Origin of the sequence: Nocardia sp. NPDC058640, assembly GCF_042716995.1 — a bacterium.
GTDB lineage: Bacteria > Actinomycetota > Actinomycetes > Mycobacteriales > Mycobacteriaceae > Nocardia.
The window spans coordinates 1-56,311 of the sequence record NZ_JBHXRG010000020.1 but is presented as its reverse complement, the minus strand read 5'-3'; the positions used below and the strand labels follow the sequence as shown (position 1 = coordinate 56,311).

The 56,311-nt window shown below is 65.9% G+C and carries 55 protein-coding genes and 1 pseudogene (1 of these 56 cut by a window edge); 28 read left to right on the top strand and 28 right to left on the bottom strand.

Going from position 1 to position 56,311, the window contains the following annotated elements:
• The 6 genes from ACFWU5_RS20520 to ACFWU5_RS20495 form a co-directional block, all read right to left on the bottom strand.
• Positions 1–214, bottom strand: the start of a protein-coding gene (locus ACFWU5_RS20520; RefSeq protein WP_379268280.1) for a pyridoxal-phosphate dependent enzyme. Its footprint begins 1,097 nt before the window's first position; the window shows 214 of its 1,311 coding nt (coding positions 1–214); its start codon is at positions 212–214; its stop codon lies beyond the left edge, outside the window.
• Positions 214–1,623, bottom strand: a complete 1,410-nt coding sequence (locus ACFWU5_RS20515; protein ID WP_379268279.1) for a decarboxylase — start codon at positions 1,621–1,623, stop codon at positions 214–216. Before ACFWU5_RS20515 ends, ACFWU5_RS20520 begins: the two co-directional genes overlap by 1 nt.
• On the bottom strand, positions 1,620–2,858 hold the full coding sequence (locus ACFWU5_RS20510; RefSeq protein WP_379268278.1) for a heavy-metal-associated domain-containing protein: 1,239 nt from the start codon (positions 2,856–2,858) through the stop codon (positions 1,620–1,622). Before ACFWU5_RS20510 ends, ACFWU5_RS20515 begins: the two co-directional genes overlap by 4 nt.
• Positions 2,859–2,899: 41 nt before the next feature.
• On the bottom strand, positions 2,900–4,171 hold the full coding sequence (locus tag ACFWU5_RS20505) for an aminotransferase class V-fold PLP-dependent enzyme (protein ID WP_379268277.1): 1,272 nt from the start codon (positions 4,169–4,171) through the stop codon (positions 2,900–2,902).
• Positions 4,172–4,254: 83 nt separating this feature from the next.
• Positions 4,255–4,689, bottom strand: a complete 435-nt coding sequence (locus tag ACFWU5_RS20500) for a CBS domain-containing protein (protein ID WP_379268276.1) — start codon at positions 4,687–4,689, stop codon at positions 4,255–4,257.
• A gap of 87 nt (positions 4,690–4,776) precedes the next feature.
• Positions 4,777–4,965, bottom strand: a complete 189-nt coding sequence (locus tag ACFWU5_RS20495; protein WP_379241848.1) for a hypothetical protein — start codon at positions 4,963–4,965, stop codon at positions 4,777–4,779.
• A 353-nt stretch (positions 4,966–5,318) separates the two neighbouring features.
• On the opposite strand from ACFWU5_RS20495, the gene ACFWU5_RS20490 reads away from it, so the two are divergent.
• Together ACFWU5_RS20490 and ACFWU5_RS20485 are read left to right on the top strand one after the other, a co-directional pair.
• Positions 5,319–5,552, top strand: coding sequence for a DUF397 domain-containing protein (locus tag ACFWU5_RS20490; protein WP_379241849.1), 234 nt, complete (start codon positions 5,319–5,321; stop codon positions 5,550–5,552).
• 18 nt (positions 5,553–5,570) lie between these two features.
• Positions 5,571–6,455, top strand: coding sequence for a helix-turn-helix domain-containing protein (locus ACFWU5_RS20485; RefSeq protein ID WP_379241850.1), 885 nt, complete (start codon positions 5,571–5,573; stop codon positions 6,453–6,455).
• Between the two features lie 52 nt (positions 6,456–6,507).
• On the opposite strand, the gene ACFWU5_RS20480 is transcribed toward ACFWU5_RS20485, so the two are convergent.
• The 3 genes from ACFWU5_RS20480 to ACFWU5_RS20470 all read right to left on the bottom strand — a co-directional run bounded on the left by ACFWU5_RS20480 (position 6,508) and on the right by ACFWU5_RS20470 (position 7,930).
• Positions 6,508–6,762: a hypothetical protein gene (locus tag ACFWU5_RS20480; protein WP_379268275.1), complete on the bottom strand. Its 255-nt coding sequence runs from the start codon at positions 6,760–6,762 to the stop codon at positions 6,508–6,510.
• 388 nt (positions 6,763–7,150) lie between these two features.
• Positions 7,151–7,621: a DUF2599 domain-containing protein gene (locus ACFWU5_RS20475; RefSeq protein ID WP_379268274.1), complete on the bottom strand. Its 471-nt coding sequence runs from the start codon at positions 7,619–7,621 to the stop codon at positions 7,151–7,153.
• Between the two features lie 57 nt (positions 7,622–7,678).
• On the bottom strand, positions 7,679–7,930 hold the full coding sequence (locus ACFWU5_RS20470) for a hypothetical protein (protein WP_379268273.1): 252 nt from the start codon (positions 7,928–7,930) through the stop codon (positions 7,679–7,681).
• Between the two features lie 275 nt (positions 7,931–8,205).
• On the opposite strand from ACFWU5_RS20470, the gene ACFWU5_RS20465 reads away from it, so the two are divergent.
• The 3 genes from ACFWU5_RS20465 (at position 8,206) to ACFWU5_RS20455 (ending at position 12,444) form a co-directional block, all read left to right on the top strand.
• Entirely contained in the window at positions 8,206–9,408 is a 1,203-nt protein-coding gene (locus ACFWU5_RS20465; RefSeq protein WP_379268272.1) for a lipase family protein, read from the top strand.
• A gap of 255 nt (positions 9,409–9,663) precedes the next feature.
• Positions 9,664–11,028 carry a lipase family protein gene (locus ACFWU5_RS20460; RefSeq protein WP_379268271.1) on the top strand — a complete coding sequence of 455 codons (1,365 nt, stop codon included), beginning with the start codon at positions 9,664–9,666 and terminating at the stop codon, positions 11,026–11,028.
• Positions 11,029–11,253: 225 nt separating this feature from the next.
• The gene (locus tag ACFWU5_RS20455) at positions 11,254–12,444 is read left to right on the top strand and encodes an esterase/lipase family protein (RefSeq protein ID WP_379268270.1); all 1,191 of its coding nucleotides are present in this window, start codon (positions 11,254–11,256) and stop codon (positions 12,442–12,444) included.
• Between the two features lie 58 nt (positions 12,445–12,502).
• Here the strand turns inward: ACFWU5_RS20455 and ACFWU5_RS20450 are convergent, their stop codons facing one another.
• Positions 12,503–13,729 (bottom strand): PucR family transcriptional regulator, encoded by a 1,227-nt coding sequence (locus ACFWU5_RS20450; protein ID WP_379241857.1) that lies wholly within the window; start codon positions 13,727–13,729, stop codon positions 12,503–12,505.
• 184 nt (positions 13,730–13,913) lie between these two features.
• Between ACFWU5_RS20450 and ACFWU5_RS20445 the strand changes: the two genes are divergently transcribed.
• Positions 13,914–14,390, top strand: a complete 477-nt coding sequence (locus tag ACFWU5_RS20445; RefSeq protein ID WP_379241858.1) for a hypothetical protein — start codon at positions 13,914–13,916, stop codon at positions 14,388–14,390.
• Between the two features lie 57 nt (positions 14,391–14,447).
• On the opposite strand, the gene ACFWU5_RS20440 is transcribed toward ACFWU5_RS20445, so the two are convergent.
• Both ACFWU5_RS20440 and ACFWU5_RS20435 read right to left on the bottom strand, forming a co-directional pair.
• Positions 14,448–16,037, bottom strand: coding sequence for a GMC family oxidoreductase (locus ACFWU5_RS20440; RefSeq protein WP_379268269.1), 1,590 nt, complete (start codon positions 16,035–16,037; stop codon positions 14,448–14,450).
• A gap of 145 nt (positions 16,038–16,182) precedes the next feature.
• Positions 16,183–17,664, bottom strand: a complete 1,482-nt coding sequence (locus ACFWU5_RS20435) for an FAD-dependent oxidoreductase (protein ID WP_379268268.1) — start codon at positions 17,662–17,664, stop codon at positions 16,183–16,185.
• A gap of 146 nt (positions 17,665–17,810) precedes the next feature.
• Between ACFWU5_RS20435 and ACFWU5_RS20430 the strand changes: the two genes are divergently transcribed.
• The gene (locus tag ACFWU5_RS20430) at positions 17,811–18,302 is read left to right on the top strand and encodes a glutathione peroxidase (protein WP_379268267.1); all 492 of its coding nucleotides are present in this window, start codon (positions 17,811–17,813) and stop codon (positions 18,300–18,302) included.
• Between the two features lies 1 nt (position 18,303).
• On the opposite strand, the gene ACFWU5_RS20425 is transcribed toward ACFWU5_RS20430, so the two are convergent.
• From ACFWU5_RS20425 to ACFWU5_RS20415, 3 genes are all read right to left on the bottom strand, one after another.
• Entirely contained in the window at positions 18,304–19,515 is a 1,212-nt protein-coding gene (locus ACFWU5_RS20425; RefSeq protein WP_379268266.1) for a hypothetical protein, read from the bottom strand.
• The gene (locus tag ACFWU5_RS20420; protein WP_379268265.1) at positions 19,491–21,092 is read right to left on the bottom strand and encodes a protein kinase; all 1,602 of its coding nucleotides are present in this window, start codon (positions 21,090–21,092) and stop codon (positions 19,491–19,493) included. The genes ACFWU5_RS20425 and ACFWU5_RS20420 overlap by 25 nt, the downstream gene beginning before the upstream one ends.
• Positions 21,093–21,230: 138 nt before the next feature.
• On the bottom strand, positions 21,231–21,545 hold the full coding sequence (locus tag ACFWU5_RS20415) for a hypothetical protein (protein WP_379268264.1): 315 nt from the start codon (positions 21,543–21,545) through the stop codon (positions 21,231–21,233).
• Positions 21,546–21,652: 107 nt separating this feature from the next.
• Here ACFWU5_RS20415 and ACFWU5_RS20410 point away from each other — a divergent pair, with 107 nt between their 5' ends.
• Entirely contained in the window at positions 21,653–22,246 is a 594-nt protein-coding gene (locus ACFWU5_RS20410) for an NAD(P)H-dependent oxidoreductase (RefSeq protein WP_379268263.1), read from the top strand.
• Positions 22,247–22,335: 89 nt separating this feature from the next.
• Here ACFWU5_RS20410 and ACFWU5_RS20405 read toward each other — a convergent pair whose 3' ends face one another.
• Positions 22,336–22,995, bottom strand: coding sequence for a vancomycin high temperature exclusion protein (locus ACFWU5_RS20405; protein ID WP_379268262.1), 660 nt, complete (start codon positions 22,993–22,995; stop codon positions 22,336–22,338).
• A gap of 208 nt (positions 22,996–23,203) precedes the next feature.
• Between ACFWU5_RS20405 and ACFWU5_RS20400 the strand changes: the two genes are divergently transcribed.
• Positions 23,204–23,644, top strand: a complete 441-nt coding sequence (locus ACFWU5_RS20400) for a hypothetical protein (RefSeq protein ID WP_379268261.1) — start codon at positions 23,204–23,206, stop codon at positions 23,642–23,644.
• A 176-nt stretch (positions 23,645–23,820) separates the two neighbouring features.
• Here the strand turns inward: ACFWU5_RS20400 and ACFWU5_RS20395 are convergent, their stop codons facing one another.
• Positions 23,821–24,249, bottom strand: a complete 429-nt coding sequence (locus ACFWU5_RS20395; RefSeq protein ID WP_379268260.1) for a DUF6892 domain-containing protein — start codon at positions 24,247–24,249, stop codon at positions 23,821–23,823.
• Positions 24,250–24,489: 240 nt separating this feature from the next.
• On the bottom strand, positions 24,490–25,083 hold the full coding sequence (locus ACFWU5_RS20390; RefSeq protein WP_379268259.1) for a hypothetical protein: 594 nt from the start codon (positions 25,081–25,083) through the stop codon (positions 24,490–24,492).
• Between the two features lie 349 nt (positions 25,084–25,432).
• On the opposite strand from ACFWU5_RS20390, the gene ACFWU5_RS20385 reads away from it, so the two are divergent.
• From ACFWU5_RS20385 to ACFWU5_RS20345, 9 genes are all read left to right on the top strand, one after another.
• Positions 25,433–26,239 carry an LppX_LprAFG lipoprotein gene (locus tag ACFWU5_RS20385; protein ID WP_379268258.1) on the top strand — a complete coding sequence of 269 codons (807 nt, stop codon included), beginning with the start codon at positions 25,433–25,435 and terminating at the stop codon, positions 26,237–26,239.
• Positions 26,240–26,475: 236 nt separating this feature from the next.
• A complete protein-coding gene (locus tag ACFWU5_RS20380) occupies positions 26,476–27,942 on the top strand; it encodes a fatty acid desaturase (protein WP_379268257.1) in 1,467 nt (488 codons plus the stop codon).
• Between the two features lie 46 nt (positions 27,943–27,988).
• Positions 27,989–29,158: a type III polyketide synthase gene (locus ACFWU5_RS20375; protein ID WP_379268256.1), complete on the top strand. Its 1,170-nt coding sequence runs from the start codon at positions 27,989–27,991 to the stop codon at positions 29,156–29,158.
• Positions 29,159–29,170: 12 nt separating this feature from the next.
• Positions 29,171–30,985, top strand: a complete 1,815-nt coding sequence (locus ACFWU5_RS20370) for an ATP-binding cassette domain-containing protein (protein ID WP_379268255.1) — start codon at positions 29,171–29,173, stop codon at positions 30,983–30,985.
• Positions 30,986–31,064: 79 nt separating this feature from the next.
• Complete coding sequence (locus ACFWU5_RS20365; protein WP_379268254.1) at positions 31,065–31,523, top strand: hypothetical protein; 459 nt, start codon at positions 31,065–31,067, stop codon at positions 31,521–31,523.
• A 96-nt stretch (positions 31,524–31,619) separates the two neighbouring features.
• Positions 31,620–32,903 carry a TerD family protein gene (locus tag ACFWU5_RS20360; RefSeq protein WP_379268253.1) on the top strand — a complete coding sequence of 428 codons (1,284 nt, stop codon included), beginning with the start codon at positions 31,620–31,622 and terminating at the stop codon, positions 32,901–32,903.
• A 71-nt stretch (positions 32,904–32,974) separates the two neighbouring features.
• Entirely contained in the window at positions 32,975–33,496 is a 522-nt protein-coding gene (locus ACFWU5_RS20355) for an MOSC domain-containing protein (protein ID WP_379268252.1), read from the top strand.
• An 87-nt stretch (positions 33,497–33,583) separates the two neighbouring features.
• On the top strand, positions 33,584–34,336 hold the full coding sequence (locus tag ACFWU5_RS20350; RefSeq protein ID WP_379268251.1) for a MerR family transcriptional regulator: 753 nt from the start codon (positions 33,584–33,586) through the stop codon (positions 34,334–34,336).
• 273 nt (positions 34,337–34,609) lie between these two features.
• Positions 34,610–35,101 carry an SRPBCC domain-containing protein gene (locus ACFWU5_RS20345; RefSeq protein WP_379268250.1) on the top strand — a complete coding sequence of 164 codons (492 nt, stop codon included), beginning with the start codon at positions 34,610–34,612 and terminating at the stop codon, positions 35,099–35,101.
• 85 nt (positions 35,102–35,186) lie between these two features.
• On the opposite strand, the gene ACFWU5_RS20340 is transcribed toward ACFWU5_RS20345, so the two are convergent.
• Positions 35,187–35,744 (bottom strand): nitroreductase family protein, encoded by a 558-nt coding sequence (locus ACFWU5_RS20340; protein ID WP_379268249.1) that lies wholly within the window; start codon positions 35,742–35,744, stop codon positions 35,187–35,189.
• A gap of 141 nt (positions 35,745–35,885) precedes the next feature.
• Between ACFWU5_RS20340 and ACFWU5_RS20335 the strand changes: the two genes are divergently transcribed.
• On the top strand, positions 35,886–36,530 hold the full coding sequence (locus ACFWU5_RS20335; protein ID WP_379268248.1) for a PhzF family phenazine biosynthesis protein: 645 nt from the start codon (positions 35,886–35,888) through the stop codon (positions 36,528–36,530).
• The gene (locus ACFWU5_RS20330; RefSeq protein ID WP_379241890.1) at positions 36,527–37,087 is read left to right on the top strand and encodes a GNAT family N-acetyltransferase; all 561 of its coding nucleotides are present in this window, start codon (positions 36,527–36,529) and stop codon (positions 37,085–37,087) included. Before ACFWU5_RS20335 ends, ACFWU5_RS20330 begins: the two co-directional genes overlap by 4 nt.
• On the opposite strand, the gene ACFWU5_RS20325 is transcribed toward ACFWU5_RS20330, so the two are convergent.
• Entirely contained in the window at positions 37,061–38,029 is a 969-nt protein-coding gene (locus tag ACFWU5_RS20325) for a LysR family transcriptional regulator (RefSeq protein WP_379241891.1), read from the bottom strand. The genes ACFWU5_RS20330 and ACFWU5_RS20325 overlap by 27 nt on opposite strands.
• Before the next feature lie 99 nt (positions 38,030–38,128).
• Here ACFWU5_RS20325 and ACFWU5_RS20320 point away from each other — a divergent pair, with 99 nt between their 5' ends.
• From ACFWU5_RS20320 to ACFWU5_RS20310, 3 genes are read left to right on the top strand one after another with little or no spacing between them, the layout of a single operon-like run.
• On the top strand, positions 38,129–39,499 hold the full coding sequence (locus ACFWU5_RS20320) for an MFS transporter (protein ID WP_379241892.1): 1,371 nt from the start codon (positions 38,129–38,131) through the stop codon (positions 39,497–39,499).
• Positions 39,499–40,245, top strand: a complete 747-nt coding sequence (locus ACFWU5_RS20315) for a 3-hydroxybutyrate dehydrogenase (RefSeq protein WP_379241893.1) — start codon at positions 39,499–39,501, stop codon at positions 40,243–40,245. Before ACFWU5_RS20320 ends, ACFWU5_RS20315 begins: the two co-directional genes overlap by 1 nt.
• Complete coding sequence (locus tag ACFWU5_RS20310) at positions 40,242–42,194, top strand: acetoacetate--CoA ligase (RefSeq protein WP_379268247.1); 1,953 nt, start codon at positions 40,242–40,244, stop codon at positions 42,192–42,194. The genes ACFWU5_RS20315 and ACFWU5_RS20310 overlap by 4 nt, the downstream gene beginning before the upstream one ends.
• 9 nt (positions 42,195–42,203) lie before the next feature.
• Here the strand turns inward: ACFWU5_RS20310 and ACFWU5_RS20305 are convergent, their stop codons facing one another.
• A complete protein-coding gene (locus ACFWU5_RS20305; protein ID WP_379268246.1) occupies positions 42,204–42,968 on the bottom strand; it encodes a helix-turn-helix domain-containing protein in 765 nt (254 codons plus the stop codon).
• 63 nt (positions 42,969–43,031) lie between these two features.
• Between ACFWU5_RS20305 and ACFWU5_RS20300 the strand changes: the two genes are divergently transcribed.
• Positions 43,032–44,252, top strand: coding sequence for a serine hydrolase domain-containing protein (locus ACFWU5_RS20300; RefSeq protein WP_379268245.1), 1,221 nt, complete (start codon positions 43,032–43,034; stop codon positions 44,250–44,252).
• A gap of 60 nt (positions 44,253–44,312) precedes the next feature.
• On the opposite strand, the pseudogene ACFWU5_RS20295 reads toward ACFWU5_RS20300, so the two are convergent.
• The 7 genes and pseudogenes from ACFWU5_RS20295 to cysD all read right to left on the bottom strand — a co-directional run.
• Positions 44,313–44,471, bottom strand: a pseudogene (locus ACFWU5_RS20295) (Imm8 family immunity protein); the annotation flags it as partial.
• Positions 44,472–44,519: 48 nt separating this feature from the next.
• A complete protein-coding gene (locus ACFWU5_RS20290) occupies positions 44,520–45,128 on the bottom strand; it encodes a Uma2 family endonuclease (RefSeq protein WP_379268309.1) in 609 nt (202 codons plus the stop codon).
• A 234-nt stretch (positions 45,129–45,362) separates the two neighbouring features.
• On the bottom strand, positions 45,363–46,496 hold the full coding sequence (locus ACFWU5_RS20285) for a sulfotransferase family protein (RefSeq protein ID WP_379268244.1): 1,134 nt from the start codon (positions 46,494–46,496) through the stop codon (positions 45,363–45,365).
• Between the two features lie 12 nt (positions 46,497–46,508).
• Entirely contained in the window at positions 46,509–47,294 is a 786-nt protein-coding gene (locus ACFWU5_RS20280) for an SDR family oxidoreductase (RefSeq protein ID WP_379268243.1), read from the bottom strand.
• On the bottom strand, positions 47,291–48,496 hold the full coding sequence (locus ACFWU5_RS20275; RefSeq protein WP_379268242.1) for a hypothetical protein: 1,206 nt from the start codon (positions 48,494–48,496) through the stop codon (positions 47,291–47,293). The genes ACFWU5_RS20280 and ACFWU5_RS20275 overlap by 4 nt, the downstream gene beginning before the upstream one ends.
• Positions 48,493–50,409 carry an adenylyl-sulfate kinase gene (cysC, locus tag ACFWU5_RS20270; protein ID WP_379268241.1) on the bottom strand — a complete coding sequence of 639 codons (1,917 nt, stop codon included), beginning with the start codon at positions 50,407–50,409 and terminating at the stop codon, positions 48,493–48,495. The genes ACFWU5_RS20275 and cysC overlap by 4 nt, the downstream gene beginning before the upstream one ends.
• Positions 50,409–51,314: a sulfate adenylyltransferase subunit CysD gene (gene cysD / locus ACFWU5_RS20265; RefSeq protein ID WP_379268240.1), complete on the bottom strand. Its 906-nt coding sequence runs from the start codon at positions 51,312–51,314 to the stop codon at positions 50,409–50,411. Before cysD ends, cysC begins: the two co-directional genes overlap by 1 nt.
• Before the next feature lie 85 nt (positions 51,315–51,399).
• Here cysD and ACFWU5_RS20260 point away from each other — a divergent pair, with 85 nt between their 5' ends.
• The 4 genes from ACFWU5_RS20260 to ACFWU5_RS20245 all read left to right on the top strand — a co-directional run bounded on the left by ACFWU5_RS20260 (position 51,400) and on the right by ACFWU5_RS20245 (position 56,287).
• Entirely contained in the window at positions 51,400–52,329 is a 930-nt protein-coding gene (locus tag ACFWU5_RS20260) for an IclR family transcriptional regulator (RefSeq protein ID WP_379268239.1), read from the top strand.
• Positions 52,330–52,549: 220 nt separating this feature from the next.
• A complete protein-coding gene (locus ACFWU5_RS20255; protein ID WP_379268238.1) occupies positions 52,550–54,139 on the top strand; it encodes a hypothetical protein in 1,590 nt (529 codons plus the stop codon).
• Positions 54,140–54,181: 42 nt separating this feature from the next.
• On the top strand, positions 54,182–54,847 hold the full coding sequence (locus ACFWU5_RS20250) for a GntR family transcriptional regulator (protein WP_379268237.1): 666 nt from the start codon (positions 54,182–54,184) through the stop codon (positions 54,845–54,847).
• Positions 54,848–54,904: 57 nt separating this feature from the next.
• On the top strand, positions 54,905–56,287 hold the full coding sequence (locus tag ACFWU5_RS20245; protein WP_379268236.1) for an allophanate hydrolase: 1,383 nt from the start codon (positions 54,905–54,907) through the stop codon (positions 56,285–56,287).
• Positions 56,288–56,311 lie beyond the last annotated feature (24 nt).

Below are 56,311 nucleotides of genomic sequence, written 5' to 3'. Positions count from 1 at the left end.
CGCTGGATGCCTCGATGAACGACTGTCCGCCCGCCGCAACCGTGTCGAGGTCGTCGCGGATCATCGCCCACGCGACCCGGTCCTTCACCGATCCGAAAGGGTTGTGCGACTCCAGTTTCGCGTAGAGGTCGACATCGGGAAGCCCGTGGACAGCGGGGTCGAGGCGCAGCAGGGGAGTGTTGCCGATGAGCTCGGTGATGTGGTTGTAGACCATCAGCGATCCCCGGGGCGGTAGTCCGCATCCGGGCACAGCACGAACCGCCCATCACGGTGCAGCACAGCGACTCTCGCCGGAGCCGGGTGCATGCTGGCCTGCGCCGCCGACAGATCCATGTGATAGGCGGCGGTATTGGCGAACACCACCGGGTCGCCGGGTTCGGGCATCCGCGAGACTCGGACTTGCCGCTGAGTGATCAGGTCCCGCTCCAAACACAGATGCCCGGCGAAATAGACACCGGCAGGCTCGGATTCGCCTTCCTCGGACAACACGATCGGATCGATGAGCACCTCCTGGTCGGCGGCGGTGACGGTGTCGCGACTCAGATCCAGATGGACCAGCGTCGCGCCGTTGCCTGCACGTTTGACGAATTCCACCTGGGCCACGGTGATTCCGGCGTGATCGACCAAGGACTTGCCGGGCTCCAGCCACAGTTCGAGGAGGTTGTCGGCCAGCACCGACCCCACCGCCCGACCACCGTGTCCGGGCAGCGGGGAATCCAGCAGCTCGGCGAGCAGTGCGGGTGCGGTTTCGGTGTTGGCGTACTTGTGGAACACGGGTCCGCCGTGCACCATTCCGTCGGCGACGTGGTAGCCGAAAGTGTTGTTCCCCCAGTGCATCGCGGGCCCACGCCCGAGCAAGCCGACCCGTAACGCGTGGTCGTAGGCGTGGTACCCCTGCGCATCGGCGGTGAACACCTGGCGCAGACCGCCACCGATATCCAGGACTGTCGGCGCGAGACCGTGCGCGTAGGCGCGTTCGATCAGTTCGAGGCAGTCGCCCACGGCAGTGACCCGTTCCGTGGTGGCCGCGGTGTCGAGGTGGAAAGCAAACCCCAACAGCCGCAATCGATCTCGAAATCGCACCAGCAGGTCCAGCGCGGCGCCCGCATCGCGCAGATCGATGCCGAAGCGGCTGGGCGAACTACCGGGAAACCCCGAAACCCGCAGCAGCACGGGCACGGCGGACCCCGGGGCGACTATCTCGGCCAGTGTCGCGAGTTCCCAGAGATTGTCCACGTTGATCGTCACCCCCGCCGCCAGCGCGGTGCGTAGCATCGCGGCACCTTTAGGGCCGGTCACCTCGATAAGCTCGGGCGCAAACCCGGCACCGACAGCGGAACGCAATTCTTGCGCCGACGCCACATCGACCGCGATTCCCGCATGAGCAGCGGTACGCAAAAACGCCGCCGATCGATTCACCTTGTGCGCGTAGCAGATCCGATAACGCACAGACCGACCATCGAGCACACCCCGCAACGCGGCAAGATTGTCGGTGAACACCTGCGGGAACACCAGGTGCACGGGGGACCCGAAGCAGCGCAACACCTCTCGCACACCGTCTCGATCGGCCAGGAACGCGGCGACCAACGGATGCACTGCGGCGGGAACGGCGGGCGGAATCATCCCACCGACGCACCGGGCACCTGCGCGGGCACCTCGTCGACCGGATTGTAGCCACCGTCACGCAGCGCCTCGAACACCCGGAACCGGTTGCGCGGACTGCGAATCCGGGCGATCACCCGCTTGGACTCCAGATCGATCTCGACCACGGCAATGTCCATCGACTCGAGCAGCGCGGTGATCGTGCGGACACAATGCCGACAGCTCATATCCGGAACGTAGAACACCCCGTCGTCGCTGGTTCCGTGCTGCGCCTCGGTCAGATCCTCGACCACCTCCACCGAGCCGGCCAACGCCACGAACGTCTCGACGAACCGATCCGCCACCAGCGCAAGTACATTGACCAACGCCCCGTCGACATCATGCGGCACCGCCGCCAAACACCCAGGCCGCGCACCCGCCGGAAGCAACGCGTACTGCCGCGAAATCAAGTCCAGATCGTCGTGGTACTTCGCCACCGCGGCCTCGACAGACAGCCCTTCCTCTGTGGTAGCCCGCCGCATCACCGCCCGCGCATCGGCAATGGTGGCGTCCTTCATCGCCCGCAACACCGCAATCGAATCGGCGGTGTACCGCACGGACCCGTCCGGCTGCAGCGCGAACCGCACCGGGATCATTCCCCGTCGAAACGTCGACGCCTGCAACTCCCAGAACCACCGCGTAGCCACGGCGGTGAAGATGCCGGAAGTGTGCATCCCCCTAGCGAATTCGACGATCCCGCCATATGGAGTATCGGCGGCGATCAGCCCGTGCTGGACCAGCGCGCGCCCAGCAGCCTCCACCCCGACCCGGAAGATCTCGTGCGGGTCGTGGTCGGTGGTGGTCGCCTCGAGCACCGCGCGATCGCGGTCCGAAACAGCACGCTGCGGCAGACCCGATCCCGCAAGTGAATGCCACAGCGCCAGAACAGTTTCCCGGGCGACGATCGCGAGTTCCGGTCCCGCACCGGCGGTATGGAAGTACCCGGTGTTGGGAATCCCCGCACTGTCGGTCCACGTGATCCGATGCGTAGCACTGGTCACCTGCTCGGGCCGGCACGGCCGCATGAACCGCTCCAGATACATCCGCTGCGACTGCGTCAGCGCTGCCCCGTCCTCGGGCCGTAAAGCCGTGGCACGAAAGGTGATTCGGACCGGCGCCAACGGTTCAGTGGCCGCGAAAAGCCCGGCGGCGGCCAACCCGGCCAGCACTCGAGACGCGGCGCGGCGATCATAACGATCAGCGATAGGCGTATCCATCGTTGCTCCTCGGCGTCGGGGGACTTGGAGAACAGCTCGCGTCAGCGCCCGGCGATCCCGGACACGCACGCGACGAATCGATCGATCTCATCGAGGGTGTTGTACAGCTGCGTACTCACCCGCACCGAACCATCCCCGCCACCCGCAGCGGGCACACAGTGCGCCCCGGTCCGCACCAGAAAACCGGATTCGGCCAGCACGAACCCCAGATCGGCCGCACTGATCCCGTCGAGGGTGAACGAGACGATCCCGTACCCGACTTCACACCCCGCATGCGCGGGACCGGGCAGGAACTCGACCCCACGAACCTGCCGCAGACCCTCGATGAGCCGGACAGTGAGCACCCGGTTGTGCGCCGCGACCGCGAACCGATCGAGTTCATCGAGTAGATCGAAAGCCGGTGCGAGAGAAAGAATGCCGGGAATGTTGGGAGTTCCGCCCTCGAGCAGCGAGGGCATCCCCGTACCGACCAGGCCCGCCTCGGTGATCTGGACCCCCGACTGCCCACCCGGCAGAAACGGCCGCAGCCGATCGTGTACCCGGCGATGGCAATACAGCAGCCCCGTACCCGGCGCACCGAACATCTTGTGCCCCGCGAACACCGCGAAATCCGCACGCAAAACGGTCACGTCCACCGGCAGATGCCCGCCGCTTTGCGAACAGTCGAAGCACAGCAGGATCTCGGGATCGATGTGCCCGTGCAGTTCTTCGAGGGTGGTCAGCCCGCCGTACACGTGATGCAGGTGGCTGGTGGTGATCAGCCGGGTCCGCGGCCCGACCACGCGGAGAATGTCCTCGACATCAGCCTCGCCCGCCGACGTACTTCGATAGGGCCGCAACACGATTCGCCGACCGAGCCGCGCGAGCGTGTCGCGCAGATGGTGCCAGGGCAGCACGTTCGCGGCGTGATCAGCGGGGTTGTAGACGATCTCGTCGCCGTCGTTCAACGCCGCCAGACCCCAGCTGTACGCCACCGCACCCAGCGCCGCGGTCGCGCCACCGGTGAACACGATCTCGTCCGCGTGCTGCGCCCCGACAAAACCCGCCGCACGCGCACGCACCGCGGCGATCTGAGCCGACAACGACGTCGCCCACCCGTACGTACCCCGACCCGCATTGGCGGTGTGCTCGCGGTGATACGCGGTGACCGCCGCGATCACGGTGTCGGGCTTCTGCGTGGTCGCGGCACTGTCCAGGTACACCACCGAGGGATCGGCCAAGGCCGGAAACCGCGCACGAACAGCCGACGGCACCGGCGTGGGCGCGTGCTGGATCACCGTGGCGGCGGCGAACTCGGGCCGGGCGGGGTGCACCCGTTCAACGATACGCACGTTCCCGGCGCGACCGCCGAAGAATTCTCGGCGACAACACTTTTCGGTGCCGACAGACCCGCGCGCTAGTAGTTGCCCTGCAGATACTCGACCAGATGTTCACGCTCAGCGGCCAACTCGGTGATCTCGCTCTTCACCACATCGCCGATGCTGACAATCCCGATCAGCCGCTGCGATTCCACCACCGGCATGTGCCGAATCCGATGTTCGGTCATCACATCTCGCAACGACGACACATCCTCGGTCGGCGCACAGGTGCGCACCTTCGCCGTCATGATGTCGGTGACCGGGCGATCCAGCAGTGGCGCACCGTGGGTATGCAGATGTCGCACCACATCGCGTTCGGACACGATGCCCGCGATCGCCGCACCGTCGGGCGAGACCACCACCGCACCGATATTGTGCTGCGCCAACACCGCCAACAATTCCCGCACCGTGGTCTGTGGCGGCACCGTGGTGACCGCCGTGCCCTTGTTCCGCAGAATCTCCGCTATCCGCATCCGTGGCCGCCTGTCCGCATCGAAACGTCGCCCCCCAGCATGACCTGACGGTACGCCGGTGACCAGCACGAAGGCGTCACGTCCGCGCTATTCGTCGTCCAGTCCCGCAGACAGATAGGCGGCCGCGGCCAGCCACTGGCGGCACTGCGGCCCGTGGATGTCGTGCTGGCGCAGCATGTCGCGGGCCTGCCGGTAGGTCAGCGTGTTCGGTTCGTCGGCGCACGTGGTCGGTGGTGCGCCCGCGGCACCGAGATGTCGCTGAAACGGACTGCTCATCGCATGGCCCCTCGCATCCGGCGGCGGGAGCCGTGCCGGCCGGTGTGCGCCGGTGTTGCTCCCGGTGATCTCGCGGCCCGAGACGATGGCCGATTCGTTTTCATATGCAAGCACATCTGCACGGTCGATGCGGTCGTTTCGGGCCGCTATCGGCTTGTGGCGCTGGGAAATTCAGGGGGCTGGACACCGGGGTGGACCGTGCGTCCCGGTGCTGAGATCGGGTAAGTACCGACCGGTGCGCGGTAGCTGCGCGCGTGTTAATCTCGCCCTCGCGCAACGCGGATGCAAGAACGTTTGTGCGTGCATCTGCAATGTTCGTACCGAGGGTGTCATCGAGTAACGAGGAGTGCGGTATGTCCGGAATGCAGCATGATCAGCGTGAACGCCCGGAAATCGGGGCATGGCGCAAGAGCACCTACAGCAACCCCAGCGGCAACTGTGTCGAAGTGGCCGAAGCCGCCGACGGCTCGGTGGCCGTGCGCAACTCGCGCGATCCGCAGGGTTCGGTGATCTTCTACACCCGCCCCGAGATCGACGCGTTCATCCGCGGCGCTAAGGCCGGAGAGTTCGACTACCTGACCGGGTAATCGGTACCATCTGGACCTATGACGGCTGAACCCCACGAGATCGGTCGCGTGCAACCTGTTGTCGACCGCGGCCCCACCGTCTTGCGCATCGCGCTGGGCGGTCAGCTGCGCAAGTTGCGCGAAGGCAAAGGCATCACCCGCGAGGCGGCCGGTGACGCGATCCGTGGGTCACACGCGAAGATCAGCCGACTCGAACTGGGCCGCACCGGTTTCAAGGAACGCGACATCCGGGATCTGCTCACCCTCTATGGCGTGCTCGATCCCGTGGAGCGCACGGCGTTCTTCGAATTGGCAAGGCAGGCAAGCGAACCCGGCTGGTGGCACCGCTACAGCGACCTGCTGCCCTCGTGGTTCAGCACCTACCTCGGCCTGGAACAAGCGGCCAGTCAGATCCGTACCTACGAGGCGCAGTTGGTGCCCGGCCTGTTGCAGACACCGGAATACACCAGGGCGGTGGTCACGCTCGGCGTCGACGACGCGGAAACCGACCGTCGAGTCCAGGTCCGGCAGAAGCGCCAGGACGTACTGCACCGGGTGAACCCGCCGGTGGTCTGGGCCGTGATCGACGAGGCGGTGCTGCACCGGCCGATCGGCGGACGCGAAGTGCACCGAGCGCAGCTGCGCTACCTGGCAGAACTGGCGGCCCTGCCCCATGTGACAGTGCAGGTGCTGCCGTACGCGGCGGGCGGACACGCGGCGGCGGGCAGTTCGTTCAGCATTCTGCGCTTCGGCGAACCGGAACTGCCCGACATCGTCTACCTGGAGCAACTCACCAGCGCGCTGTATCTGGAGCGGCGCCAGGACCTCGCGCTGTACCTGTCGGTGATGGATCAGCTCAGTGTGCAGGCGGAACGACCGGATCGCTCACGCGAAATCCTGCTCGAGCACGCCGAGCGAGACTGAATCAGCTGCTGCTACTGCGCGGTATCCGAGAGCGCGCAGTGCGTGCTACCGCTCAGTATTTGATACAGCTGGCGGCGATCCGCCAAAACGTGTCAGGGGTCAGCGTCTGCAGATCCCAGTCGTCGGCCAATTCGTGCGCGGTACTGACGATGCGTTCGATATCGAAGTCGTTGCGGGTGGCCGCGCCGGTGGATTCCACCGCGTCGATGACGAACGCGACCGCGCTTTCCCGTGACCACCGCGCGTGCTCGGGGTGGGTGGCCGCTGCGCGATCAGCGAGGCCGTATCGACCGTTGGTGCTATTCATGTAGTGCCCCTGTGCTCAGGCAGTGGCAAACTCGAGGCAACTGATGCCCCGGGTATGCCGCTCGCGGCCTCCCCTGACTATCCCCTGAATTGTGTTGCGGCCCTGAGTTTAGGACGCAGTCACTTTCAGATGCAAGCACATCTGCACGATCGATTCCGTCTCGATGCGGTGTATATCCCGGCTTCTGGGTGGCGAATTCGGGTTCGTGGGACCGACTTCATCCGGTGCGGTGCGCGAATAGTGGCGTGACCGGCGGTTAGCCGTGTTCACGAGCCGAAAATCGGGGCACCCCACCTGGTGAACTTGCTGTAACCCGTTCGAAATATGTTGCGACAGTTAATTTATGGCAATCACGCAATCGTGTTGACCGATGCGTCGACCGGCATTGTCAACGTTCGGGCCCGCCGGGGTTGCAGTTCGCCGACACCGTGGCCTGATAGCCGACGTCGGGTCGCCACGGTTCCAGATTCCAGCTCGGCTTGTCCGGCGCCACCATCCTGGCCCACACCCAGTGGCAGACGAACTGGTCGCGCATACCGGGTGCGTCGGCATCGGGGTCCAGCGCGCGCACTTCCTGCCAGGCCAGCTCGTCGGTGCCCGGTGCGGCGGTTTTGCGGCCCGCCTGGGTCGGGAACACGAGCAGGCGGGGGCCGTCGATGCTGTCGGTCCAGGTCACGTGGTCGATGAGCGGCAGGCCCGCGTACGGGTCGACGGCGGGGGTGCGCGGGGCGATCGTGGCAGGCACGCGGATGGTGGTGGTGGTCGGCGGGTCCGCGACCGTCACTTCCTCGGCCGAGCCACAACCGGCCAGCAGGGCCACCACGCTCGCGGCCAGTACGAACCGGATCTGCCGTGCCACCAACGCCCCCTTCGGCCACCGCGGGGCCCTTGCCCGCGCGACCAGCCTAGTGCGGCGTCAGTGCCACAGCGACCGGCAGGGTAGTCGGCGAAGACCGGGTTCGACCTGCCCGTCGACGGTCACCAGCAGCCCCGAATGCACCGCCGCCGAAGTGAATTCCCACGCCTCGGCCTGCGTGGCCGCGTATTCCAGCACCAGGGCGTCCTCGGGCGTCGGGCCGTCGAAGTACACCGTGATCCGCCGGGTGGGTATCTCGTCGCGCTCGGTGCGGTGGGCCGTGGCGGCAATGTTCTCGTCGATGGGAATCATGGCGTACTCCTTTCGCCTCGGCGCTGGTGAGCGCCTTCCTACTCGACGGTAGGGCTTCCACCATCGACAGGAACACGTTCCGATTTCGCTTGGAGATCTCACAATCCATCCGTGGCTGCGGCGGTGTGCGCGCATACGGTCGCGGGCTACCTCCGGTCACAACCTCGCACCGCGCGGGTTGTGAGCTCCGCCGATGTTCGTGCGACCCGGCGACGATCAGCCACGGTACCGGCGAGGATCGCTGTGGACAGTAGCGACACGGGAGGAACAGCTGCATGATCTGGCACCGAACACTTTTGGCCTGCGCGACGGCAGCGGTGCTCACCCTGGTGCCGGCCGCCGCGGGCCACACCGCACCGCTGTATCCCACTGCCGACACCGACCCCTTCTACACCCAGCCTGCCGATCTGAAAGACCACAAGCCCGGCGACGTGCTCGGCGTGCGCGCGATGCCGCCGCTGGCGATGTTCCCCGACACCACGATCACCCTGATCCAGTTCCGCTCCACCAATTCCGCGGGCGACCCGATCGCCGCCACGACCACGGTGCTGCAGCCCGCCAACCACCGCCCCGACGCCCCTGTGCTGTCCTACCAACACATCATCAACGGGCTGGGTACCCGCTGCTCGGTGTCGAAGGTGCTCTACACCGACGACCCGGACCTGATGGTGCGGGAGTCGGTGGCGTGGAACTTCGCGCTCAAACGCGGCTGGACGATGGCGGTGCCCGATCACCTTGGCCCCAACTTCGCTTATGGCGCAGCCAAATTGGGTGGGCAGGTGACCCTGGACGGCATCCGGGCGGTGCGCCAGGTCGAGCAACTGCGAGTCGGCGGTAGTCGAGTGGCGATGGCCGGGTACTCCGGCGGCGGCATGGCCACCGCGTGGGCCGCGGCCTTGCAGCCCGAGTACGCGCCCGAGCTCGAGATCGCGGGGGCGGCGATGGGCGGGGTGCCGATGAACCTGGTGTCGATGCTGGAAGGGCTGGGCTTCGGCGCGCATCCGGTCTTCGGTCTGGCGTTGGCCGCGGGGATCGGCCTGGAACGTGAGTACCCGCAACGCTTTCCGATCAGCGAGCAGATGAACGCCAGCGGTCTGGCCGCGCGGGCGTCGATCCGCGATGCCTGCACCAACGACATCCTCGGTGCGGGCGCGGGCCGCGGCATTCTCGACTTCGCCGCCACCACGTCGCTGGTGGAGGATCCCGAAGCGCGCGCGGTAGTGGAGGAGAACAGTCTCGAGTTGTACCCCGGTGCGCCGACAATGCCGGTGTTCGAATGGCATTCGCCCATCGACGGTCTCATTCCCGTCGGCGCGATCACCTCGACCATGCACCGGTGGTGCGCGGCGGGCGCGAAGGTCGTCAGCCAGGAGACACCGGTCCCAGACCATCTGACCGCAGCTGTGCTCGGATTGCCTTCCGCGCTGAGTTGGCTCGATGCCCGGCTGCAGGGGGAACCGGCGCCCAGCACCTGCTGAGCCCGGTTCGGGTTCGACCCGGATCCGCACGCCCCGATACGGATCCGGGTCGATACCTTCTTTTCGCATGCCGATTCTGTTGCGATACAGCGGCATTGCGCACACGACTGGGCAACAACGCCGATGCCGTGCGGTGCCCGCCCGTAGCGTGGAAACTCTGACGACGGCGCGGTGGGGGAGTTTCGGCGGGGGTCGAAGCACATCCGTTGTGGCACGTCATCGACGAATCTGTTGCCACCCGAAGGCGTGTGTGTCATGAGATCTGTTCGAGCTCTTATTCTTTCGATGCTGCTGCTGTGCACGTTCGCGGTCGGTACCGCGGCCGCGCAACCGCCGCCGACCCACCAGTTCCCGGTGCCCCAATTGGGCACACCCGGTTTCCTGCCCGATTTGCAACGCTGGATCGACCAGGTGATCCCGTCGCCGATCCAGCCCGATCCCGCCGATCCCGAATCCGAGCTGGCGGCCTTGCACGCCGCGGTGCTGCCGTCGCCGGTGGGTGATCCGATCTTCGATCACTGGCCGGCCGACCTGGCCGATCTGTCGCCGGGTGACCTGATCGAATCGCGCGACATCACCGCGACCGCGGCCTGGTTGACGCTGGTCCCGATCCGCTCGGCGACCCTGCTGAAATTTCGCACCGACGATTCGCAGGGCAGGCCCTCCTACGCCACCGCGACCCTGATCGTGCCCGCCACCGCGTGGACCGGCCCCGGCGACCGCCCCGTGCTGGTCAACAACCTGCCGATCGACGCGCTGGGCCGCAAATGCACGCCGGGTTACTCACTGGCGCACGGACTTTCGACCCAGTCCAGCGCGACCGAGTTCATCCCACCGACCACCCAGCTGGCCGTGTTGCGCGGCTACGCGGTGCTGGTGCCCGATCACCAGGGCCCGTGGATGGCCTACGCCGAACCGTATGTCGCCGGGCACGCCGTGCTCGACTCGATCCGGGCGGTGCGTGGCAGCGACCCGGTCACCTACGGCGACAGTCGATTCGCGATGACCGGCTACTCCGGCGGCGCCATCGCCACGCACGGTGCGGCGAAGCTGATCGACTCCTACGCACCGGAACTGGCCGATGCGATCGTGGGCGCGGCCCTGGGCGGGGTGCCCGCGGACTTCGAGATGTTGTCGCGCAGTATGAACGGCAATCTCGCGTCCGGAGTTTTTATGGCCGCGACGTTCGCGATCGGTCGGGAACGTCCGGAAATCCTCGCCGCGATGAACAATCTGGGCCGTTGGGCGACCACCTCGGTCTTGAAAGACACCTGCCTCAGCGTGTTCGCGGCGCCGGGAATCCTGCATCTGCCGATCGACGTCGGTGCCAATATCGCCGACCCGCTGCGTTCGGAACTGGCCACCGGCATCTACGAGGTGACCCGAATGCAAGGTATGCGTTCGGCGACACCGCTGTATATCTACAACGGTGACCAGGAATGGTGGATCCCGGCCGAAGGTGCCCGCAATCTCTACACGCAGCAGTGCGAACTCGGTGCGAACGCGGTGTATCGCGGGGTGCTGGGCGAACATCTGATCGGCGCGGCCACGGGCTATCCGGAGGCGATGCTGTGGCTGGACCAACGACTGCTCGGAGTCCCCGCTCACAGCGAATGCTGAACGCACAGATGATCTTTCACAGTGCCCGGTGAACGACCCCGAAAAATTCCTGTGCCCCGTCATGGCAGTTTTCGGCGGGACGTGGTGACCTGCCCAGACCGCAGGTGACAAGCGTCTCGTCGCGATTTCCGCGGCATATGTTTTGGGCGGTTTCGACAAGCCATTCGTTCTCCCGGCAGAAAAGGGGCGGCGAATATCGAATCGCACAGGAAGACAAGTCAACACATGAAAACTTCTAGTCGCAGACGTTCGTTGGCCACGGCGGCATTCGCCGGGTTCGGCGCGCTGTCCATGGTGTTCACCGGGCCGGGGGCGAGCGCGGCCCCCGCTGCGGCGCCGACCGAGGCCGAACTGGCCGACATCGTCTCCGAAGGCCGTCAGGTCGACGGAAGCGCGGGCACCGGCTCCGCGTGCACCTCGGGCAGTGGTGCCGGTTCGGGTAACGGGTCCGGTGATTGCTACGGCGGTTCGGGTTCCAGCTCCGGCTCTTCGGGCGGCTACTCCTCTGACCCCGGCGCGTACGGTCCTGCGTCCACGGCGTTCCTCGCCGCGTTCGCGTACGGCCTTGGCAACCCCGACGCCGCCGCGCCCGGCACCAACGACTGGAACTGCAAGCCCACCGACGCGCATCCGCGCCCGGTGGTGTTGCTGCACGGCACGTGGATGAACGCCTACAACGGCTACGCCTACATGGGTCAGCCGATCAAGGACGCCGGCTACTGCACGTTCACGTTCAACTACGGCCGTTCGAACATGATGGAAGGTGGTGGCCTGGGTTCGTTCCTGCCCGGCGTCATGGGCACCGGCTACATCGAGGATTCGGCGAAGCAGACCGCGGCGTTCGTGGACCGGGTTCTCGCGGCCACCGGCGCCGACGAGGTCGACATCGTCGCGCACTCGCAGGGCGGGTCCATGGCCAACCACTACACCAAGTTCGAGGGTGGCGCGGCCAAGGTCGACAAGCTGATCACCTTCGGCGCCACGCACCACGGCACCAGCCTCGACGGCATCGGCGCACTGGGCCGCATGATCAACAACCTGGGTATCGACATTCTGGGTCCGATCGAGATCTTCGTCGGGCACGCCGGTATCCAGCAGACCATCGGCTCGGATTTCGTGAACAACCTCAACGCCAACGGCGACACCGTTCCCGGTGTGAACTACACCGTGGTCGGTACCCGATACGACGAGGTGACCAACCCCTACGACCTGACCTTCCTGAAGGCCGGTCCCGGTGCCACGGTCAACAACATCACCCTGCAGGACGGGTGTGAACAGGACGTCTCCGACCACCTGACGTTGATGTACTCCCCGCGTGCGCTGTCGATCGTGCTGCGTGCGCTGGACCCGGTGCAGAACCCGCAGCTGACCTGCGCGTTCAACCCGTGGCTGATCGGAGGTGGCGGTTCCCTCTAAGGATCGACACAACAAAGGCGCTGCCCGTACGCGGACAGCGCCTTTGTTGTGAGTCGAGTCAGGCAGGAACGGAACGGTAACTGCGCGCGACCAGCGCGGAACGCAGGTACCACAGCCCCGAGGGCTGCGTCGGGTCGAAGCCGGTGAGCTGGCCGATCCGCTTGAGGCGGTAGTCCACGGTATTGGTGTGCACGTGCAGCACACGCGCGGTGCGCTGCCGGTTGAGGTTGTTGGCGATGTGGCGCTGCAGGGTTTCCAGCAGCTCGGGGTACTGATCCAGCGGATCCAGCAGCGAGCCCAGGAATTCGCGGCCGGGGCCGGGCCGGGTGAGCTGGTATTCCAGGGCGAGCTCGTCGAACCGGTACAGCCCCGAGGTCACTTCCAGGCGCTGCACCATATCCAGCAGCTCATGGGCCTGATCGGCGCCGTCGGGCACCCCGGTGGTGGTGCATTCGACCATCGCGGCGGTGATCCCGACCTGCGCGGCCTGCGACAGCTGGGCGACCAGGGCAGCCAGACCGTCACGATCGAACGCGTCGGCCGGAATCAACACCGTGCCGCCGTCGACGCTGAGCAGCGACAACGCGGAGTCACCGCAGCGCTTGGCCAGCTCGGCCTGCACGCGGCGCAGCTTGCGGCGGGCCACGACCTTGGCGTCCAGCGCCGGGTTGGCCTCCTCGCGATGCTGCGGGATCGACAGCGCCAGCACCGTGTAGGTCTCGGCGATGGTGATGCCGCATTCGCGGGCCATCGTGGAGGTGCTGTGCCCGCCCAGCAGCGCCGACGTGAGCGTGTGCACGGCGGTGTGGTGTTCGCTGACCACCCCGCGCAGCTCCCGCACATACGCCAGGGAGATCTGGGCGGTGATGGTGTCCAGAAGTTCCATCACGACCTTGACCCCGCCGACCAGGCTGTCGAAATCCTGGCCCGAGGCGCTGGAAACCACCAGATCAAGGCCCATTTTGAAGCCCTCGGCGATCGAATGGTGGATCGTGTCGATGGGCACGCCCTCGCGAGCCCACGCACTGGCCGCGTCCTGCAGGCGCTGTTGCTTGCTGGGAATATCGCGTCCGTCGAGCATGCCGACGGCGAATTCCAGGCAGATCCGGGTGATCGTGGTGACATCGCCGGAGATGGCGTCACCGGGCAGCGTGCCGCAGGGCGCCACGGTTGCCACGAAATGCCCGACCATCTGCCGGGACAACGCGCGAACGTCTTTCAGCGGCAACGACATCGGCTTGCCCGAGACGGTCAATGACGGCCGGGGTGGATTGTGGACGGACATCTATATTCCCTTCGCCTGATTTCGGCTGTACCCCCCGCTGTCCAGCGAACCCCACCCTAACGAACTACAAAGCAAACCGGAATGGATTGTCAGGTTATGGGTACGGGGCCCAGGTCTGTGCGACGCGGTAGTGACGGGTCACAAGTCTGGTTCTGAGCTATCAGTGGTTGTAGAGTTCTGCGCCATGCGACCTGCTGTTCGTTGTCTGGTCTGGGAACTGGACGAGACCCTGTGGGAGGGTGTCGTCCACGACCAGACCGGCACCCTGCTGCGCCCGCCGGCGCTGCGCACGCTGACCATGCTCAGCGAGCGCGGGATCCTGCACGCCGTGGCCGCCCGCGGCGACCGCGCCGCGACCTTGCGCGCCCTCTACCGGCACGGCGTCTACGAGATGTTCTCGGCGGTCGAGGTCGGCTGGGGCCGCAAATCCGCCTCGATCGTCCGCATCGCGGGCACCCTGGGCCTAGGCCTCGACTCTCTGGCTTTCCTCGACGCCGAACCGATCGAACGCGCCGAAGTCTCCCGCGCGCTGCCGATGGTCCGCTGCTACGCCGCCCGCAACGCGGACATGCTCCCGCTACTCCCGGACTTCCGCCACAACCTGCGCTCGGACCGAGCCCCCACCCCACCCCTGGGCTTCGCCCGCGTGCCCGCATTCTGATCGCGCCCGGCGAACGACGACGGCGCGCCCACAGGGGACGCGCCGCCGACGGTGAAATCAGTCCTGCGCGAGGATGAAGTCCGCTGCCTGTTCGCCGATGAAGATGGCGGGGGCGTTGGTGTGGCCGCGGATGATCAACGGCATCACCGAGGCGTCGGCCACGCGAAGGCCCTCCACGCCACGGACTTTCAGGTCCGGGGTCACGACGCTGGCGGCGTCGGTGCCCATGCGGCAGGTGCCGATCGGGTGGTACAGGGTGTGGGAGAACTTTTCGATGGTCAGGGCGATGGCGCCCTCGATGTCGTCGGGGGCTTCGGGCGGGTAGATCAGGTCGCCCAGCGCACTCTTGAGCGCGGGCTGGCCCGCGAGCCCGGCGCACAGGCGCAGTCCGGCCTCGAGGGTGGCGCGGTCGGCGCCGTCGGGGTCGGACAGGTATTGCGGATCGATGACGGGCTTGGCCGTGGGGTCGGCGCTGGCCAGGCTGATCTTGCCGCGGCTGCGCGGACGCAACAGGATCGCGCCCAGCACCACACCGTGTTCGGTAGCCTCGACCAGGCCCTCGTGGTAGAACGGCGCCGGTGCGTAGATCAGTTCCAGATCGGGGTGCTCGAGGTCGGGTTCGCTGCGCACGAAACCGTACGCCTCACCGACATTGGAGGTGAGCATGCCGCGGTGGCGGACCAGGTAGTTGATCAGCTCGAGGGGCTTCTCCGCGGTGTACAGCGAATCCGATTCCACGCCGTAGCCCAGCGCCGCGATCAGGTGGTCCTGCAGGTTCGCGCCGACCTCGGGGGAGTGCGCGACCAACTCGATGCCCAGTGCTCTCAGGTCTTCCTGATCGCCGATGCCCGAAAGCTGCAGCAGTTGGGGACTGTTGATCGCCCCACCACAGAGAATGACCTCACGGTTGGCGGTCACCGTCTGCGTCTGCTCGCCCTTGCGGTACTCCACACCCACGGCCTTGGTGCCTTCGAAGAGCACACGCGTAGCCAACGATTCGGCCAGCACGGTCAGATTCGACCGCTTCATCGCCGGCCGCAGGTACCCGTCGGCGGTACTCCACCGGCGACCCTCACGCTGGGTGACCATCGTCTGCGTAAACCCCTCGGGTGCGGGACGATTGGCCGCCTCGAGCTCGTGACCGGCCTGGCGCGCGGCCTCGAGGAACGCGTGCGTGGACGCGCGCGGGTTGCGCTGCCGCTGCACATGCTGCGGCCCCTTCGACCCCTCGTCGGGAAACTGCGCGTCCTGCACGTTCTCGATCTTGCGGAACTGCTCCACCGCGGCGGCGAAGTTCCACTGCTCGCCCGCCAGCAGCCCCCACTCCTCGTAATCGGCGCGGAAACCACGCACCCACATCATCGCGTTCATCGACGACGATCCGCCGAAGGTCTTGCCGCGCGGCCAGTAGATCTCCCGGTCACCCAGCGCGGCCTGCGGCACGGTCGAGTAGTCCCAATCCCGTTCGGTGCGAAACAGTTTCGAGAACGCTGCCGGAATGTGGCAGAACTTGTCGTCGTCGGCCGGTCCGGCCTCCAACAGTACGACCGTGGTGGCGGGGTCGGCGCTGAGCCGATTCGCCAGCACCGCCCCCGCGGATCCGGAGCCGACGATCACGTAATCCGCGGACGTCCCACCTGCTTGCACTGTCCAACTCCGATCTGCACTGCGTTACTGATTCGGCGCGCCTGCTCGCGGGCATGAAAAGCCCGCGAGCACAGCCGGACTCGTCGTCGGGCGTGGCGCTGCAAGCAGAGTACTGACACTGCGCCCGCGATGGGTTGTCTGCGCCTCAGCCCGCTGCGGCGGCCTTGCCCGCGCGGCGACCGTAGAAGCTGCCGTCGCCCAGTGACGCCCCGCTGACATACCCGCCCGCGCACAGCCCCGACGTGCAACGACCCGCCGCGAACAGCCCCGCGATCGGCTCCCCGCTCACGTGCAGCACTCGCGAATCCAGGTCGGTGCGCAACCCGCCCAGGGTGAATCCGGCGGTGAACCCGCGCAGGTCGTAGCAGGCGATCGACCCCGAAATCGGCCGCACCCATTGGGGTTTCTTGCCAAGCAGCGGATCCTCGCCGTGCTCGGCGTGCTGGTTGTAGGTGGCGATCGTGGTCTGCAAAGCCTGTGCGGGCAAGCCCATTTCGGCTTCGAGTTCGGCGGCGGTTTCGGCCACCCATTTCGGCGGAAACCGGAAGAACGGAGTCGCGGTCACCGTGTTCAGCGCTTCTTCCAGGGACTTCTCGTCGATGATGAGGAACGCCTGATTGTCCTGCTGCAGCAGCGTGGCCTGTCCGATCCGGCCCGCGTAGGTGTCCTCGGGGATGTAGCGCTGGCCGCGTCCGTTGACCAGGATGCCGCGCGCCATCATCTGCGGATCACCGAAGATCGCGACCTCGCTGGCATCCATGTGCGCGAGCTCCGCACCCAACGCCTGCGCCAGCCGGATGCCGATGCCGTCGTGTTCCTCGATGGCCGCACCGGGTCGCCCGGTCAGTTTCGGGGTGTAGCGCGCGATCATGTCCTTGTCGTAGGCGAAACTGCCCGTGGCCAACACGACTCCGCGCGCCGCGCGCACGGTGACCGGCTTGCCGTAGTTGGTCGCCAGCACGCCGACCACCCGATCATCCTCATCGACGATCAACCGGCGGATCCTGGTGTCGTATTCGACGGCGATGCCCAGCTTTTCGACGGTCTCCGCCAGGGGCTTCATCAGCATGTACCCGCCGCTGCGCCTGCCGATCTTCTTCTCCGCGAACTCCGGAACATGCCCGCGCGGTGCGGGTTTCGCCAGATCGAGAAACGGCGCGGAGTTCTCGCCACCGGAGTACATCAGCCCTTCATCGTGCGGCGGCTCCCACCCCGGCTCACCCCAGAACGACTCCTTGAACGGCACCCCGCAGTCGACCAGCCAGTCGAAGTGCTCGACGCTGCCCGCGCAGTAATCGTCGATTTTGGCCTGGTCCACGCCGGGCCCCAACGCCGCGGTCAAAAACGTCGCCATATTGTCCGCGGTGTCATCGAACCCCAGCGCCTGCTGCAACGCCGTGCCACCACCCAGATACACGAACCCGCCCGCCAGCGCCGCCGCCCCACCCCACCCGCCGGTCCGCTCGAGGATCACCACGTTCGCCCCCGCGCGCGCCGCCTCGATGGCCGCGCACACCCCCGCGATCCCGTACCCGGCCACGACGACATCGGCCTCGATATCCCACTGCGTCACCGCACTGGCACGCAACGGTCGCACGGTGTCGATGCGGGATGGTTCTTCGGTCACGCTGGCCTCCGGTGTTGGGGTGTCTACCGAAATGGTGCCGCGTGACCGCCCACAAAACAAGAACGTGTTTCAGAAAGGTGTGTCGGCGCGCTCGGGTACCGTGGCGCGGGTACAGACGTCACGACAACGAACTGGTGGTGGAACCGATGAGCGGCAACATTCGAGACATTGCGGTGCAGACCCTCGCGGGCGAGGACACCACGCTGGGCGACCTGGCGGGCGACCGGGCGGTGCTGCTGGTCAACGTGGCCTCCAAGTGCGGCTTGACCCCGCAGTACGGCGCCCTGGTGGAACTGCAGAAGACCTACGGCGAGCGCGGTTTCACCGTGATCGGCTTCCCGAGCAACCAGTTCATGGGTCAGGAACCCGGCACCGCGCAGGAGATCCAGGAGTTCTGCTCGGTCACCTACGGCGTGGATTTCCCCCTGCTGGCCAAGGCTGACGTCAACGGCGACGACCGCCACCCGCTCTACACCGCGCTGGTGGAGACCGCCGATGCCGAGGGCGCGGCGGGCGACGTGCAGTGGAACTTCGAGAAGTTCCTGGTCGCACGCGACGGCACGGTCGCGGGCCGCTTCCGTCCGCGCACCACCCCCGATGCCGACGAGGTCGTGCAGGCGATCGAAGCCCAGCTCTGACCTACTGGGCGTTCGCCAGCAGCGCGTATTGCGCGGCCGCCTGCTGGCGCACGCCGGTGGCTTCGGCGCCGCTGACGAACGCACCGTAGTTGCGGTAGCTCACGTAACAGCGGGTCAGCGCCTTGCCTTCGCGCCGTTCCGCGCACTGCGCACCCGGCACGTCGTCGGGTGCGGCCACGGGATGTGCTGCGGTGCTGAGGGTTTCCTGCCACGTCGTGCCGAAGGCGGTGGCGGAAACGTCGTCGCGGAACCGGAACAGCGTGGTGCTGTACGAATTCGCGACCGCGTCCACCCCGCCGCGATCCCAGGCCGCACCCAACTCCTCCGGTTCGGTGGGGCGATAGTGCCGGCTCGCTCGCCCGATCCACGCCGAGAATTCGCGCGAGGAGATCGCGATCTGCTGATTGCTCGGGCCGGGAATCAGGGTGCGGCGCAACAGATCATCGGGGTCGCGGGGGAGTTCGGCGATGCGATCCGGTGCGGTCGGGGTGAACTGGTCCAGCAGCGGGACCTGAGCGTCCAGGATCGCGGCGACCCGACGGGCCATGGCGTCGATGTCCGGTGTCGGATGCTGCAGGAACATGCTCACCACGAGCTCACCGTGCGCGAAGGTCGCACCGATCGTTTTGATACCCGGTCGCCAATGTGCGTGTGCGGCAGGGTAGCCGGGGATCGGCACGGGCTGATTGTCCGGGCTGACCCCGAAATCGGTGGCCTCCAGGTCGCGTGCCGCGGTCGCGGCGGTTTCCTTGCCGGGGAACCGCAACAACACCACCCGCGTCACCCGTGCGTCGGTCTCGATCGCCGGCTTCGCCTTGTCGAACGCCTGACTGCCCTCCGCGATATCGAACCCCACGATCATCCGATGCCGTTCCAGCACCGGAAGATTGACATTCGAGATCGCCGACACGTCCGACGTCCGCCGCGGTGTATCCAGCACGTCGCTGCCCCAGTTATGGCTCAGCGTCGAATCCACCTCGCGCGGAAACACCACCGCCCCAGCCATTCTCAACCCTTCGAGAATCGGCCCGTCCGTCGGCTTCCGGCCCGCCTCGATATCGGCGGGCGCGGTCGTATAACTGCCCACATCCAGGGTTCGCACATCGATCTCACCCGGCACCGCCGCACCGTCGACGGTGCCGCAGCCCACGAGCAGAACAGCGAGCGCGCCCAGTGCCAAGCGCGCGGTCACAGGGGTGCGGTGGTCAACCATTGGTCGATCATCTCCTGATGGGTGTGGCCCTTCCAGTAAACCTGGAGCAGCACAGTCGAATACGGCGCGGTGTCGAAGTGCACCAGCAACCATGGTCCGGTGGAGCCGTGGAAACTGCGTACGGTCAGGGGTCTTCCGTAGCGGGATCGCAACTGCTGGGTCGCCCCGGCGGGCAGGGTGGCGATGAACTTCCCGACGGTGTCGGCGTCCTTGTGTGCCATCACCTGCAGTTGCAAGCCTTCGCGGTCGGTGCAGTCGAATCCGGTGTCCCACACTGCTTCTGGGCTCTTCGTTGCGAAGCTGCACTTCAACCCGCGATACCCCTCGCTGTCAGGGCTGGCAGGGAGTAGATCGGGGAACATCGCGATTGTCGGTCGGGCCGCCGCCCACGCATCGATCGTGGTGGTCGGTGCGACGGTCGTGGTCGTCGGCAAGGCGCCGGTGCTCCCGGAGTCGCGACTGATAACAACCGCGGTAGCCACCCCGATCGCCACCGCGAGACCGAGGATCCCCGCTACCCACCACGCTGTTCTACTTCGACGAGCCCGACCATCGACATCCCGCCGACTTCCGACGCCAGCCGCTCGATTACCCGCGGAGCCGACTCCCGTTGTGCCCCAGTGTCGTCCGTGCACCGCGGCCGAAGCCGGACCGCCTTGATCCATCTCCGTGCCAGGAATAGGGGCGGTGAGGCCTGACCCGAAAGCTACGCCAGCGTCGGTCAGCGGCTGCGTCGGAGCGACTCCGGTCGTCAACGCGGTGGTGGCCGCCGCAACCATTTCCGCACAACTGCCGAACCGCTGCCCCGGATCCTTGGCCAACGCCCGCGCGAACACCAGATCCACCGCAGCGGGCACCCCCACCACCTCACTGATCCGCGGCACCGGCTGCATCAAATGCGCACCCACCAACGCCCCCGCATTGGTCGCGGTGAACGGCGGTCGCCCCGCGAGCAGATGAAACAACGTGCACCCCAACGAATACTGATCCGACGCAGTCCCCGCACCCCGCCCATCCAGCTGCTCGGGCGCCGCATACCGCAACGTCGCCACCAACGCCCCCGTCTGCGTCAGCGCCGTCCCCTCATCAACAGCCTTCGCGATCCCGAAATCGGTGAGCAACACCCGCTCCCCACCCACCCCCTCACCCAACAAAATATTGGCCGGCTTCACATCCCGATGCAGCAACCCCGCGGCGTGCGCATAATCCAACGCGTCCGCAGTCGCCCGCGCAATATGCAACGCCCGCTCCGCCCCCAAACCCCCTGCACGAACAGCAGTTTCAGCATCGGTCCCCGCCACATACTGCATAGCAATCCACAGCCGCCCACCCTCGGCCCCACGATCATGAATCGCCACAATATTCGGATGATCCAACCGCCCCGCCAGCTCTGCCTCCCGCTCGAACCGCCCCCGAAAAACCGGATCCGCCGAATACGAGGAATGCAACAACTTCACCGCGACCACCCGAGGCAACCGCGGATGCCGAGCCGCATAAACACTGCCCATCCCACCAGCCCCGAGCACCCGCTCGATCCGATAACCGGCAAACACATCCCCGGCCCTGAGCTCGTGCATGCTGCCACGCTAGCCCAGGATGGTCAGTTTCCGTCGTCTGGCGTCATACCAACCTGCGGTGACACCAATGAGGCGAGGTCACCGTCGGGCGCCGACGCCCGTCGAACATCCATACCACCCCGAGGATTCGGTGGCGGGTCATAGCAAAGTTTTGTCCGAGATCGCCCTGATTTTGTCAACGAGTGCACGAACCAGTCGCTCATCCTTGAACGGCTCGCCGTCACCAGCGTGATGATGTGCTCGGGCCCGCATGAACAAGCAGGTGCGTAGTTGGCGCAGATCGTTCGGCAACTCACCGGCCTGTTCCCACCGAAGTCGCACTCGCCGGTGAATTTCTTTGCGCTCTTCGTGATTTTCGCTGAACACCTGGTAGGCGTTGAACGCGCGGGCGAACCTGATGAACTCCCGGTCATCGGCGTCGTCGGCGGGCACGGGATAGTCGAGGGTCGTCACGCGATCCAGCATTTCAGGCGATCTGGTTTCGATCGACCACCTGCGTCGCGTACGCCCCCTTACGGGCTTATACCCACTTTCGTTGCCCCGGTTGTACATTGGCGTCCATGCACGTCGGGGTCTATCTCGCGCACCCGCGCCGATCCAGCTTCAATCACGCGCTCTTCCATGCCGTCGTCGATGAACTACGAGGGCGCGGATGCGATGTTCGCGCGTGCGACCTGTACGCCGAGGGTTTCGACCCAGCGCTGTCGAGCGGCGAGACCGGCACGGTCGAGTCAGCTCAGACCTCCGAGGATCCGCAGGTGGCGCGGCACCGGAGCGAAATCGCGGGGATCGACGCGCTGGTGTTCGTCCATCCCAATTGGTGGGGCATGCCCCCTGCGATCCTGACCGGCTGGGTGCAGCGGGTGCTCGCCCCGGGCGTCGCCTACAAACTCGGCACCGCCGACGGGGAACCGGCGGGGCTGTTGACTGCGGGCAGGGCTCTGATCCTGAACACTTCCGATACCCCGCTGGATCGAGAGTTGGCGGAGTTCGGTGATCCGCTGCAACGGATTTGGGCCTCGTGTGTCCTGCCGTACGTGGGCGTCGACGACGTCCGCCGAGTCGTGTTTCGCGCCGTCACCGACGCAACGGTGGAGGAACGCGCGAGTTGGCTGCGCCAGGCCCGCGCCGAGGCGGCCGCCCTGATCGCCTGAGTTCTCAGACGCCCCGCCGAACGGCGACGAAGAGCAGATGGACCCGACCGGGAGATCGCTACCTGGACATGGCTCGCCAACCCGCCCGCCTACTGGGCGTTGACCGCGTCGCGAACGGTCGATTCTTGGCGCCCGAGGAAGGTCGGCGAGGGGTTGAACAGGATCTCGTACACGGCTTTGGTCGCCGCGAGTTGGTCGCGAAACCAGCACTTGTTGTAGATGCCGTTATGGGGTTGGGTGTCGTCGCCGATTCCGGTCGCGTCGATGCCCGCGTCGCGGCACAGGGCGATGGTGCGCGGCAGGCTGAAGTCCTGCGTCACCACGATCGCGTGTTCGACGCCGAAGATCTCATGGGCGCGGGCACACGATTCGTAGGTGCTGAACCCGGCGTAGTCCAGCGCGATCTTGTTGGCGGGCACACCTTTTCGAATGAGGTAGTCGCGCATGGCGGTTGGCTCGTCGTAGGCGGCTCGCCCGTTGTCGCCGGTGAGAAGAAGCGCTTTCACCTTTCCCGACTCCAGCAGTCGGCGGCCGAGATCGAGTCGCGCGGCCAGGTATGGCGAGGGTTGGCCGTCGGTGTAGACCTGCGCACCGGGGATCAACGCGACTTGCGCGGCGGGCGCCGTCTCGACGGAGTAGGCGTAATCGCTGGCCGCGTGCCGAATCCAGGCAATCGAGCTGAGCCCGACAAGAGCGGCGAGTCCGACAGCGACCGCGACGACCCGCAACACCACGCGCGCGCGAACCACCGACCGAAGCTTCCCCCGACCTCGTGTGATCTGATCACGAAATCCCATGCGGAGAGTATGCCAGCCATGTGCCCTGGGACCTCCGCACACCCACCGCTGGAAATCCACCTTTGCATCGTGGCAGAAGCGTCGAACCCATCTATGCTCAGGCACCGTGTACGAGATTGCGAAAACGGCGGGTTACAGTGGTGCGCACGGGATCTGGAGTGTGAGCGACGCAGACCTTTTGGTTCCGCTCATCAGGTACGTCGATGCCGACGGATCCGTAGGGCTCGAGCGATTCCTTGCCGACGACGTCGGTGACGCCGCGCGGATCGCAGCCGAGCGGCTGGAGACGGGCCGGCCGGGCTGGCTGCACGCCGCGCTCGTCGTCGATTCGTTCCTGCGCTTGCCGACGGGGCGAACCGATGCGCTGGTCATCACCGCTGTCGAGTACTCCTCGCCACGACGATCGGTACGGATGGCTATCCCATTTCGACCGCACACGGCAGCGGAGGGGTTCGCCGTGTATAGGCTGAAGTTCCTGGGGACCAGCGGATTCGACGAACCCGACTACGATGCGATCGCGGATGCCTTCTTCGTCGGCGTCGACTCTCATGAACAGGCCGCCGCAGTATGGAACGCCCACCGGATCGACGAGTCCGTCTGATTCAAGACCGAATCCGTCCCTGGTCGGTGACTCTTCCCGAGCCGCGCTCCGAAGGGCAATCCAGTGAAGGGACACAGCGTTGAGTGGCGTCCCGCCAGAGATGGTTCGTTGGACATCGGTCGTCCGCGCTACCTCGGCTACTGTGCCGCGTTGGCATCGCGCCGACGGCAATCAGACTAGTGGATCAACTCGATGCCTCGGGACCGCAAGACCGACTGGAGGTGGGGCGCGAGCAATTGCGCACCTAGAACGCGCTTCAGATTCGGGAGACGATGGAGGTCGTCGAGACTTGCGACGTCGAACTGTTCGCCCTCGCCGTCCCAGTGTGGGCAGCATTCGGCGTAAACCTGGCAGCCCCCGTCGAAGATCAGCTGTTCAATCCCCGCGAGCAGTTCGGCAGAAAGCTCGAGGCTCTCGAAGTAGGTCTGAGCTTCCGGCATGACCTGGTCGTAGTAGTTGTCGGCGGAGTACTCCCAGAGGTCGCCATCGAACCCCTGGGCTTCCAGCGTCTCTTCGAGCGACCATGGCTCGAGCTTGGGGGACTCGCCGTACATGAGTTCTTCGACAACTGCCAGCTTGAGATTGAAGTCCACGAACTTAGTCACCCGCCCAATCTAGCGTCGGCCTACGACAATCACGTCTGGCGATCCTCGAACCCGTTCACCCTCGGAGCGTTGGCGGTGTCAGGTGCCTGCGTCGATCTCGGCCGAACGCGCGGCCCTTGCCTTTGGGTTCATCGGACGGAGCGCGCTCCGAAGGGCCAACCCCGCCACTACCATGTCGTGGACGCGGGGTCCGGCGGCGGAGGTGCCGACTATATGCCGGGGCACGCGGAGCCCCGAACGCTAGCTCAGACCGAAATAAACAGGGGCGACGCGCGCTTGGTAGACGGCGACCGCTGCGTAGGCGGCGCCGAAGACGATGAGTACCGCGGCGGCGCTGATGCGCACACGTCGGAGGCTTGTTGCGGGATCAGCCGGCCCGCAACGGCGTTCGACGACCAGGGGTGCGAGCGCAACGAAAGCGACGACCACCGACGTCTGCACGGCTGACCAGAAGAACCTGGAGGGGTCGAAATCCTGCCACAGGTAATGTTCGGCGACGTTGGATGTCACACCGCCTGCCCATGACGCGGTACGCAGCGAGATGTACAAGGAGGCGGACGCGGTCGCCCACCAGAGCAAGGCCGTGGTGACGAGCGTAGCGAGGATGCAGGCGGACCAGGCCGCCGCCATGCGGCCACGTTTCGCCTCGGTGTGAACCAGCGCCGAGCAGGGCACGGTGATGCCGAGTGCTACCGCAGCGGCCACGGTGATCGGGGTCAGCATCGAAAGTACGTAGAACGACGCGGCCACCACCCCTATCGGAACGTCGAATTCCTTCCACCACCATCCCGACGACGCACCGATGACAGCCGCGCCGGCGATCGACACAGTCACGACCACAACCACGGACGAGGCGATAGCGAAAGCGATGGTTCGGCGTGGGCCGGGTTCGGCGTGCGGCCGCGAATCTGCCGGTGGTGCTGAGTTGATCACTCGGACAATGTATTCGGTGTCAGGTTGTTCGCGGGCGTTGGTGGGAGGTCCCGTACGGGCAGGCAGTCGGATGCCCGAAATCGATTGTGCACGCGGACAGTTCGCAGACTGAGATCCTCGGGTACTATCGCCGACGGGGGAGCACGAGATGTCCGATTGTCTGTGGAAGTAGGTCGCAGACGGCGGCAGCTACGGCTGCCCCGTCACGAGCGTTATACGACCATCTCCAGGGGATGAAAACTTGATCGACATGACACCGAACCCCACCTCGCGTCGCCGTTCCGTGCGACGTTCCGGCATCACCTCGGTCGTCGCGGTAGCGGCGGTGTGCGCGGCGCTGGTATCGGGCTGCACGAAGGCTGATTCGGACACCACTACGGGCCCGGCGCCCACCGGTGCGCTGCCCGATGGTGCGCAGATCGTGAAGGAGTCGGCGAAGACCACGCAGACCCTGCACAACGTGCACCTGAAGATCAACGTCAAGAACCTGCCCGAGTTGCCGGTGGAATCGGTGTCCGCCGATGTCACCAACGAGACGCAGGGTTCGGGTGCGGCGATGGGCGACGCGAAGGTCAAGCTCACGCCCGAGTCGCAGTTCACCGAGGCGAAATTCCTTGTGGTGGACAAGGTTCTGTACACCCAGGCCGCCGGCCGTTACGTGCCCGCGGGCCCGGCGGAGAAGGTTTACGATCCGGGCGTCATCTTGGACAAGGACAAGGGCATCGCGAACGTGATCGCCAATATCCAGAACGCCAAGACGCAGGGCCGTGAGGTGATCGACGGGATCAACACCGTGAAGGTGTCGGGCACCATCGACGCCGCCGTGATCGACCCGATCGTGCCCCGCATCGGCCAGAACGCGGGCACGATGCCGATCACCGTGTGGATCAAGGACACCGCCCCGCCCGCGTCGGATTCGACCAAGCCCTCGGACGCGCCGTCCACCGGCGACGGCCCCAATCTTGTTCGCGCCGTGGTGACCAAGGACCAGGGCGAGGTCACTGTCGGCCTGTCGAACTGGGCCAAGCCGGTCAACATCGTCAAGCCCGCCGGCTAGATCCCGGACGTACCGGATCGAACCACACCGGTCCGGGGTCAGTGGAGTGCGCTCCGCGGCCCCGGACCGGTGTGTCGTCTGGGTGTGCCCCACGAAACGCGAATCATGTTCGCCCACAAGCGCATCCGATAAGAGAATGTTCAGCCAGATGCAAGGCGCCGCAAGGACTATACGTGTCGGGACGCTGGTCGGCAGGCAACACGCATCGATGCCGATCGGACACGGAGGAAGAACTAATGACGATCGATGATCGACCTGATGAAGAAGAGCGCGAGCTCCCCGCACCGCCCCCGCCAGGGGGTCGGCCTCCCGTGAACAATGTCTGGGTCTATAACGGGAAAGCCTACGACCTCAGTGACTGGATTTCCAAGCATCCAGGCGGTGAATTCTTCATCGGCCGCACCAAGAACCGCGACATCACCTCGATTATCGGTTCGTACCACCGTGATCCGGAAAAAATCGCGCGGATGATCGAGCGTTACAGCCTCGGTCGCGATGCCATCCCCGAGGACATTCATCCGAAGAACAACGCCCCAGATTTCCTGTTCAAGGACGGCTTCAACAGCTGGGATGACACGCCGAAGTATAAGTTCGACAACAAGAACGACCTGCTGCATAAGGTGAAGGCTCGGCTCAAAGAGCCAGAGCTGGCGGCCCGCCTGAAGCGGATGGACCGCGCGTTCGACATCGTGGTCGGCGTACTGATCTTCGCCTACATCGCGGTGCAGGCCCTGCGCCTGTATGACACGAGCTGGATGCCGTTGCCCGCCTTCGTGATCGCGATGGTGCTGTTGCGTAGTTCGCTGGCAGGCTTCGGCCACTACGCGATTCACCGCGCGCAGAAGGGCTGGAACAAGTACGCGGTCAACGCCTTCGACATGAACTATGTCGCACTGTCTTTCGTCACCGCCGACGGTCACGCCCTGCTGCACCACCCGCATACCCAAAGTGAAGTCGACATCAAGAAGAACGTCTTCACGATGATGATGCAGATCCCGCGCCTGTATCGGGTGCCGGTGCACACCGTGCACAAGTTCGGACATCTGTTGACGGGCATGATCATTCGACTGCTGGACGTGTGTCGTCTGACCCGCAAGGTCGGCATCAAGGACATGTACGGCACCTGGCGTGGCGCGCTGCCGCACTTCATCGGCTCGTTCGGGATGCGGTTCCTGCTGGTGGCCGAATTCGTGGCCTTCGCGTTCGCGGGCGACCTGCTGGCGTGGGGTCTGCAGTTCGTGATCACGCTGTGGATCAGCACTTTCATGGTGGTGGCCAGTCACGACTTCGAGGTACCCACCGAGGAACTGCACACCGAGACCGAAGACTGGGCGGTCAACCAGCTCGAGCAGGCCTACGACCTGACCGTGGTCGGCAACAAGTATGTCGACTGCTTCCTGTCCGCGGGCCTGAGCTCGCATCGCGCGCATCACGTACTTCCGTTCCAGCGCAGCGGGTTTGCCAATATCGCGTCCGAGAACGTGGTGCGTGAGGAAGCCGCGAAGTTCGGTGTGGAGTGGCTGCCCGCCAAGAGCTTCTTCGGAGATCGTTTCCCCAAGTTGGTCCGGATCTACTTGCTCGCGCCGTCTCGCGAAGCGCAGGAGAACCGGTGGGGTTTCGTGCGCGAACACTGCGCACCCTCAGCGTTGAAGACCTGCGTGACCTACACCGCGCAGGGCTTCTCCGGCATCGGCACCGTCTGACCCGGCCCGCTGCCACCTCTGTTCTGTCTCGAAAGGAATTGTGCCCGTGTCTCTCTCCTTTGACCTGCTCCGCGAGCCCGATGTCGAGCGCGGGCACGACCTGCTACCGCCCACGCCGCCCACCACGGTCGGCGTGATCGAAGCGGTCGCCACCGGCTCCCCGTCGCTGGTCGTGGATCAGGCGGTCAACGCGGACCGGGTCGCGCAGCTGTTCTCCGATCCGGTTCAGCGGCAGCGCATTCCGCGCATCTACGCCAAGACCAGGATCGACACCCGCCACCTGGCGATCGACCCGCTGGACCCCGAGTTCCTCGAATTCAGCCGCAAGCCGGGCACCATCCGGGAACGCATGAACCTGTTCTTCGAACACGCGGTGCCGCTGGCGGTCGACGTGGCCCGGCGCGCGGTCGAGGGTTTGGAGAACCCGGCTGAAGACATCGGGCAGCTGATCTTCGTGACCAGCACCGGCTTCATCGCCCCCGGTGTCGACGTCGCGGTGGTTAAGCAACTGGGCCTGTCGCCCAAGGTCGGCCGAATGGTCATCAATTTCATGGGGTGCGCGGCGGCCATGAACGGCATCCGAGCCGCCGTGGACTATGTTCGGGCGCATCCGGACAAGAAGGCGATGGTGCTGTGCATCGAACTGTCTTCGGTCAACGCGGTTTTCGACGATGACGTCAATGATGTGATCACCCACAGCCTGTTCGGTGACGGTTGCGGCGCGGTCGTGATCGGCGCCGGCAAAGTGCACAAGCCGCTCGCCCCGGGCAGTGTCGTGATCCGCGACAGCTTCACCCACCTGTTCGACGACGCCGAAGACGGCATCGTGCTCGGCGTGAAAGACGCGGGCATCACCTGCGAACTGGCCACCAGCCTGCCCGACTACATCTACCGCGGTGTCGACCCGGTGGTCTCGGAAGTGTTGGCGCGCAACGGACTCGGCAAATCCGACATCGAACTGTGGGCGATCCACCCCGGTGGTCCTCGCATCATCGAGGAGTCCGCGCGCTCGCTCGGTCTCCCGGCCGAGCTGGCCGCGCCGAGCTGGGACGTGCTCGCCGAGCACGGCAACATGCTCAGTGTGTCGCTGATCTTCGTGTTGGAGCGGATGATTCGCGACGCGCAGACCACCGCACCGATCTCGACGGGTGTGGCGTTCTCGTTCGCACCCGGTGTCACCCTCGAGGGCATCGTGTTCGATGTCATCCGCAGCTGAGAGCCGTCCATCATGCATTTGCTCCGTTTTCTCGCCGCGCTGTCACCGGCCAGGATCGCCGCGGTCGTGGCCGCCGGCCTGATCTGCGGCGCCGCCAACACCTACCTGGTGACGTTGATCAACGCGGTGGTCTCACCACGTCCGCAGCCCGACAACCTGCTGCTCCGTTTCGGCACAACGGGTTTGGTGATTCTTGTCAGCGGTGTGCTGTCGCAAGTTCTGTTGATCCGCCTGTCCCAAGAGGCGATCTACCGGCTGCGCAGTGACCTGAGCTCCGGAATCGTTTCCGCCCCACTGGAACACCTCGAACGTCTCGGTATGCACCGACTGATGGCCACGCTCACCGAGGACGTGCGTTCGCTGTCGCAGGCGGTCACCGCTATCCCGTCGATCTGCGTGGACGTGGCCACCATCGTCGGCTGCTTCGTGTTCCTGGCCGTGGTGTCGGGGCCGATCTTCGCGATCACCGTGGGTGGCACGCTGGTCGGAATCGCCTGTGTCGAAATGGTTCTCAAGCGCGTACGCGGCATCTACCGGGAAGCTCGTGAGAACGAGGACGCGCTGCTGCGATCGTTCCAGGCCGTCACCCTCGGCATCAAGGAACTCAAGCTGCACCGTGGCCGCCGCCGCGACTTCATGGACCGGCACCTGCTCGGTTCGGCGGGCACCCTGCGCGATCAGAACACCGACGCCGGCTCGAAATTCTCCTACGCCCAAGGGTTCGGCCAGGCGCTGCAGTTGGGCACGATGGCGCTGATCCTGTTCGGCATCGCGGCCGCGCTGGAGCTGCCGCGCGAGACGATGGTCGGGTACGTGCTGGTCACGACGTTCCTGGCGATGCCGATGCAGAACTTCATGCACCGCATTCCCGATCTGCTGCGCGGCGATGTCGCCCTGGACAAGATTCGCGCGATGAACCTGTCGATGACCACGCTGCACGACGAGCAGGCGCTGCCGTATGTCGAGCGTCCGGCGGTGGGGGAGGCCAAGCTGGAACTCACCGACGTCAGCTACGTATACCGCAGCGACGCAACATCTTTGGTGCCACCGCCACCTGGAGCGCACCCGGGCGGGCACGGTGGACCACCGCCACGTCCGGGGATGCCGCCACGAAACGGCCACCCCCACCCCGCCCATCCCGGCGGCGGCGCGGTCGACGTCAACGGCAAGAAGTGGATCGACCACGGCGGCAACGACATTCGCCCCCTGGCACCCCCGCCCGCCCTCGACGACGCTCAGGACGCCGGCTTTCGCCTAGGCCCGATCAACCTGGTCTTCGAACCCGGCCAGATCACCTTCATCGTCGGCGGCAACGGCAGCGGAAAGTCCACCCTCGCCAAGCTCATCACCGGCCTGTACGTCCCACGCACCGGCTCGCTGTCGCTCAACGGCGAGCGGATCGACCACGACAACATCGAGTGGTACCGCCAGAACTCCTCCGCGGTCTTCACCGACTTCCACCTGTTCGAGGACTACCTGGGCTTCGACCGCCCCGGCATCGACGCCGAAGTCCAGCGCTACCTCGACGAACTACAGATCGCCCACAAGGTCACCGTCGAAAACGGCAGCCTGTCCACCGTCGACCTATCCCAAGGCCAACGCAAACGCCTGGCCCTGCTCACCGCCCTGCTCGAAGACCGCCAGATCTACGTCTTCGACGAATGGGCCGCCGACCAGGAACCCCGCTTCCGCGAGGTGTTCTACCGCGAGATCCTCACCGACCTGAAGCGCCGAGGAAAGACAGTCATCGTGATCACCCACGACGACCGCTACTTCGACTGCGCGGATCAGTTGGTGAAGCTCGATTTCGGTCTGGTTGCCGTGTAGACGCGAACGGGCTGCGCGACTCGCCGCATGGACGGGCCGATCACTCCATAACGGGCGCGCCCGCGCGAGGCTGAACGACATGAAACTCAGGACAGTGATGTGTGTTCTCGGCGCCACCGTGGTCTTGCCCGCAGTGCTCGCCGGACCCGCGATCGCCGCACCATGGACAACCGACCAAGTAGTGGCCTACCTCTGCACCGAGGCTCACGACGCTGCCTTCTACCACGACTACGCCGAAGCCGAGAAGATGCACGTGTGGAAGTTCAACGGCGACATCGTTCCCGAGGTGGAGGCCAGGAAGAAGGTCTTCGGCACCGGCGAGCTCAACGACACCACCCGCGCGGGTCAGTGCGGCGAGAAGCGGACCGAGTTCCTCGATGCCGTCGACGCGATCACCACTCGCGAGAAGGATACGCTGCGTGCGGAGTACCGCGACAACAGCGCGGCGATCAAAGCCTTCCCTGCCAAGAAGCTCGCCGCCTTCAGCGAAGCCGGCCAGTCGGAGATGCGACGTAAGAACGAGAAGTACCCGCAGTGACCCGATCTCGGCGGTGAGGGAGTCGAAGTGAGGCGAGTAGCCTGGCACCCAGTCGACTGATGAGGGGCGAGGGCTATGAGTGGGAGCGCGGCAACGATGGTTGAGGTGGGCAAAGGGTCCAAGACTGATCTTGTCGACGGGCGGTACACGGTGCGCCTCGACCTCGACAGCCCGGCCGGTGCGGTGGACGTCGCGGCGGTGCTGCTGACCGCTGATGGCAAGGTTCGCTCCGACGCTGATTTCGTGTTCTTCAACAATCCGACCGCGCCCGGTGTGAGCCTGGAATCCGATGCTGTTGTCGCGGTGGATCTTTCGGCGCTGCCTGCTGAGATTCACCGGGTGGTGATCACCGGTAGTACCGAGGCGCAGGGGATGCGGTTCGGGGCGGTTGTCGGGCTGCGGGTGTCCGTTGTCGGGGCGAGCCAGTCGGTGACGTTCGTGCCGCCCGGTCTGGACTCCGAGACGGTGCTGCAAGCTGTCGCACTGTATCGACGGGGGAGTGGGTGGCGGCTCGACGCGATCGGTCAGGGGTACAGCGCCGGGCTGGCAGCGTTCGCGACCGATCACGGCATCGTTGTCGACGCGGACGAAGAGCCGGCCGAAGTGGTTGCACCGCAACCTGTTACGCCGTCCCCTTCGGTCGATCTCCGCAAGGTCGACGTCGTCCTGACCAAAGATTCCCCCGACCGCCGCGCCACCATCGACCTGCGCAAGGGCGACCCAGGCTATGTCCTGACCGTCGGCCTCGAATGGGACGGCCGCGGTGCGGTGTACGACGACTTCGGCCGCTGCACCAAGCGTGGAGAGGGCGACCTCGACGTCTACTTCTTCTGCCGCAACGAAATCACCGGCGACTACGTGGTCCTGAGCGGCGAAAAGGGTCACCAGGGCGACATCACCAAGTGGCCGTTCATCCACCACCAGGGTGACTCCCGCGGCCCCGGCGCCAACAACCAACCCGCCCGTGAACAAGTCATTGTCCGCCCCACCGAAAACGGCGACCTGCTCCTGAACGTGTACCAGAGCGTGGACAACGGCGCAGGCGCGATCGACAAGTTCGGCAACCCCCGAGTTCGAGTCCGCTACGGCCGCCCCGGCCCCGACGGGCTCCCCGGCGAGGACGCCGACCAGATCACCGTCATCGTCGGCAACGGAAAGAATGCCTTCTGGGCCACCGTCGCCCACATCGACGTCCAAGACGGAATCCTCACCGTCGACGGCACCATCCGCTACAGCCGCGCTTTCAGCGAGCGGATGCCCGTCCTCGACACCGAGGGAAACTGGGTCCGCTCCGCCAAGAACGGCCCGGTCGGCCGCAGCAAGAAGGCCAGCGGCCTCGGTTTGAGCCGCTACGAGGGAGAGTGCCCGACCCCTCGCTGAGCTCGAATTCACTTGTTGCGCAGCATATTGCACGGCTAGCCTCGAACACTATGAGCGGCACAGTGATAGCAGTGAGCAGCAACCGTGAGTACTCGTTCACCAAGCCGACCCGCCCCAGCATCCGTCTGCTGGCCGGCCTCGGCGTCGAAGGTGACGTTCACGCCGGAACCACGGTCAAACACCGCTCTCGCGTCGCACAGGACCCGACCCAACCGAACTTGCGCCAAGTTCACCTCATGCACCAAGAGCTGTTCACCGAGGTCGCCGAGCACGGATTCGAGGTACTGCCCGGCGATCTCGGCGAGAACATCACCACGACCGGACTCGACCTCCTCGCCCTGCCAGTGGGCGCAGTGCTGCGAATCGGCCCTGACGCCGTCGTCGAGGTGACAGGCCTGCGCAACCCCTGCGCCCAGATCGACAGATTCCAAGATGGCCTGCTGAAACAACTCGTCCACCAGGACGCGACAGGCACTGTCGTACGCAAGGCCGGAATCATGGGCGTGGTCACCGCCGGCGGCGAGATCCAGCCCGGCGACAGCATCGCCGTCGAACTCCCGCCGCAACCGTGGACGGCGCTGGACCGGGTTTAGCGCAGCGTCGAATCCGTGCTTGCGCCTGACGTAAGGTCAGGTCCTACCGTCGACAACACCGGCGCACAGTGCGCTGGTGGAAGTGGGATGAAACGGATGGACCAGCGCGTGTGGAAGGTCGGCGAGCTCGCGGCCGAGGCCGGACTGACGGTGCGGACCCTGCACCACTACGACCGCATCGGATTGGTGCACCCCGCGCACCGGACCAACACCGGCCACCGGCTCTACACCGAAAGCGACGTCGAGCGCCTCTACCAGGTCCTGGCCCTGCGCCAGCTGGGCCTCGGCCTGGACCAGATCGCGGACTTGCTCGAGGGCGCCGTGCCGATGGCACAGGTTCTGACGGCCCATCGCGACTACCTGGCGGCGCAACTGGCAGCGACCAAGGACCTGCACGCCCTGGTCGACGCACTGGCAACCACCGCGCAGAGCAAGCCGGAAACATCCACCGACCACTTCCTGGAACTGATCAGGAGAACCGTCATGGTCGACGACACCATCAAGAACTACTTCACCGAGGAACAGCTGACACAACTCGCCGTGCGCCGAGAAGAGCTGGGCGAACAGCACATTCAGCAAGTCGAAGCCGACTGGGCTGTGCTGATCCCCCAGGTCGACGCAGCGATCGCGGCGGGAATGGACCCCACCTCGCCCGAGGCGGGGCGCATGGCTGCCCAGTGGATGGAGCTTCTGGAAGGGTTCCATGGGGGTGATGAGGGCTTGCGCGACAGCATGTATCGGATGCAGGCCGAGGAGTCCGCCCGAATCGAAAGTGAGTACTGCGGACCGTCGCCCGCGCAGATCGCGTTCATCACGGCCGCGAATACTGCACGGGAATAACGGGATCGGAGTCCGAATATCGCGCAGTAACGACTGAGGTAGTGCGTGCGCGTGGTGCGGGGGATGATTCCTGCGCGCCACGGCCGCCGCCTGAAACCCGGGCGGGGTGCGGCCTTCTCGTGAAGGACCCGAACATCGACGGGCACAGGAGTCTGCGGCATAGGCTTGACCGATGAATGCAACCCCACCCCTGACGGTGTCGCAGCGGACGGAATACATCTGCAGCGCGGTGGTCTGGCGCTGTGATCGGTTGACGACTTGGGCGGCGGTGGCGTGGTGATATCCGACCCGACACGCGACCCTGCGTCGGTCGAGATCGGCAACTTCCTTGCCCATGCGCCGTCCGACGTGTGGCACGCGCTCACCGATCCGAGTGTGGTGCAACGGTGGTTGATGCCGTCTACCGGATTCGTCGCATCAGTGGGAACCCACTTCGTCTTCACCGTCCCGCCCCAGCCATCGTCGGCGGCCAGGCGGCAAGCGACCTCTGTCGGTGAGATCGCCTGCGAAGTTCTAGCGGCCCGTCCGAGTGAGCAGCTGACCCTGAGCTGGGTCGACTTGCGAGCAGAACGGCCGGCCCGCTGGGTTATCGACTGGACATTGTTGTCGCAGGGGCGTGGCACTCGATTGTTGTTGACGCACAGCGGATTCGATCTCGAAGACCGCCGACAGAAGATGGCGCGCAACGGAATGGAACGGATGTGGCACGGCAGGTTGTCGCGGCTGCGCGACGTGCTCGACATCGGCCACCAGAACCTCTTCTAGTTGGATTGCCACGGCAAGGAGTGGGAACCGCGCTGGTGACGACTGTTCCGCTGAGACCTGCGGCCAGAGGGATTCGCGGATTGCGTCACTGGCTGTCGGTATTCCAGGGTGCCGCCCGCATGTCCTCGATCGAGAGCCGCTGTCCGCGGCGCGGTTCACCGAGCGGAACTCCGACGGCGATCATCGACATCACCACCCAACCGGCGGTCGGCGCGAGGTCGGTGGTGACGGCGTCGAGGTCGAAGGCGCGGAATTGGTGGCAGGCGAGGCCGATGGCCTGGGCTTGGATTGTCAGATTGGCGACGGCTTGGCCGAGATCGTAGTCGGCGAATTCCGAGTACGGGATGCGGGAATCGTCGACGAATCTGTGCGTCAACGTGACGATCAACAGACCGGCGTCCAACGCCCACCGAGCTGAACTGGGTGCCAGATGCATCGCGATCCGCTTGTGTTCCACCTCGCCGGGCCGGACGGGATAGAAACTCCACGGCTGTGAATTCCCCGCCGACGGCGCCCACCGCGCAGCCTCGAGCAGCAGTTCGACCGTCGCGTCATCCACCGCCGCCCCGGAATCGAACGCGTAGGGACTGAATCGCCCAGCCAGAAGCGGGTGAAGACGGGGCCGACCCGCAGAGGTGAACACTGTTGTCTCAACCAAGATTGCTTACGTCCTATGCCCGTACGGCACAACGGGTTTCGAACTGGTTCGCGCGCGGCTAGGGGTCGGGTTGTCGCACCGACCCCGGCGAAATGACTGTGCCGGCAACTGCGGTTGAATGAGTCCGTGATCGAACATGATGTTCTCAGCGTGTTCTGCGGGCCAGCAGGAGAATTCGGCAACGAACTCGGCGTAGTGCAGGGTCTGGAGGGCGCGTCTCCCGCTGAACGACTGCGCATCGCGCGCGACCTCGGGTTCAGCGAGACGGTGTTCATCGACGACCCGGTTCGTGCCGCCATCGATATCTGGACACCGTCGGTGAGTCTGCCGTTCGCCGGACATCCCTGCGTCGGCGCGGCGTGGTTGCTGGATGCGCCGCAACTCGACACCGCTGCAGGGGTCGTCACCGCGCGCCGCGTAGGCGGGGTCAGTTGGATCACGGCGCGGCCGGAGTGGGTGCCGCCCAGGACTTTTCGGCAGTACAGCTCGGCCGAGCAGGTGAACGAGCTCGACGTCCCTCGACCCGGTGAATGGATTTATGCGTGGGCGTGGGAGGACGAGTCGGCCGGTCACGTTCGGGCGCGGGCTTTCCCCGGTCGCGGCGACGGCATCGACGAGGACGAGGCGACGGGTGCCGCGGCACTGCTGTTGACGGCAACTCTCGGCCGGGCCCTGACGATCACGCAGGGTCGAGGTTCGCAGATTCTGACTTTCCCGAAGCCCGATGGCTCGATCGAAATCGGTGGACACGTAAGGCGGATCGCCAAGTGAACGACCTGAGCTTCCGACTGGCGGCGGATACCGACCTCGCAACCCTCGTGCGCCTGCGCGACGACGCGGCGCACTGGATGCTCGCCCACGGAATCACCGGCCAATGGCAGCCCGGCCAATTGAGCGAGGATCATTTCCGGAAGGCCATGGCGCAGGGTGAGGTCTGGGTCGCCGAGGTCGGTGGTCGTGTGGTCGGGGCGTGGGAGCTGTGGTGGGACGACGAGGATGCCTGGGGATCGCAGCCGCCGGTGGCCGGCTATGTGCATCGGCTGATGGTGGATCGTAGCGTCGCCGAGCCGGGTACTGGGCGGCTTCTGCTGGAGGCTGCAGAGCGCCGGGTTGCCGCAGTGGGCCGCAATTTCGTGCGGCTCGACTGCCTCGCCGGCAACGTGCCTCTGAACGCCTACTACTCGAACCTCGGCTACCGAGTCGTCGGCCACAAGGCGGGCAAGCCGCAGCCGGGTGGTGTGCCGAAGTCGTTCACGCTCATGGAGAAGGAGCTGACCGGCAGACAAGGGGCAGACACCGTTCTAGGTGTTCGGGCGGTCGCCGAGTAGGTCCTCGCGAAGATCGCGGACCGTCATTCGCAGAGCCTCGACAACCGCGGCGACTTCCGGGCGGCGCAATGTCTCCGGCCGGATGACCAACCAGTACGTGAGCTGAACGCGCACTTCGTCGGGCAGCACACGAACAAGATCGGCGTGCCGGTCGGCCATGAAGCAGGGGAGTAGGCCGATCCCGGCGGCCGCTCGGGTCGCTTCCACGTGGACGAAGACGTTGGTCGAGGAGACCGAGCGGTGCATGGCGGGGGCGAAGGCCAGGGCCAGGTCGAGGTCGTCGACTTGGAGGATGGATTCGATGAAGTAGACCAGGGGGTAGTGGGCCAGGTCGGCGACGGTGGTGGGGGTGCCGTGGTCGGCGAGGTAGTCGCGGGAGGCGTACAGGCGCAGGCAGTAGTCGCCCAGTTCGATCGCTTCGGCACGGTGGACTTGGGGTTTGCCGACCACCACTTCGATATCGAGGCCGGTTCGCTGGGTGGATGCTCGTCGGGTGGCGGCGATGATGTCCACGGCCACGCCGGGATGTCTGCGTTGCACGCGCGCGGCCGACGGCGCGGCCAGGTAGGCGCTGAAACCGTCGGTGGCGGAAATGCGCACCACGCCTTCGAGGGTGCGTTCGCCCGCGGTCGAGCCCAGCGATTTGACCGCGGCCTCCACCGCTTCGGCGGCGGTCAGCGCCTCGCGCCCCAGGTCGGTGAGCTCCCAGCCGCCGGTGACACGGGTCAGCACCCGCCCGCCCATGGCGTGTTCCAGTGCCGCGATGCGCCGCGAGATCGTCGTGTGGTTGATGCCCAGCTCTTCGGCGGCGGTGATGTACCGCCCGGACCGGCCGACCGCGAGCAGCACCAGCAAATCGTCAGCACTGGGCCGGCGTCCCGAAGTCGAAGGAGAATGGCTCACGTGTGCAGTTTCGCAGATAGCCGCTGCGAAACTGGCCATTGTCACCGAGATGCATCTGCACGAATACTCTCCTCACAGCTTGTGGGTCACGTCACATTTTTGTGGTGGCGTGATCTGGATCATTGAAGGAGTTTTGCGATGAGCGTGCGTAGCGCGACCCGGCCCACCGGTGACGACCCGGACGAAGCCCCCACCGGACTGCGGCGGGTGGTGGCCGCCTCGATGGCGGGCACCGTCGTCGAATGGTACGAATTCTTCCTCTACGGCACCGCCGCGACGCTGGTGTTCAGCAAGGTGTTCTTCTCCAAGGACACCAGCGACCTCGACGCGATCCTGGCCGCGTTCGTCACCTACGCCGTCGGTTTCGCGGCCCGCCCGATCGGCGGCATCGTCTTCGGCCACTTCGGCGACCGCTACGGCCGCAAGCAGCTGTTGCAGGTGAGCTTGGTGCTGGTCGGCGCGGCAACGTTCCTGATGGGCTGTCTGCCGACCTTCGCCCAAATCGGCTACTGGGCACCGGCGATGCTGGTGACCTTGCGCTTCATCCAAGGCTTCGCGATCGGCGGCGAATGGGGTGGTGCGGTGCTGCTGGTGGCCGAACACAGCCCCAGCAAGAGCCGCGCTTTCTGGTCGAGTTGGCCGCAGGCCGGTGTGCCCGCGGGCAACCTGCTCGCCACGGTCGTGCTGCTGGTGCTGACCTCGACCCTGTCCGACGAAGCGTTCCTGAGCTGGGGCTGGCGCGTGGCGTTCTGGCTGTCGGCGGTGGTCGTGCTCGTGGGCTACTACGTGCGCACCAAGGTCACCGACGCCCCGATCTTCGTGGCCGCGCAGCAGGAGATCGACCAGGTCAAGGCCGCGTCGTTCAGCCCCTTCGAGGTGCTGCGCAAGTACCCGCGTGGGGTGTTCACCGCCATGGGCCTGCGGTTCGGCGAGAACATCATGTACTACCTGGTCGTCACGTTCTCCATCACCTACCTCAAGGTGCACGTGCACGCCGACACCAAGAACATCCTGTGGTGGCTGCTCATCGCGCACGCCGTGCACATCATGGTGATCCCGCTGGCCGGCAGGCTCGGTGACCGCATCGGCCGCCGTCCGGTCTACCTGATCGGCGCCGTCGCCGCGGCGACCTGGGGCTTCTTCGCCTTTCCGATGATGGACAGCGGCAACCACATGATCATCTTGTCCGCCATCGTGATCGGACTGATGTTCCACGGGCTGATGTACGCCGGTCAGCCCGCGATCATGGCCGAGATGTTCCCGACCCGGATGCGGTACTCGGGTGTGTCGATGGGCTACCAGGTCACCTCGATCGTGGCGGGTTCGCTGGCGCCGATCATCGCGGTGAAACTGCTGTCGGAGTTCGACTCCTCGGTGCCGATCGCCTGGTACCTGGCAATCGCGGCGAGCGTCACCATCGTTGCGGTGTTGTGCGCCAAGGAAACTCGCGGAATCGACCTGGAAACCCTCGACCTCGCTGACGCATCTGCATCGAAAGGTGTTGCCTGATGGCAGAGCTCACCGGACGCAAGGCGCTGGTCACCGGTGCCGCCAGTGGAATCGGCGCCGCGTGCGCGCGTGAACTCGCCGCACGCGGGGCCGAGGTGACCGTCGCCGATATCGACGGAGTCGGAGCGAAGAGGATCGCGCACGAAATCGCCGGGCACGCATGGAGTGTCGACCTGCTCGAGGTCGACGCGCTGGCGGAGTTGCGCCTGGAAACCGACATCCTGGTCAACAACGCGGGCGTGCAAAGCGTCAGCCCCATCGAGGATTTCGCGCCGCACCAGTTCCGCACCATGCAGACGCTGATGGTCGAAGCGCCGTTCCTGTTGATTCGCGCGGCCCTTCCGCACATGTACGCGCAGGGGTTCGGGCGGATCGTGAATATCTCGTCGGTGCACGGGATTCGGGCGTCGCAGTTCAAGGTCGCCTACGTGACCGCCAAGCACGGGCTGGAAGGGCTGTCGAAGGTGACGGCGCTGGAAGGCGGCGCGCACGGGGTCACCAGCAACTGTGTCAGCCCCGGCTATGTGCGAACACCGTTGGTGGACAAGCAGATCGCTGATCAGGCAGCTGTGCACGGGATCGATGAGCAGGAAGTGCTCGAGAAGGTGCTGCTCACCGAGAGTGCTATCAAACGGCTGATCGAGCCGGAAGAGGTTGCGGCACTGGTCGGTTGGCTGGCCTCCGATTCGGCCGGAATGGTCACCGGGTCGTCGTACGTGATGGATGGAGGGTGGAGCGCCCGATGAACAACGTGGTAGCGGCACCGCAGTGGGTGCCCAACGGTGACGACATCGATCGGGCTCGGATCACCGACTTCGCTCGGTTCGTGGCTGCGCGGCATGGCATCGCGGTGCCCGACTACCACGCGCTGTGGCAGTGGTCGGTCGACGATCTGGAGGGGTTCTGGGGTTCGCTGTGGGACTACTTCGAGCTCGGAGACCGGCCGGGTGCGGTGTTGGCTTCGGCGGAAATGCCGGGGGCGCAATGGTTTCCCTCGGTGTCGCTGAACTATGTCGACCAGGTGATCCGGCAGGCCCGTTCCGATCGGCCCGCGATCGTGACGGTGGAAGAGGACGGTTCGGTCGCCGAGTTGTCGTGGGACGACATGCTGGCCAGGGTCGCGGGTTTCGCGCAGACCCTGCGCGGGCTCGGTGTTCGGGCAGGGGACCGGGTGGCCGGTTACCTGCCCAACATCCCCGAGGCCGTGATCGCCTTCCTCGCCACCGCGAGTATCGGGGCCGTGTGGAGTGCGTGCGGGCAGGACTACTCGGCCAAGGCAGCGCTGGATCGGCTCGGGCAGCTCGAGCCGGTGGTGCTGGTGGCCGCTGCCGGTTACCGCTACGGCGGAAAGGCGCATTCCCGCACCGACGAGGTCGCCGAACTGCGCGCCGCTCTCCCCACGCTGGTGGCGACCGTGCTGGTATCCGACGAGCCCGTCTCCGGCACGCTGGCCTGGGAGGATGCCTGTGAGCGCTGTGATCGATCCACGATCTCGACCGCCCAGGTCGGCTTCGATCACCCGCTGTGGGTGCTGTACTCCTCGGGCACCACGGGCCTGCCGAAGGGCATCGTGCACGGGCACGGCGGGGTGCTGCTGGAACACCTGAAAGCCATTGAGCTGCAATCGGATATCGGACCCGCCGACACGTTTCTCTGGTACACCAGCCCCAGCTGGATGATGTGGAACTTCCAGGTCGCCGGACTGCTCGTCGGCGCCACCATCGTGTGTTACGCGGGCAGCCCCAGCTATCCGGCACCGGATGCACTGTGGGACATCGCCTCCCGAGTAGGCGCCACCGTTGTCGGCACCAGTCCCGGCTACGTGCTGTCCTGTGCGAAAGCCGGAGCCGTCCCCTCCCGCGACCACGACCTGACCGCTCTGCGTCTGATCGGCGTCACCGGCTCAGCATTGCCACCGTCGTCGTCGATCTGGTTGCGCGACAACGTCGGTGCGCACATCCCGGTCGCGGCGATCAGCGGCGGGACCGATGTAGTCTCGGCCTTCGTCGGCGGCGCACCGACTGTCCCGGTCTGGCCAGGCGAACTGTCCGCACCCTACCTGGGCGTTTCCCTGCAAGCCTGGGATGACCAGGGCAACCCGGTCCACAACGAGGTCGGCGAGCTCGTCATCACCGAACCCATGCCCTCCATGCCCGTCGGCTTCTGGAACGACCCCGACGGATCCCGTTACCGCGCAGCCTATTTCGACACTTACCCCGGCGTCTGGCGGCACGGCGACTGGATCACCCGCACCGACCACGGCAGCATCATCGTCCACGGCCGCTCCGACTCCACCCTCAACCGCCACGGCATCCGCATGGGCAGCGCCGACATCTACCAAGCGGTCGAACAACTCCCCGAAATCGCCGACGCGCTGGTCATCGGCGCCGAACAACCCGACGGCGGCTACTGGATGCCCCTGTTCATCGTCCCCGCACCAGGTTTCACCCTCACCGAAGACCTCGTCGATCGAATCCGACAGATCATCCGCACCGAAACCTCCCCCCGCCACGTCCCCGACGACATCATCGCCGCACCCGGCATCCCCCGAACCCGCACCGGCAAAAAACTCGAAGTCCCCATCAAGAAACTCCTCCAGGGCGCCGACCCCACCACCGTTGTCGACCCCAGCGCCGTCGACAACCCCGCCCTGCTGGGCTGGTACGCCCAGTTCGCCCGCACGGGAATCGAATAGGTTCGCTGGTTACGGCACGGGTTCGAGGTCGAATCGGATTCCGGTGCGCAGCGTCGCGTTCGCGGACATGCCGAACATGCGGTGGAAGGTTTCGCTGAAGTGGGACGGCGTTGCGAAACCCGCGTCGGTCGCGGATCGGGTCAGATCGTGGCCGGCGGCGACGTTGCTCATCGCGTGAATGATGCGGCACCACTGTTGATATCGGCGGAACGTCGTCCCGTACTGCTGGACGAACAGGCGAAGAAAGTGTGACGTGGACAGGTCGAGATCCGAGGCGATCGGTTCGGCCCGGAACGTGCGATCCGGGTGTCGTCGGATCGCGGCCGCCACTCGTTCGAGACGGGGATCGGGAACCGGGACGGGCCCCGCGGCGGCCAGCGCCACAATGCGGCTCGGGTCCAGCTCCGGTTGGTTGCATTGTTCGACCAATTCGCGTTCGCGACAGTGATCGAGCCGGTACGGGCCCGCGGTGTCGGCCATCTGCGCTTCGATAGCAGCGGACGGCGACCACGCCGGATCCACGAACAGCAGCAAGATCGGTCTGCCGAGCGTGTTCACCCGGTGCACCGCGCGAGCGGGGGCGTACGCGCTGCGGGTGGTCATCGCACCGTGGGTGGCGGTCTCCAGGACGAAGGGCCCGTCGAGACCGACGGTGAGCACCGGGACCGAACCGGAGTGCATGTCCACGCCGAGTTCGGGCCCGAGATACCCGGCATGACCCGGCCTGATCCAGACCACCGGACCACACGATTTCGAAAGCGCCTCGTCGGTCACACCTGCCACGGTAATGGTGCGCCGCTTCGAATTACAGCGGCCGACCACGAGAGGACAGAAATCGTGAAGTTCCCACTGGCAATATCGGTAGGCGTGGCCGTGCTGACCCTCAGCGCGTGCACGATGCAGTCAGCGTCCAGCGAAACAGATGCTGCGCCAACAGGTTCCGGACTGCGACCAGCCGCATTGCAATCCGCGCTGAACGCGGTCCGCGACGCGGGGATGATCGGTGTGTACATGGAGGTACGCGACGGCGACCAGACGTGGAATGGCACGGCAGGGGTCGCCGACATCGCCACCGGCGCACCCATCGGGCCCGACATGGTTCACCGAGTCGGCAGCATCACCAAGACGTTCGTCGCGGCCGCGATCATGCAACAGGTCGAACAGGGGCGCATCGGTCTCGACACCTCGATCGGCGACTACCTGCCGCAGCTGGTCCCCGGTGAGCGTGGCGCGAAGATCACCGTCCGGATGCTGCTCGACAACACCAGTGGACTGGCCGAACATCTGCCGTACTCATTCCCTTCTCTGGCAGCCTTTTTCGGCGGGGCGCAGCTGTCGTCGGAGAGCCTGGACCAGCATCGGTTCACCCAGTTCGACCCGGTCGAGTTGATCGGCATGGGCGTCAACGCGCCGCCCGCCACCAGCGCACCCGGAGCGACTCCCGGCGTCTACTCCAACACCAACTACTTCGTGCTGGCCCAATTGCTGGAGAAGGTGACCGGAACGGCGTTCCAGACGTACATCGCCGAGAACGTGATCGCACGCGCCGGACTCGAACACACCGCGTTCCCGGACGGGCCGACCCTGACCGTTGCGCACCCGCGCATGTACGAGGCACTGTTCGGAATGATCGACCCACCACGCGATTACAGCGTCTACGACATGTCGTGGGCACTGCCCGGCGCCGGCCTGGTCTCGACCATGTCGGACCTGAACCGCTTCTACCGCATGCTGCTCAGCGGCCAGATCGTGAGCCAGGATTCCTTGACGCAGATGCAGCGCACAGTCCCCGTCATCGCCCTGGACGGCTCGCACCTCGAGTACGGCCTCGGCCTGCACAAGGTGCGAACCCCGGCGGGCGAAATATTCTGGGGCCACGACGGCAGTGTCTTCGGCACCCAATCCCTCTCGCTGACCAGCGCCGACGGCACCCGCCAGATGTCGGTCACGATGAACCTGGTCCGCTGGAACGAGCTGGGCCCCGACGGAAAACCGAAGCCCCACCCCATCGACGACGCCCTCACCGCCCTTTACCAGGTAGCGATGGGCGGGAAGTAGTCGCTTAGGCGGGGCCCATTCGTCGACGTCTAACAGTGTCACGGACGTTCCCCAGCTCCGCTACGGCCGGTACCCCTCGAATTCCCAGTGCCCGAGTTTGCCGATCTCGGAAGCCAACTCGGGCCATGTCGGACGTTCGAGGGGCGCGAGGAACTGTGATACGTACCGTTCGATTTCGCGGACGTCGACTCGATCCAGCACCAGAAGGTACCTCCCGGCGGCCGGCGCGCCCGCGAGCGCTCGATGACCGTACGCAAGTGCAGGTGGTCAGCGGGTGCGCCGGCCGGTGAGGGCGTTCAGGTCGATGGTCAGGGGGAACGGTTCGGGCACGTGCACGGTGCCGGTGGCGCGGGGCGTGATTCGGTATTCGCCGGTGTCGTCGAGGGTGTAGATCGTGAGGCCGACTGATTCGGTGTCGATGAGGTCGATCACCCAGTAGTGGGCGATGCGGTTGGCGGCGTACTCGCCTGCCTTGATGGAGTAGTCGCGGACTGCGGATTCGCCGGATGTCGCGATCTCGACGGCGAGCGCGATTTGGTCGCTGCGAATTCGGGGTTGGTCGTCGATATCGACAGGTGCGACCACCACATCTGGCACGCGACGGGGCGATTTGCCGGTGAGTTCGGCCTCGATTCCCGCGAAGGCTTCCCACTCTTCGGGGAGTTGGCTGTCCAACTGTATGAGCAGCCGGTTGATCGCTCGACTGACCCTTGACGTCGGGCGCTGGCTGACGAGAAGGAGTCCGTTCTCGATCTCGTAGCGATGGCTGTTATCGCACGGTAGAGCGTCGAATTCGACGATGGAGATCGGTTGTCCGAGCCGACTCGGTATCGTCTCGACCGCCACTTTCAGCCTCCGAGTGATTGTCCACTGCATCCTTGTGCCACTGTCGCAGCTTGAACTGGTCGGGTCGTGCTCTGTGAGCGCATGGGTTGGCAGCCTTGTATGCGGGCTGATTGTCAGCGCCATCCTGGCGGCGGGCTGTCTTGGTCGAGGTTCGGTGAAAAGCAGGCGGGTCGGCTTCATGGGGAGTGAAGAGGGTGTGATTGGCACCTGGCCGACCCGCCTGTCCACTATTCGTTGGCGGCGGTCCTGTGGATCGGGGTGTTTTCAGGCGTTGAAACGGTCGGTGATCATCTGTTCGGTCAGGCCGTATTCGGACAGCGAGTAGGTGTGGGTGGGTTTTCTTGTGCCGGTGCGGCTTTCGGTGTCGAGGGCGGTGATGGCTGTGCGGGCTGTGTCGGTGAGGGGGGTGTCGGTGGTGCGGTAGATGCGGTCTACGACGGCCAGGGGGTCGGTGCGAAGGTCGTCGAAGTCGACGTCGATGAAGGTGGCTTCGGGGTGGCGGGTGCGGGCGGCGGTGAAGTCGGACAGGCCTCGGGACCACAGGTCGAGTTGGGTTCGGCCGATGGTTTCGGGGGTGAACGTGGTGGACCAGCCTCGGGTTGCGTGGTCGTTGAGGCTGCACACCGAGCCGATGATGGTGGCGGGGTCGCGGTGGGTTTGGATGATGACGGCGTCGGGGTAGGTGGCCAGCAGGGCGTCGAGGCAGAACAGGTGGCTGGGGTTTTTCAGGACCCAGCGGCGGGGGTCGTTCATGCCGATGAGCTGCAGGTTGCGGCGGTGGCGGGCGTAGGCGGGGGTCCAGTCCTGGGCCGCCAGCCAGCGGGAATAGCCGGGGACGTAGGCCAGACATTCGTAGGAGTGCGACATGCCGGATTGGCGCAGAAGCTGCCAGCATTCCTCGACGTCGGCGGCGCTCATGTAGTGCAGGCCCATGAATTCGGGGTTCTGGACCTGGTGTTGGCGCAGGCCGGCGTCGATTTGCTGGTAGGCGGGGTTGGTCGGCCAGGTGTCGCGGGGCGGGCGTGGTTGGGGGAAGTCGGTCAGCCACATTTCCAGGCCCTGATTGGCAGGGTCCGCGACGAGCAGCCGGTGCAGGGCGGTGGTGCCGGTGCGAGGCAGTCCGGTGACGAAAATCGGTCGGGTGACCGGCGTTTCGACGTACTCGGGGTTGGCTGCCCACGCGGCTTCGCTCAACGCGCGAGCAATCAGCGTGCCGCGCAGGAAGAATCGCGACATCTTGCTGCCGAGTTCGGTGAGCCCGGCTTCGTCACGATAGGAGTCGAGCAATACCTGCAGTGCTTCGAGGTAGTCGTCGGGGCCGAAATCGGTGAGGCCGGTGAGTTTGGTGGCCGAGGCGTGCAGGTCGGCCACGGTGCCGACGTCAGTGCGCACAGTCATGGTTCAAAGCTCCTAGTTGTGGTATTCGCCGCAGTTGACGTCGAGGGTCTGACCGGTGATCGCCGACGACCACTCCGACGCGAGAAACACCACAGCACGGGCGATTTCGTCGGGTTCGGGCAAACGCTTCAGGTCCGATTTCAACGCGGTCTGTTCATAGACCTGTTCGACGGTGATGCCGTACTTCTCCGCGACCTGACCGAAGTACCACTTCAGCTGGTCGGTCCAGATATAGCCCGGCAGAACACTATTGACGCGAACTCCCTTGGCGCCGAGTTCGGTTGCCAGGGTCTGTGACATCGCCAGCAGCGCGGCTTTGGTGAGTTTGTAACTGCCGTACCGCGGTTCGGAATGCCGAACGACCATCGAATTGATCATCACCACAGCACCTTTGGACTCGGCGAGCGCGGGCGTGAACGCCTGGGTCATTCGCAACCCGCCCAGCACCGTCATGTCGAAACTCGACCGGATGTGGTCGAAATCCGTGCGGTCCAGCGGTTTCATCGACGGGACCGAGAACGCGTTGTTCACCAACGCGTCGACCCGGCCGAAGGTATCGACCGTGCGCGCCACGAGGTTGTGGACCGCCGCCTCGTCGGTGATGTCGGTGGGCACACTCAGCGTCGCGCCACCGGCGGCCTCGATCTCGCCGGCCACCTCGAGCAGTCGTGATTCGGTGCGCGCCGCGAGCACGACCGTCGCACCGGCCGCGGCAGCTTCCAAACAGATCGATCGGCCCAGACCAGGCCCGACTCCGGAGACAACGACGACTTTCCCGTCCAACAATGCCCCACTCATCCCAGCATCCGATCTGCGAAGGCCCGCTGGCGGGCACTGATCCGGTCACGCCATCCAGCGGCGTCGATCCGGTTGTCTTCGAAATAGGGAAGGTGTTGCGCGACTTGATCAATCGCCACCACTTCGACCGTCGGGCCATCCGCCTCGTTCATCGGGCGATCGGTGCGCTGCCACCGGAACTGCAGGATTCCGCGCGTCCGGCCGGTGGTTTCGATCCAGTTCGCAATGCCCGGATCCTGCCTACTCACCACCATCCGAATCATCCCGTCCGAATCCACCTGTGCCTGAGCGTGATTGAGACTGGTCTGGTGGTTGACGTAGTCCAGGGAGATGTACCAGAGACTGCCCAGCTGGAAACCCTGGTACGGCGCATCGGATTTCGGGACGGTGATCACCAGCGCCTGATCATCGGCGAGATCGAAATGCCCGACCGAGGAGTACTGGGTGCTCAGCCCGCCGGGGGTCAGCCGGGGTGCGGTCAGCGTGTTCACCGGCAGGTCCAGATAGAACCACTTGGGGAAGTTGAACCAGGTGTGCACGCGGGTGAGCAGCATCTTCGCCGCCGCGCCGTATCGTTTGCGGATGCGCGCCAGGTCCGGTTCGACGGGTGCGGTGCCGATGGTGTCGACGCGCTCGATCCGAATAGAACCCTTGCGCTGCGACCAGTCGCCGTAGACCTCGCGCACGGCAAGCATGGACGCCCCGTCACCGAGCGGAAAATAGTCCGGACCCGCATCGGGTTTCGCGGGGCCGAAGCGCAGGGTGAAACTACCGTCGTCGGAGATCGGAATGCGCCGGTCGTCGAACGCGTCGGCGCCGCCGGGCACGTCGGTGGCGGTGTAATCACCTTTGAGCACTTGGAAACTCAGGTCGACCGTGCTGCCGCGCACCCCGGTCACCACGTATTCCGCGGTCGGCTCGATGTTGGCGTGGTAGTAGAGCGTGTCCGGGTTGTCCAGGCCCATTTTCGCGTAGGGGCCGGTCGAGGACACGAAGTACGGATGCGAGGTGCCGTGCGCGCCCGAAAGACGCAGGCAGGCTGCGATACTGGCGGCGAGATAGTCGTAACCCTCGGCCAGATCCTGGTCGCTGCGAACGAATTCCGCACTGGCGATGAGAGTTTCGGCCTGCGCGACCGCGGCGAGGAAGGGGGCGGTCAGTGGATCGGGTGGTGCGACGGTGGTCGTACTGGAGTGGGTCAACGGTCTGCGATTCCTAGCTCTCGGAGAATGTGGGTAGCGATGTCGGACGGGGACCCGAGGTCGGGCGTGATGACGAGATCGGCATGCTCAGGGCGTTCATACGGCGAGCCGATCCCCGTGAAGCCGGGCAGCTCACCGGCGCGCGCCTTGGCGTAGAGGCCCTTCGGGTCGCGGCGTTCGCATTCCGGCAGCGGCGTGTCGACGAAGACCTCATGGAAGGGCAGTTCCCGGTCGGCATGGGTGGTGCGGGCATCGGCCCGTTGCGCGGCGAACGGGCTGATCACCGACACGATCGCCACCGCACCGGAATCGGCGAACAATGCTGCGACTTCGGCGACGCGGCGCACGTTCTCGTCCCGGTCGGCGGGGGAGAAGCCGAGGCCTGCGTTGAGGCCGTGGCGCAGATTGTCGCCGTCGAGCAGGTAGGCCGGCCGCCCGGCCGCCACCAGCTGACGTTCCAGCTCGACGGCGACGGTGGACTTCCCCGACCCGGACAGGCCGGTCAGCCAGATGGTCGTGCCGGTGTGCCCGCGTTCGGTGCGAGTCACCGCCGAGCGATGCCAGGTCAGAGACCACGCTGGGCGGACAATTGCGTCGCTTTCGGTCGCGGATTCGACCGATGATGCGAGAAATGTCCGCTCAGCGTGGTCCAACCCGGTCTCCCGACCGGTCACCATCCCGGCGGCGACCGTCTGGTCGGTCACGGGATCGATCAGGATGAAACTGCCCGTGCGCCGATTCTCCCGATACGAATCGAACAGCATCCGATGACGACTGCGCAGTCGGATGCGCGCAATGTCGTTGAGCGACAACGACTCCACGTCCTCGACCCGATGCAGGGTGTTCACATCCAGCCGGTAGTCGATGGCGGTGACCTCCGCGGAGGAGGTCTGCGCGGCGGTGCGCACCAAATACTGTGCTCCCGCACGCAATTGAGCAGTCTCGGAGAACCAGCACACCATCGCGTCCAGTTCGGTGCCGATATGCGGGCGATTGCCAGGCCGGGCCAGTAGGTCGCCGCGCCCGACATCGATGTCGTCTTCCAGTGTCAGCGAGACAGCCATGCCGGTGAACGCTTCGTCGACCTTCGTGCCGCCCGGACCCCAGATCTCCCGAACATGGGTCGCGCGACCCGACGGCAACACCACCACCTCGTCACCGGCTTTGAAGATCCCGCCCGCGACGGTGCCGGCGTAACTGCGGTGGTCCAGACCCTCCTGCGCCCGGATGACGTACTGAATCGGCAGTCGGGCATCGATGAGATTGCGATCCGAGGCGATGTGCACGTCCTCGAGATGGCGCAGCAGCGGCGGGCCCGGATACCAGGGCATGTGCTGCGAACCGTCGACAACGTTGTCGCCCAGCAGGGCCGAGACGGGAACGAAGCTCAGGTCGCCGACGGTCAATTTGGATGCGAACGCGGCGAATTCGGTGCGGATCTGCTCGAACCGCTCCTGCGACCAGTCGACCAGGTCCATCTTGTTCACGCACACCACCAGGTGCGGCACGCCCAGCAGCGTGGCCAGGAACGCGTGCCTGCGGGTCTGTTCGGACACGCCGGTGCGGGCGTCGACCAGGATCAGCGCGAGGTCCGCGGTGGACGCGCCGGTCACCATATTGCGCGTGTACTGCACGTGGCCAGGGGTGTCAGCGATGACGAACTTGCGGCGCGGAGTGGTCACGTAGCGATAGGCGACGTCGATGGTGATGCCCTGCTCGCGTTCGGCGCGCAAACCATCGGTGACCAGCGCCAGATCCGCTGCGGCACCGCCACGTTCGGTGCTGACCTTCTCGATGGCGGCGAGTTGGTCGTCGAACAGCGACTTGGAGTCGTAGAGCAGTCGGCCGATCAGAGTGGACTTGCCGTCGTCGACGCTGCCCGCGGTCGCGATTCGTAAAAGGTTGCGGCGCATCAGAAGTAGCCCTCTCGCTTGCGGTCTTCCATGCCGGTCTCGGAGATCCGGTCGTCGGCGCGGGTGGCGCCGCGCTCGGTGAGGCGGGTGGCGGCTGTTTCCGCGATCACCTTCGTCGGGGTGTCGGCGGTGCTTTCGACGCAGCCGGTGCAGGTGGCGTCGCCCACCGTGCGGAAACGGACGGTCGCCTCGAAGGTGCGCTCGCCGGGGGCCGCGTCGACGAATCGTGTTGCCGACAACAGCATTCCGTCGCGTTCGATCACCTGTCGACGGTGCGCGTAATACAGCGACGGCAGCTCGACGGCCTCGCGATCGATGTACTCCCAGATGTCGAGCTCGGTCCAGTTCGACAGCGGGAACACCCGAATGTGTTCGCCGGGCTGATGACGACCGTTGTAGAGGTTCCACACCTCGGGCCGCTGCGCGCGGGGATCCCATTCGCCGAAACTGTTGCGGAAGCTGAAGACTCGCTCCTTGGCGCGGGCCTTCTCCTCGTCGCGCCGGGCTCCACCGAAGGCCGCGTCGAACCTGTTCTCGCCGATCGCGCGCAGCAAAGTGGTGGTTTGCAAAGGGTTTCGGGTGGCGCCCGGACGTTCTACGGCGCGGCCCGCGTCGATGTCGTCCTGGACTCGGGCAACAACCAGGCGTGCTCCGGTGCGCTCGACGGTGCGGTCGCGGAACTCGATCACCTCGTCGAAATTGTGGCCGGTGTCCACGTGCAGCAATGGAAACGGCAGGTGCGCAGGCCAGAACGCGCGGCGTGCCAGATGTAGCAGCACGGCGGAATCCTTGCCGCCGGAGAACAGTAGGGCCGGTCGCGCGAGCGTGGCCGCGACCTCTCGGAAGATGTGCACCGACTCGGCCTCCAAGGCCGCCAGATGCGATAACTCGTACCCCGCTTGCACTGTTCACCCTCTTGTTCTCGCGATTTGTCGGAAACTCTCTCCGACGACTTGCGGTGTCGAATAGTCGACGCTATCGTTCGGTATTGTGACACCGACGATAAGCCGGGCCCAGGGCGCCGGTCAAGAGGTGAACCCGGATTCGATGGGCGATGCCGAGATTCCCGGTGCCGCGTCACCGCCGACGCATCGGGTGGTGAAGGTGCTGGAACTGTTGTCCAGGCGAGCGACCGAGCATCTGTCGCTGGCCCGGATCGTGCGGGAAGCGGGGCTTTCTCGCGCCACCGCCCATGCCGTGCTCGCTCAGCTCACCGCCGACGGGTGGACCGTGCGTGATGATGATGGTTGTTACGGAATCGGGCTTCGGCTACTGACGGTCGCTCGACGGGCCGAGGCGGCATTTCCGTTGCGCCGCACCGCTATTGCGCATCTGCATCAGTTGTCGGAGGTGGCCGGCATTCCGGTGTTCCTCGCCGAACGGGCCGGGGACAGCATCGTGGTCACCGAGGTGGTCGGGCAGCCGTCGGCCGGTTGGATTCGGCCCGGACGGCGGCTGCCGCTCGCGCCGCCTGTGTGCCGCGAATTCGTCGCCTGGGCACCGGAATCCGTGCGAAATACCTGGCTGGAAGCCGCCGACCCGGCCCATCGCGACCGGCTGACTCGCGTGCTCGCCGAAATCCGCACGCGCGGCTACTCCGTCGAACGCCTCGTCGACGACTCGACGCCGATGCTGGAAGTGCTGGCGGGCCTGCGTGATTCGCCCGTCACCGCGGCCCTGCGCGCTCAACTCGGCTCGGTCATCACCGAACTGATCACCATCGACTACCTCCCCGACGAGCTCGGCCCCGAAAACGCTGTCGTCACTCTCTCTGCCCCCATCCGCGACCGTAACGGTGCAGTCGTCGCAGCGGTCGTCAGCTGCCCCGACACCCGGCTGTCCGCCGCGGAACTGAGTGAACTCGGCGCGGCGACAATGGCGGCCGCGGACCGCATCGCACTCGGTGAACTGGTGGAGTAGCGCGCCGCCTGCCACCCATGGCAACTGTCTCGCCGTCCGGCATAGGGCAGCGGACTGCCCGGATTGTGTGCTCTCGAGCACTTTTCGCACCGAACGGGTTTCGATCAGTCGGCTTCGAGTACTCGATAGCGGCGTTTCGCCATTACGCTGACGAATGGATCTGACTGAACGCGACCCGCTCCACGGTCGCGCGGTCAGAGGGCGAGGAAGGACTACGGACGTGGCAAACGACGCCGATCGGTGGTGGGAGGCGCCCGGACTCTCCGGCCCGACCCCCGACCCCGCCGCACCACCCGCCGCGGACCAGACCATCCTGCGACCGCCCAGTGGTCCCGAACAGCCCAGCGCCGCACCGCAAGACGGTGCGCAGCCGCCTGTCGGGCAACAGTCTGGAACGGATGATCAGCCACAGTGGCAGCAGCCAGGAACGGGACAGCCTGGCAGCGGACAACATCCGGTCGCTGATCCCACGGTGGTCGGCCAGCCGGGGATCGGCGGCCAGCCGTGGCAGCAACCCGGTCTCGGGCAGCAGCCGCAGTGGCAGCAACCAGGAACGGGACAGCCCGGTAGCGGGGAGTATCAGCAGGCGACGCCGACAGTTTTCGGTCAGCCGGGGCCGGGCCAGCAGCCGTACGGCCAGCAGCCCGGCAGCGGCGAGTACCAGCAGGCGCCCCCGACTGTCTTCGGTCAGCCGGGGCCAGGCCAGCAGTTCGGGGCACCGCAGCCCGGTAGCGGGGAATATCAGCAGGCGCCACCGACCGTGTTCGGTCAGCCGGTGGGCAGCGGCGAACAGCCGTACGGTCAGCAGCCACAGTGGCAGCAACCGTCCGGTAGCGGCCAGCACCCGTACGCGCCGCCAGCGCCTGGACAGCAGTTCGGCCAGCCAGGCACGGGGCAACAACCCTTCCCTCAGCAGGCCGGGATGGGCCAAGATCCCTACGCGCAGCACCCCGGCACAGGCCAACAGCCGTACCCGCAACAGCCCTACGGCCAGCAGTTCGGCTCACCCCAGCAACCCTTCGCCCAGCCGGGTTACGGTCAACAGTCCTACGGTTACGCCCCTGCCCCACAACCACTTCCGGCACCCCCACGCCGAGGCGGCTCGGGGAAGATCATCGCGGTCGTAGCAGTAATCGCCGTGCTGGCGATCGGCATAGCGGTCACAGTGGCATTCGCGACCAGTTCCTCCGAACAGACCACTGCCGCACCGACTTCCACCACCACCGCCCCCGTCACCACCACAAAAGCGGCCCCACTATCGGGCACCAGCACCGCCCCCATCACTCCCGGCTCGAAGGGCGTGCTGGTCTCCAGCTACCGAGTCGCCTATGACGTACCGGCCGCTTGGAAGATCCACGCCTCCACCGACCCACTGGAAATCACCAACCAGTTCGGCACGATCGACGGACGCGGCCAAGCCACCGAGGGCGCCGCCTACTGCCCGGGCTCGGCCTATCGCGCCATGGCCGCAGTGACCTCGACCACCGAGAAGGACCCCGCCGCCGCGGCCACCGCCATCGCGAAAAGCTCTGCGGCAGGCGGCTATTCGGACGCCACCGGCGGCAAGATCACCGCCGCTACCTCGATGAAGACCGATAGCGGCATCGAGGGCCAGTTCGTGGAATCCGCAGGCCCGTGGGCCCCGTCGCGACCGGGCTGCACCGCCAACGCCTACTCCATCTACACCTTCGGCTTCCGCAACGCCGCCAACACCCTGCTGGTGCTGACCATCCTCGTCGACCGCAACGCCACCGGCGAACTCACCGCCGACCAGGCCAAGACGATGATCAAAAGCCTGCGTCTGTCCTAGCGGCCGCGGCGGCATCGGGCGCAGTGTTCGTAGACTCGACTCATGACCGCAGCCGCATCGAACTCGACCGACCTGCCGGCGAGCCTGGTGGAGATGACCGCTGACCACGTCCGCGCGCAGGTGCTTGGCGGTGCGTTGGCGCCGGGGGAGCGGGTGGGCGAGGAGGCGCTGTGCGCGCAGCTGGGGATCAGTCGGGCGCCGGTGCGGGAAGCGTTGCGGCGCTTGGCCGAACAGGGGTTGGTCGAGCATCTGCCGCGCCGGGGATACCGCGTGGTGGTGTGGTCCGCGCACGACATCGTGCAGTTGTTCGAGGTGCGGCGCGCGTTGGAACAGCACGCGCTGACCACCGCGCTGCCGTGCGCGCAGTTACGCCTGGGCGGCGTGCGCGCCGCACTCGAGCAGTTGACCGCCGCGGACAAGCGCAAAGACTGGGTTGCCCGCGACGACGCCCACCGCCGCTTTCACGCCGAAATCGTTGCCCTGGCAGGTAATCGGCAGTTGGACCTGGTGTATGAGCAGGTCCTGGTGAAGCTGCAGCTGGCCATGGCACGCAACCTGCGCGAGGAGACCGAAGCGGGTGCCCGGCGCGATGGCGTGCGCCGGCATCAGGAACTGCTGACCGCCCTGGAGACCAACGACCCGGTGCGGGCCGAGGCGGCGCTGCGCAGGCACGGCGAGCAAACATACCTGAAACTCGGTATCTCCTAACACATCCGATACAGACCGCTACCACCGCCGTCACACATTCTGTCGACAATCGACAAGATGACAGGCTCTACGGTCACCGAAATTCTCGCCCAGCACCAAAGTGGCAGCGGCTCGCCGACCCGGACCGCCGCACGGGTGGCCGACGCGATGGCCGCGCGCGGCGACGACGGCACGTGGATCACCCCGGTATCGCGCGAGGAATTACTCAGTGCGGCAACAGCTATCGAACGTCGGCCGGGTGCTCGCACATTACCGCTGTACGGGGTGCCGTTCGGGGTGAAGGACAGCATCGATGTCGCGGGCTATCCAACGACCCTGGCCTGCCCCGACTACGCCTACGTCGCCACCCGCACCGCGCCCGCTGTGCAGCGTCTGCTCGACGCGGGTGCGTTGTTCGTGGGCAAGACCAATCTCGACCAGTTCGCCACCGGACTCAACGGCACCCGAACGCCATATCCGGTGCCGCGCAGCGTATTCGGCGGTGACCTGATCAGCGGCGGCTCCAGTTCCGGCTCGGCACTGGCCGTGGCGCTCGGTCAGGTGCCGTTCTGCGTGGCCACCGACACGGCCGGGTCGGGCCGGGTGCCCGCCGCGCTCAACGGCATCGTGGGCTGGAAGCCGTCACGCGGTCTGATCAGCACCGTCGGACTGGTCCCCGCCTGCAAGTCGCTGGATTGCCTGACGCTGATGGCGACAACGATCGAAGACCTCGACCTGGTCGCCGACGTGATCATGGCGGTCGACCATGACGACCCGTGGTCACGGGCGAGGGGCCCACGATTTCATGGCGGCCCGATCCGGCTCGGCCTCCCGGCCCCACACGAACTCGAGTTCTTCGGCGACGAGGCCATGCGCACCGCACACCTGGCCGCTCGAGACCAGCTGCCGCGCAATGGGTTCGAGTGCGTGAACACCACTCTCGCACCGTTCCTCGCGGCGGGCGCACTGCTCTACCAGGGTCCCTGGGTCGCGGAACGACTGGTCGAGTTCGAACAGTTCCTCACCGAACGCCCCGACTCGATCCTGCCGGTGATCCGGGAAATCCTGGACAGCGGAAGGAAATTCAGCGCCGTCGACGTCTTCCGCGCACAGCAGCGGTTGCAGCAGCTACGTGCCGAGGTGGCCCGACTATGGGACACGGTCGACGCGATCGTGGTGCCGACCATCGGCACCACCTTCACCGTCGCCGACGTGCTGGCCGACCCCATCGCCACCAATACCGTGCTCGGCCACTACACCCACTTCGGCAACCTGCTCGACCTCACCGCGATCGCCGTGCCCGCCGGCACCACACGCGAAGGAAGACCGGTGTCGCTCATGGTGTTCGGCCCCGCCCTCGCCGACGACGTCGTCCTGGCCGCCGCCGCCCGCCTGCTGGACGAACCCCGCACCCCCACGCTGCACGACTTCGGACCGGTGTCCCTCCAGGAGCGACGATGACCGAAATCCCCGCCACCCCAACGC

What these genes read in the sequence shown, in the direction of transcription:
- ACFWU5_RS20515 (WP_379268279.1), bottom strand. Translation starts at nt 1,623, where the DNA reads ATGATTCCGCCCGCCGTTCCCGCCGCAGTGCATCCGTTGGTCGCCGCG.
- ACFWU5_RS20510 (WP_379268278.1), bottom strand. Translation starts at nt 2,858, where the DNA reads ATGGATACGCCTATCGCTGATCGTTATGATCGCCGCGCCGCGTCTCGA.
- ACFWU5_RS20500 (WP_379268276.1), bottom strand. Translation starts at nt 4,689, where the DNA reads ATGCGGATAGCGGAGATTCTGCGGAACAAGGGCACGGCGGTCACCACG.
- ACFWU5_RS20495 (WP_379241848.1), bottom strand. Translation starts at nt 4,965, where the DNA reads ATGAGCAGTCCGTTTCAGCGACATCTCGGTGCCGCGGGCGCACCACCG.
- ACFWU5_RS20490 (WP_379241849.1), top strand. Translation starts at nt 5,319, where the DNA reads ATGTCCGGAATGCAGCATGATCAGCGTGAACGCCCGGAAATCGGGGCA.
- ACFWU5_RS20485 (WP_379241850.1), top strand. Translation starts at nt 5,571, where the DNA reads ATGACGGCTGAACCCCACGAGATCGGTCGCGTGCAACCTGTTGTCGAC.
- ACFWU5_RS20480 (WP_379268275.1), bottom strand. Translation starts at nt 6,762, where the DNA reads ATGAATAGCACCAACGGTCGATACGGCCTCGCTGATCGCGCAGCGGCC.
- ACFWU5_RS20470 (WP_379268273.1), bottom strand. Translation starts at nt 7,930, where the DNA reads ATGATTCCCATCGACGAGAACATTGCCGCCACGGCCCACCGCACCGAG.
- ACFWU5_RS20465 (WP_379268272.1), top strand. Translation starts at nt 8,206, where the DNA reads ATGATCTGGCACCGAACACTTTTGGCCTGCGCGACGGCAGCGGTGCTC.
- ACFWU5_RS20460 (WP_379268271.1), top strand. Translation starts at nt 9,664, where the DNA reads ATGAGATCTGTTCGAGCTCTTATTCTTTCGATGCTGCTGCTGTGCACG.
- ACFWU5_RS20455 (WP_379268270.1), top strand. Translation starts at nt 11,254, where the DNA reads ATGAAAACTTCTAGTCGCAGACGTTCGTTGGCCACGGCGGCATTCGCC.
- ACFWU5_RS20450 (WP_379241857.1), bottom strand. Translation starts at nt 13,729, where the DNA reads ATGTCCGTCCACAATCCACCCCGGCCGTCATTGACCGTCTCGGGCAAG.
- ACFWU5_RS20445 (WP_379241858.1), top strand. Translation starts at nt 13,914, where the DNA reads ATGCGACCTGCTGTTCGTTGTCTGGTCTGGGAACTGGACGAGACCCTG.
- ACFWU5_RS20430 (WP_379268267.1), top strand. Translation starts at nt 17,811, where the DNA reads ATGAGCGGCAACATTCGAGACATTGCGGTGCAGACCCTCGCGGGCGAG.
- ACFWU5_RS20425 (WP_379268266.1), bottom strand. Translation starts at nt 19,515, where the DNA reads ATGGTTGACCACCGCACCCCTGTGACCGCGCGCTTGGCACTGGGCGCG.
- ACFWU5_RS20420 (WP_379268265.1), bottom strand. Translation starts at nt 21,092, where the DNA reads ATGCACGAGCTCAGGGCCGGGGATGTGTTTGCCGGTTATCGGATCGAG.
- ACFWU5_RS20410 (WP_379268263.1), top strand. Translation starts at nt 21,653, where the DNA reads ATGCACGTCGGGGTCTATCTCGCGCACCCGCGCCGATCCAGCTTCAAT.
- ACFWU5_RS20385 (WP_379268258.1), top strand. Translation starts at nt 25,433, where the DNA reads ATGACACCGAACCCCACCTCGCGTCGCCGTTCCGTGCGACGTTCCGGC.
- ACFWU5_RS20380 (WP_379268257.1), top strand. Translation starts at nt 26,476, where the DNA reads ATGACGATCGATGATCGACCTGATGAAGAAGAGCGCGAGCTCCCCGCA.
- ACFWU5_RS20370 (WP_379268255.1), top strand. Translation starts at nt 29,171, where the DNA reads ATGCATTTGCTCCGTTTTCTCGCCGCGCTGTCACCGGCCAGGATCGCC.
- ACFWU5_RS20365 (WP_379268254.1), top strand. Translation starts at nt 31,065, where the DNA reads ATGAAACTCAGGACAGTGATGTGTGTTCTCGGCGCCACCGTGGTCTTG.
- ACFWU5_RS20360 (WP_379268253.1), top strand. Translation starts at nt 31,620, where the DNA reads ATGGTTGAGGTGGGCAAAGGGTCCAAGACTGATCTTGTCGACGGGCGG.
- ACFWU5_RS20350 (WP_379268251.1), top strand. Translation starts at nt 33,584, where the DNA reads ATGAAACGGATGGACCAGCGCGTGTGGAAGGTCGGCGAGCTCGCGGCC.
- ACFWU5_RS20325 (WP_379241891.1), bottom strand. Translation starts at nt 38,029, where the DNA reads ATGGCCAGTTTCGCAGCGGCTATCTGCGAAACTGCACACGTGAGCCAT.
- ACFWU5_RS20320 (WP_379241892.1), top strand. Translation starts at nt 38,129, where the DNA reads ATGAGCGTGCGTAGCGCGACCCGGCCCACCGGTGACGACCCGGACGAA.
- ACFWU5_RS20315 (WP_379241893.1), top strand. Translation starts at nt 39,499, where the DNA reads ATGGCAGAGCTCACCGGACGCAAGGCGCTGGTCACCGGTGCCGCCAGT.
- ACFWU5_RS20310 (WP_379268247.1), top strand. Translation starts at nt 40,242, where the DNA reads ATGAACAACGTGGTAGCGGCACCGCAGTGGGTGCCCAACGGTGACGAC.
- ACFWU5_RS20290 (WP_379268309.1), bottom strand. Translation starts at nt 45,128, where the DNA reads ATGCAGTGGACAATCACTCGGAGGCTGAAAGTGGCGGTCGAGACGATA.
- ACFWU5_RS20285 (WP_379268244.1), bottom strand. Translation starts at nt 46,496, where the DNA reads ATGACTGTGCGCACTGACGTCGGCACCGTGGCCGACCTGCACGCCTCG.
- ACFWU5_RS20280 (WP_379268243.1), bottom strand. Translation starts at nt 47,294, where the DNA reads ATGAGTGGGGCATTGTTGGACGGGAAAGTCGTCGTTGTCTCCGGAGTC.
- cysC (WP_379268241.1), bottom strand. Translation starts at nt 50,409, where the DNA reads ATGCGCCGCAACCTTTTACGAATCGCGACCGCGGGCAGCGTCGACGAC.
- ACFWU5_RS20250 (WP_379268237.1), top strand. Translation starts at nt 54,182, where the DNA reads ATGACCGCAGCCGCATCGAACTCGACCGACCTGCCGGCGAGCCTGGTG.
- ACFWU5_RS20245 (WP_379268236.1), top strand. Translation starts at nt 54,905, where the DNA reads ATGACAGGCTCTACGGTCACCGAAATTCTCGCCCAGCACCAAAGTGGC.